General features: G+C 73.6%; 43 protein-coding genes and 4 pseudogenes. 27 read left to right on the plus strand and 20 right to left on the minus strand.

Translation table 11 applies throughout. The annotated features are described in order from the left end of the window. Positions 1-141 precede the first annotated feature (141 nt). On the minus strand, positions 142-606 hold the full coding sequence (locus tag ACWD4P_RS25570; protein WP_359824820.1) for an ATP-binding protein: 465 nt from the start codon (positions 604-606) through the stop codon (positions 142-144). A gap of 122 nt (positions 607-728) precedes the next feature. Here ACWD4P_RS25570 and ACWD4P_RS25575 point away from each other — a divergent pair, with 122 nt between their 5' ends. From ACWD4P_RS25575 to ACWD4P_RS25585, 3 genes are all read left to right on the plus strand, one after another. Continuing rightward, positions 729-1598, plus strand: coding sequence for a helix-turn-helix domain-containing protein (locus ACWD4P_RS25575; protein ID WP_449781173.1), 870 nt, complete (start codon positions 729-731; stop codon positions 1596-1598). Then, a complete protein-coding gene (locus ACWD4P_RS25580; RefSeq protein ID WP_449781174.1) occupies positions 1595-1786 on the plus strand; it encodes a DUF397 domain-containing protein in 192 nt (63 codons plus the stop codon). The genes ACWD4P_RS25575 and ACWD4P_RS25580 overlap by 4 nt, the downstream gene beginning before the upstream one ends. Positions 1787-1855: 69 nt before the next feature. After that, the gene (locus ACWD4P_RS25585) at positions 1856-2038 is read left to right on the plus strand and encodes a DUF397 domain-containing protein (RefSeq protein ID WP_449781175.1); all 183 of its coding nucleotides are present in this window, start codon (positions 1856-1858) and stop codon (positions 2036-2038) included. 177 nt (positions 2039-2215) lie between these two features. On the opposite strand, the gene ACWD4P_RS25590 is transcribed toward ACWD4P_RS25585, so the two are convergent. Beyond that, the gene (locus tag ACWD4P_RS25590; protein WP_359824827.1) at positions 2216-2668 is read right to left on the minus strand and encodes an Lrp/AsnC family transcriptional regulator; all 453 of its coding nucleotides are present in this window, start codon (positions 2666-2668) and stop codon (positions 2216-2218) included. A gap of 137 nt (positions 2669-2805) precedes the next feature. On the opposite strand from ACWD4P_RS25590, the gene ACWD4P_RS25595 reads away from it, so the two are divergent. Continuing rightward, positions 2806-4224, plus strand: coding sequence for an amino acid permease (locus ACWD4P_RS25595; protein WP_449781176.1), 1419 nt, complete (start codon positions 2806-2808; stop codon positions 4222-4224). A gap of 73 nt (positions 4225-4297) precedes the next feature. Here the strand turns inward: ACWD4P_RS25595 and def are convergent, their stop codons facing one another. Then, entirely contained in the window at positions 4298-4942 is a 645-nt protein-coding gene (gene def / locus ACWD4P_RS25600; protein WP_449781177.1) for a peptide deformylase, read from the minus strand. Between the two features lie 18 nt (positions 4943-4960). Here def and ACWD4P_RS25605 point away from each other — a divergent pair, with 18 nt between their 5' ends. Then, positions 4961-5479 (plus strand): winged helix-turn-helix domain-containing protein, encoded by a 519-nt coding sequence (locus tag ACWD4P_RS25605; RefSeq protein WP_359824835.1) that lies wholly within the window; start codon positions 4961-4963, stop codon positions 5477-5479. Positions 5480-5515: 36 nt separating this feature from the next. Here ACWD4P_RS25605 and ACWD4P_RS25610 read toward each other — a convergent pair whose 3' ends face one another. Beyond that, the gene (locus ACWD4P_RS25610) at positions 5516-6046 is read right to left on the minus strand and encodes a hypothetical protein (protein ID WP_449781178.1); all 531 of its coding nucleotides are present in this window, start codon (positions 6044-6046) and stop codon (positions 5516-5518) included. Between the two features lie 150 nt (positions 6047-6196). Here ACWD4P_RS25610 and ACWD4P_RS25615 point away from each other — a divergent pair, with 150 nt between their 5' ends. Next, positions 6197-6796 (plus strand): GrpB family protein, encoded by a 600-nt coding sequence (locus tag ACWD4P_RS25615; protein WP_449781179.1) that lies wholly within the window; start codon positions 6197-6199, stop codon positions 6794-6796. A 110-nt stretch (positions 6797-6906) separates the two neighbouring features. Here the strand turns inward: ACWD4P_RS25615 and hemC are convergent, their stop codons facing one another. From hemC to ACWD4P_RS25630, 3 genes are all read right to left on the minus strand, one after another. Then, on the minus strand, positions 6907-7842 hold the full coding sequence (gene hemC, locus ACWD4P_RS25620; RefSeq protein ID WP_449781180.1) for a hydroxymethylbilane synthase: 936 nt from the start codon (positions 7840-7842) through the stop codon (positions 6907-6909). A 210-nt stretch (positions 7843-8052) separates the two neighbouring features. After that, positions 8053-10359 (minus strand): ABC transporter permease, encoded by a 2307-nt coding sequence (locus ACWD4P_RS25625; RefSeq protein ID WP_359824844.1) that lies wholly within the window; start codon positions 10357-10359, stop codon positions 8053-8055. After that, positions 10356-11084 (minus strand): ABC transporter ATP-binding protein, encoded by a 729-nt coding sequence (locus ACWD4P_RS25630; RefSeq protein ID WP_449781181.1) that lies wholly within the window; start codon positions 11082-11084, stop codon positions 10356-10358. The genes ACWD4P_RS25625 and ACWD4P_RS25630 overlap by 4 nt, the downstream gene beginning before the upstream one ends. Positions 11085-11201: 117 nt before the next feature. On the opposite strand from ACWD4P_RS25630, the gene ACWD4P_RS25635 reads away from it, so the two are divergent. The 6 genes from ACWD4P_RS25635 (at position 11202) to ACWD4P_RS25660 (ending at position 16610) form a co-directional block, all read left to right on the plus strand. After that, entirely contained in the window at positions 11202-12053 is an 852-nt protein-coding gene (locus tag ACWD4P_RS25635; protein WP_449781182.1) for a sensor histidine kinase, read from the plus strand. Positions 12054-12064: 11 nt separating this feature from the next. Then, a complete protein-coding gene (locus ACWD4P_RS25640; protein WP_449781183.1) occupies positions 12065-12802 on the plus strand; it encodes a response regulator in 738 nt (245 codons plus the stop codon). Between the two features lie 203 nt (positions 12803-13005). Continuing rightward, positions 13006-14211: a cytochrome P450 gene (locus tag ACWD4P_RS25645; protein WP_449781184.1), complete on the plus strand. Its 1206-nt coding sequence runs from the start codon at positions 13006-13008 to the stop codon at positions 14209-14211. A gap of 47 nt (positions 14212-14258) precedes the next feature. Then, complete coding sequence (locus ACWD4P_RS25650; RefSeq protein WP_359824856.1) at positions 14259-15416, plus strand: type III polyketide synthase; 1158 nt, start codon at positions 14259-14261, stop codon at positions 15414-15416. Continuing rightward, positions 15416-16003, plus strand: a complete 588-nt coding sequence (locus ACWD4P_RS25655; RefSeq protein ID WP_359824858.1) for an NUDIX domain-containing protein — start codon at positions 15416-15418, stop codon at positions 16001-16003. Before ACWD4P_RS25650 ends, ACWD4P_RS25655 begins: the two co-directional genes overlap by 1 nt. Positions 16004-16157: 154 nt before the next feature. Continuing rightward, entirely contained in the window at positions 16158-16610 is a 453-nt protein-coding gene (locus ACWD4P_RS25660) for an SHOCT domain-containing protein (protein ID WP_449781185.1), read from the plus strand. 121 nt (positions 16611-16731) lie between these two features. Here ACWD4P_RS25660 and ACWD4P_RS25665 read toward each other — a convergent pair whose 3' ends face one another. After that, complete coding sequence (locus ACWD4P_RS25665; RefSeq protein ID WP_449781186.1) at positions 16732-19221, minus strand: Tex family protein; 2490 nt, start codon at positions 19219-19221, stop codon at positions 16732-16734. Positions 19222-19459: 238 nt separating this feature from the next. On the opposite strand from ACWD4P_RS25665, the gene ACWD4P_RS25670 reads away from it, so the two are divergent. Continuing rightward, positions 19460-19852: a PPOX class F420-dependent oxidoreductase gene (locus tag ACWD4P_RS25670; RefSeq protein WP_449781187.1), complete on the plus strand. Its 393-nt coding sequence runs from the start codon at positions 19460-19462 to the stop codon at positions 19850-19852. An 81-nt stretch (positions 19853-19933) separates the two neighbouring features. Continuing rightward, positions 19934-20833: an aminoglycoside phosphotransferase family protein gene (locus tag ACWD4P_RS25675; RefSeq protein WP_359830386.1), complete on the plus strand. Its 900-nt coding sequence runs from the start codon at positions 19934-19936 to the stop codon at positions 20831-20833. Positions 20834-20891: 58 nt separating this feature from the next. On the opposite strand, the gene ACWD4P_RS25680 is transcribed toward ACWD4P_RS25675, so the two are convergent. Continuing rightward, the gene (locus tag ACWD4P_RS25680) at positions 20892-21233 is read right to left on the minus strand and encodes a DUF5713 family protein (protein WP_359830383.1); all 342 of its coding nucleotides are present in this window, start codon (positions 21231-21233) and stop codon (positions 20892-20894) included. Positions 21234-21512: 279 nt separating this feature from the next. On the opposite strand from ACWD4P_RS25680, the gene ACWD4P_RS25685 reads away from it, so the two are divergent. The 3 genes from ACWD4P_RS25685 (at position 21513) to ACWD4P_RS25695 (ending at position 23583) form a co-directional block, all read left to right on the plus strand. Continuing rightward, a complete protein-coding gene (locus ACWD4P_RS25685; RefSeq protein ID WP_359830380.1) occupies positions 21513-22166 on the plus strand; it encodes a TetR/AcrR family transcriptional regulator in 654 nt (217 codons plus the stop codon). An 11-nt stretch (positions 22167-22177) separates the two neighbouring features. After that, entirely contained in the window at positions 22178-22912 is a 735-nt protein-coding gene (locus ACWD4P_RS25690; protein ID WP_359830377.1) for a tyrosine-protein phosphatase, read from the plus strand. A gap of 110 nt (positions 22913-23022) precedes the next feature. Continuing rightward, complete coding sequence (locus ACWD4P_RS25695) at positions 23023-23583, plus strand: DinB family protein (RefSeq protein ID WP_449781188.1); 561 nt, start codon at positions 23023-23025, stop codon at positions 23581-23583. 176 nt (positions 23584-23759) lie between these two features. On the opposite strand, the pseudogene ACWD4P_RS25700 reads toward ACWD4P_RS25695, so the two are convergent. After that, a pseudogene (locus tag ACWD4P_RS25700) lies at positions 23760-24590 on the minus strand (pentapeptide repeat-containing protein); the annotation flags it as partial. Between the two features lie 129 nt (positions 24591-24719). Between ACWD4P_RS25700 and ACWD4P_RS25705 the strand changes: the two are divergent. Continuing rightward, entirely contained in the window at positions 24720-25376 is a 657-nt protein-coding gene (locus tag ACWD4P_RS25705; protein WP_449781189.1) for a GNAT family N-acetyltransferase, read from the plus strand. 26 nt (positions 25377-25402) lie between these two features. Here ACWD4P_RS25705 and ACWD4P_RS25710 read toward each other — a convergent pair whose 3' ends face one another. Together ACWD4P_RS25710 and ACWD4P_RS25715 are read right to left on the minus strand one after the other, a co-directional pair. After that, positions 25403-26239 carry an SGNH/GDSL hydrolase family protein gene (locus ACWD4P_RS25710; protein WP_449781190.1) on the minus strand — a complete coding sequence of 279 codons (837 nt, stop codon included), beginning with the start codon at positions 26237-26239 and terminating at the stop codon, positions 25403-25405. Between the two features lie 293 nt (positions 26240-26532). Then, positions 26533-26916: pseudogene (locus ACWD4P_RS25715) on the minus strand (winged helix-turn-helix transcriptional regulator); the annotation flags it as partial. 97 nt (positions 26917-27013) lie between these two features. Between ACWD4P_RS25715 and ACWD4P_RS25720 the strand changes: the two are divergent. Both ACWD4P_RS25720 and ACWD4P_RS25725 read left to right on the plus strand, forming a co-directional pair. Further along, complete coding sequence (locus tag ACWD4P_RS25720) at positions 27014-28228, plus strand: pyridoxal phosphate-dependent aminotransferase (RefSeq protein ID WP_359825795.1); 1215 nt, start codon at positions 27014-27016, stop codon at positions 28226-28228. 20 nt (positions 28229-28248) lie between these two features. After that, positions 28249-28581, plus strand: a complete 333-nt coding sequence (locus ACWD4P_RS25725) for a YnfA family protein (protein ID WP_359825797.1) — start codon at positions 28249-28251, stop codon at positions 28579-28581. A gap of 131 nt (positions 28582-28712) precedes the next feature. Here ACWD4P_RS25725 and ACWD4P_RS25730 read toward each other — a convergent pair whose 3' ends face one another. The 3 genes from ACWD4P_RS25730 to ACWD4P_RS25740 all read right to left on the minus strand — a co-directional run bounded on the left by ACWD4P_RS25730 (position 28713) and on the right by ACWD4P_RS25740 (position 31464). Continuing rightward, positions 28713-30380 (minus strand): purple acid phosphatase family protein, encoded by a 1668-nt coding sequence (locus ACWD4P_RS25730; RefSeq protein WP_449781191.1) that lies wholly within the window; start codon positions 30378-30380, stop codon positions 28713-28715. Between the two features lie 208 nt (positions 30381-30588). Next, complete coding sequence (locus ACWD4P_RS25735; RefSeq protein ID WP_359825802.1) at positions 30589-30843, minus strand: hypothetical protein; 255 nt, start codon at positions 30841-30843, stop codon at positions 30589-30591. A gap of 204 nt (positions 30844-31047) precedes the next feature. Continuing rightward, the gene (locus ACWD4P_RS25740; RefSeq protein WP_359825804.1) at positions 31048-31464 is read right to left on the minus strand and encodes a (2Fe-2S) ferredoxin domain-containing protein; all 417 of its coding nucleotides are present in this window, start codon (positions 31462-31464) and stop codon (positions 31048-31050) included. A gap of 205 nt (positions 31465-31669) precedes the next feature. On the opposite strand from ACWD4P_RS25740, the gene ACWD4P_RS25745 reads away from it, so the two are divergent. Further along, on the plus strand, positions 31670-32722 hold the full coding sequence (locus ACWD4P_RS25745; RefSeq protein WP_359825806.1) for an AraC family transcriptional regulator: 1053 nt from the start codon (positions 31670-31672) through the stop codon (positions 32720-32722). Positions 32723-32984: 262 nt separating this feature from the next. On the opposite strand, the gene ACWD4P_RS25750 is transcribed toward ACWD4P_RS25745, so the two are convergent. Beyond that, positions 32985-34640: an FAD-binding dehydrogenase gene (locus ACWD4P_RS25750; protein ID WP_449781192.1), complete on the minus strand. Its 1656-nt coding sequence runs from the start codon at positions 34638-34640 to the stop codon at positions 32985-32987. 395 nt (positions 34641-35035) lie between these two features. Here ACWD4P_RS25750 and ACWD4P_RS25755 point away from each other — a divergent pair, with 395 nt between their 5' ends. Beyond that, entirely contained in the window at positions 35036-35974 is a 939-nt protein-coding gene (locus ACWD4P_RS25755) for an SGNH/GDSL hydrolase family protein (protein WP_449781193.1), read from the plus strand. Between the two features lie 124 nt (positions 35975-36098). On the opposite strand, the gene ACWD4P_RS25760 is transcribed toward ACWD4P_RS25755, so the two are convergent. Further along, positions 36099-37208 (minus strand): Nickel transporter NicT, encoded by a 1110-nt coding sequence (locus tag ACWD4P_RS25760; RefSeq protein WP_359825813.1) that lies wholly within the window; start codon positions 37206-37208, stop codon positions 36099-36101. Positions 37209-37500: 292 nt separating this feature from the next. Here ACWD4P_RS25760 and ACWD4P_RS25765 point away from each other — a divergent pair. From ACWD4P_RS25765 to ACWD4P_RS25785, 5 genes and pseudogenes are all read left to right on the plus strand, one after another. Next, positions 37501-38454 (plus strand): annotated as a pseudogene (locus tag ACWD4P_RS25765) (hydrolase); the annotation flags it as partial. 188 nt (positions 38455-38642) lie between these two features. Continuing rightward, positions 38643-40496 (plus strand): CocE/NonD family hydrolase, encoded by a 1854-nt coding sequence (locus ACWD4P_RS25770; protein WP_449781194.1) that lies wholly within the window; start codon positions 38643-38645, stop codon positions 40494-40496. 135 nt (positions 40497-40631) lie between these two features. Next, a complete protein-coding gene (locus ACWD4P_RS25775) occupies positions 40632-41507 on the plus strand; it encodes a CPBP family intramembrane glutamic endopeptidase (protein WP_449781195.1) in 876 nt (291 codons plus the stop codon). A 22-nt stretch (positions 41508-41529) separates the two neighbouring features. Next, positions 41530-42825: a histidine kinase gene (locus tag ACWD4P_RS25780; protein ID WP_449781196.1), complete on the plus strand. Its 1296-nt coding sequence runs from the start codon at positions 41530-41532 to the stop codon at positions 42823-42825. Then, complete coding sequence (locus ACWD4P_RS25785) at positions 42777-43421, plus strand: response regulator transcription factor (protein ID WP_359825822.1); 645 nt, start codon at positions 42777-42779, stop codon at positions 43419-43421. Before ACWD4P_RS25780 ends, ACWD4P_RS25785 begins: the two co-directional genes overlap by 49 nt. Positions 43422-43555: 134 nt before the next feature. Here the strand turns inward: ACWD4P_RS25785 and ACWD4P_RS25790 are convergent, their stop codons facing one another. The 3 genes and pseudogenes from ACWD4P_RS25790 to ACWD4P_RS25800 all read right to left on the minus strand — a co-directional run. Then, positions 43556-44470: an aminoglycoside phosphotransferase family protein gene (locus ACWD4P_RS25790; RefSeq protein ID WP_449781197.1), complete on the minus strand. Its 915-nt coding sequence runs from the start codon at positions 44468-44470 to the stop codon at positions 43556-43558. A 49-nt stretch (positions 44471-44519) separates the two neighbouring features. Beyond that, complete coding sequence (locus tag ACWD4P_RS25795; RefSeq protein ID WP_359825827.1) at positions 44520-45185, minus strand: HAD family hydrolase; 666 nt, start codon at positions 45183-45185, stop codon at positions 44520-44522. A gap of 145 nt (positions 45186-45330) precedes the next feature. Then, positions 45331-45512, minus strand: a pseudogene (locus ACWD4P_RS25800) (putative Ig domain-containing protein); the annotation flags it as partial.

Raw genomic sequence — 45512 nt, forward strand, 5'->3', positions numbered from 1 at the left:
GTCGTCCAGCTGCGCCTTGATCGGCGGCGGCGCCTTCAGCAGGATCTGCCAGGTCACGTACATCGCCAGCAGCAGCGGCGGGATGCCGAGGTCCCACTCCCGGGGGTTCAGTGGGGTGTTGGGGTGGGGCTATCGCGGGGTTCAGGCGGCATCGGGGGTGGCGGGGCCGAGGTCGAGCTCGGCCCAGACGGTCTTGGAGTTGGGCTCGCGGGGGATGGTGCCCCAGCGGTCGCAGAGGGCGTCGATGAGGGTGAGGCCGCGCCCGGTCTGGGCGTTGGGGGTGTGGACGGTGGGAAGGATGGGGAGCCTGTCGCCCCGGGGATCGCTGATCTCGATGCGGAGGGTGGTGCCCCGGCGCACGGAGGTGGTGAGCGAGAGGTGAAGCTCGAACCCGCGCCCCGCAACGCGTCCGTGCGTGATCGCGTTCGCGGCCAGCTCCGCGATGACCAGCAAGGCGCAGTGGAAGGGTTCGGTGTGCGTGGAGTTCAGCCCCCAGTCCGAGAGTTGACGACGCGCCAGGCGCCGGCAGATGGCCGCACCCTTGGGGGAGGCGGTGAGGGTGGTGGTGTGGGACCGGGGGTTTTCGAGGGGGATTTCGGTCGACATGGGAGATAAGCGTGGCCGGGCGGACGTACGCTGACCAGCACCCCGACGGGCACGGAGAGTACCTGTACGGGTGCGGAGGGTTGGCCTGCCGGTCGACCCAAGATCGAAAGAGATGGGCTGCAATGGGCCTTGAGGGAAGCGTCTTCGATGACGGCGAGACCGCGGAGGGGTTCGACGGGGTCGCCGAGTTCTACAGCGCGGTCGGAAAAATGATCAAGCTCTTCCGTGAACGGGCCGGAATCACGCAGAAGCAGCTGGCCAAAGTCACCGGTTACAGCGAGGACCACGTCGGGGCCGTGGAACGGGGCGTGCGAACCCCGAGGATCGAGTACCTCACGGTGGTGGACGACGCTCTCGACGCTGGCGGGCTGCTCAAGGTCGTTGCGGACGACGTGATGAAGGCGAAGGTGCGCGTGTCCGAGAGGCACCCCGCTTACAACAAGGCCTTCACGCAAGAAGAAGGCAAGGCCCTGGAGATCCACAGCTACAGCACTCTACTCATCCCTGGATTGCTTCAGACCGAAGCTCACATGCGAGCGCTCTACGAGATGCGCAGGCCATGGCTCTCGGTGGAACAGATCGACACGTGGGTTGCAGCGCGACTCGCTCGCCAAGAAATCCTCACCCGGTGGCCCTTGCCGACCATGAGCTGGGTGATCGACGAAAGCGCCCTTCGACGCCCGATCGGAGGTTGGGATGTACACCGAGAACAGCTCGAACGACTCCTCAAGGTGGCGGAAATTCGCGGTCTTGAGCTGCAGATCATGCCGCTCGACGCACCCGAAAATGCGGGCATGGGCGGGCCCTTCACACTTCTCACCCCTCCCGGGCGTCCACCGATCGCGTACGTGGAAGTCCAGCACGTCAACAGACTGATCACGGAGCCGGAAGAAGTCCGTAAGATGGCTGCACGGTACGGCACCCTCAGGGGGCAGGCGCTCAACATGAGGGAGTCCTTGGCCTTGATCGAAATGATCCTGGGAGAGCGATGAACATGGCCGAGCTGGCTTGGTTCAAGAGCAGCTACAGCAGCAACGAGGGCGCAGAATGCGTCGAGGTCGCCGAGACTCCCGGCACCGTCCACGTGCGTGACTCCAAGGACAAGTCCGGCCCCCAGCTGGCCTTCGAGCCGACTGCCTGGGAGGCGTTCGTGAAGTTCGCCGCCACCGCCGAGGTCTGACCGAACCGACCTCCCCTCAACGGCCCACCACCTTCCCGGCGGCGGGCCGTTGGCGTACCGTCAGGAAACATGGATCTGGCATGGTTCAAGAGCAGTTACAGCAGCAACGAAGGTGCCGCATGCGTCGAGGTCGCCGAGACTCCCGGCACCGTCCACGTGCGTGACTCCAAGGACAAGTCCGGCCCCCAGCTGGCCTTCGAGCCGACCGCCTGGGAGGCGTTCGTGAAGTTCGCCGCCACCGCCGAGGTCTGACCGAACCGACCTCCCCTCAACGGCCCACCACCTTCCCGGCGGCGGGCCGTTGGCGTACGCCCCCACGTCCGAGCCGCCCAACCGCCCGGCCATCCGCCGCGACCCGTACAGATCCGGGATGTCGGGCGGCCCCGTCAGCCCTCGCGCACGGCCAGCAGGCAGGCAGACGTAAAAGCCTCACAGCGGCAGGGGCCTGGCTTCGACGACGTTCGCCATGACGATGGTGGAGCTGAGACGCTGGACGCCGGGCAGGGTGGCCAGGCGTTCGTCGTAGAGCTTCCGGTAGGCCGCCAGGTCGCGGGCGACGACGCGCAGGAGGTAGTCGGGGTCGCCGAACAGCCGCTGGGCCTCCAGGACGTCGGGGATGTCGGCGACGGCCTGTTCGAAGGCCGCGACGGTCTCGCGGTCCTCGTAGCGCATGGTGACGAAGACCAGTGCCTCGAAGGTCAGGCCGAGGGCGGCGGCGTCGAGCCGGGCGTGGTAGCCGACGATCGCGCCGGAGCGCTCCAGGGCCCGGAGCCGGCGGTGGCAGGGCGACACGCTCAGGCGGACCCGCTCGGCGAGCTCGGTGAGGGTCAGCCGCCCGTCACGCTGCAGTTCGGCAAGGATTTTCCGGTCCACGTCGTCCATGGAGAAGATTCTTCCATTCCATGATGGCTCTCAGGAAAAGCTTGGAAGCATATTCTGGTCAAACCCGCCTATCCTTCCCTCCAGGACACCAGGGGCGCATGTCCGCGCGACGCGTCCGTCATACGAATGGATCCCCGATGAGCACCACCACGGCGCCGGAAGCCGCCGAGGCCCCGGCCGCCCCCCAGCTGAGCCACGGCCTCAAGCAGCGCCACCTCTCGATGATCGCCCTCGGCGGCGTCATCGGCGCCGGCCTGTTCGTGGGCTCCGGCGCGGGCATCGCGGTGGCCGGCCCGGGCATCATCCTGGCGTTCGTCGCGGCCGGGCTGCTGGTGATGCTGATCATGCGGATGCTGGGCGAGATGTCCGCCGCGCACCCGGCCTCCGGTTCCTTCTCGGTGCACGCCGAGCGCGAGATCGGCCCCTGGGCGGGCCTGACCACCGGCTGGCTGTACTGGGTGATGATCGGCGTCGCCGTCGCCGTCGAGGCCACGGCGGCCGGCGCGATCATGCACTCCTGGGTCACCGGGGTTCCGGCCTTCGTCTGGGTCGGCATCTTCATGGCCTTCTTCTGCGCCACCAACCTGACCGCCGTGAAGAACTTCGGCGAGTTCGAGTTCTGGTTCGCGGCCATCAAGATCACCGCGATCGTCGCCTTCCTCACCCTGGGCGTGCTGGGCGTCACCGGTGTCATCGGCCACGCCCCCGGCACCGCCAACCTGACCGGCCGCGGCGGCTTCCTGCCGCACGGCGGCGACGGCCTGATCACCGGTCTGCTGCCCGCCGTCTTCGCCTACGGCGGCCTGGAGGCCGTCACCATCGCGGCCGCCGAGTCCGACGACCCGCGCCGCAACGTCGCCAACGCCGTGCGCACCGCGGTCTGGCGGATCGCGATCTTCTACATCGGCACGATGGCCCTGGCCGTCACCCTGGTGCCCTGGGACGACCCCGACGTGGTCGCGCTGGGCCCCTACGTCACGGTGCTGCAACTGCTCAACGTCCCCGGCGCCGCCCTGGCCATGAAGATCGTGGTGCTGATCGCCCTGCTGAGCGCGATGAACGCCAACATCTACAGCGCCTCCCGGATGGTCTACTCGCTCGTCACCCGCGGTCTGGGGCCCCGCGCGCTGGCCAAGGTCACCGGCGGCGTCCCGCGACTGAGCGTGCTGGCCTCCTGCGGCTTCGGCTTCGCCGCCGTCCTGGCGGGCTACATCTGGCCGGACACGATCTTCCTCTGGCTGCTGAACTCCACCGGTGTGGCCATCCTGGTGCTCTGGCTCTTCATCGGCGCCGCCCAGCTGCGCATGCGCCGCCGCGTCGAGCGCGAGAACCCCGAACTGCTCACCGTCCGCATGTGGGCCTTCCCCTACCTGACCTGGCTCGCCATCGCCGCCGTGGTCGCCCTCCTGGCCCTGATGACCACCAGCCCCGACAACCGCGCCCAGCTCTACGCGGCCGGCGTCCTGGTCACCGCCCTGGGCGCCGTCGGCCACTGGCACCAGCGGCGCACCGCGGCGACCGCGGCGACCGCCCAGGAGCCCGGCCACACCCCGTGATCCCGGACGAGGCCCGGTTCACGGACGGTGACCCGAACGAAGGGACCGCGAGCGCCGGGGTGCGGGCGGCCGGTCAGGACACCCGGTCCGCAGCCCCGGCGAGCCTGGCGGCCTTGGCGGCGCGCTCGGCGAAGACCTTCTCCCTCCGGTCCGCGGTCTGCTTCATCATCCGCTTGCGGTCGCGGGCGGAGAGGCGGTCGATGTAGAGCCCGCCGTTGAGGTGGTCGGTCTCGTGCTGGAGGCAGCGGGCGAAGTAGCCGGCGCCCTCGATGGTGATCGCCTCGCCGTGCTGGTTGACCCCGCGCACCACGGTGCGGGCCGGGCGGGCGAGCTTGGTGCCGGCGCCGGGGACGGAGAGGCAGCCCTCGGTCTCCTCGATCAGGGCGCGGCCCGGGTCCTGCTCCTCGATCACCGGGTTGAGGATGTGCCCGGTGTGCCGGACGCCGTCGTCGTCGGGGCAGTCGTAGACGAACAGGCGCAGGTCCACGTCCACCTGGTTGGCGGCGAGGCCGCAGCCGTCGGCGACGTGCATGGTGGCGAACATGTCGTCGATGAGCCGCGCCAGCCGCTCGCTGCCGAAGTCCTCCTCGGTGGCCGTGCGGCAGCTGCGGCGCAGGATCTCCTCCCCCACCTCGGTGATCCGCAGGACGGTCGGACGTTCGCGCAGCTCGGACACGGGCGCTCCTTCGGGTGGTCGGGCTTGCTGTCGACTTTGCAAAGTAGCAGACTTTGCAAAGTGACCGAAGACCTCGTCAGAACCGGCCCGCTCCCCGAGCACGCCGTCCGCACCGCGCTGCTGGAACTGCTCGCCGAGCACGGCACCGTCACCTCCACCGAAGCCGCCGCCCGGCTCGGCCTCAGCTCCGGCCTCTGCTCGTTCCACCTGCGGCAACTGGCCCGGTACGGGCAGATCGAGGAGGCCCCGGCCACCGACGGGCGGGCCCGGCCGTGGCGGCTGCCGCAGGCCCGGCCGGCGGCCGGGGAGGCCGAGTTCGGCGAACTGGCGCGCGGACTGGAGGACGAGAGCTACCGGCGCTGGCAGGCCCGGCGGGCCGAAGCCCCCGCCGAATGGCAGCAGGACGAGGCCTTCAGCACCGTCGTCCATCTGACGCCCGAGGAACTGACCGCCGTCGGCGAGGCCGTCCGGCAGGTCCTGGCCCGCTACCGGGGCCGCGACACCGACCCGGCCGCCCGACCCGCCGGGGCCCGGCCGGTCGCCGCCGTCGCCCGGCTCTTCCCGCTCCTCGACGAGTAGGCCCTCAGCCGTCGGGTCCGTTCCCCGGGTGGGCGCTCAGGCGATCCGGGCCCGCGCCGCCGCCCGGACCAGCGGCCCGGCCACCAGGCCCAGCACCGCCCCCAGCGCGACCCCCTGCACACCGTCCCAGACGTCCTGCACGTCACAGACCCGCCCGATCGCCGGCAGCGCGTAGTGCACCACCGACACCGCGAACGGCAGCACCGCCGCCCCCAGCAGCGCCACCGCCGCCCGCCGCCGGGTGCCCGCCAGCGCGGCCGCGAAACCGACCGGGGCGTACGTCGCCAACTTGAGCCCGATGTGCCGCACACGCAGCAACTCGCCCGGCGAACGCGGCCGGCCGCCCTCCACCGCACAGTGCCGGACGGCACCCTCCGAGAGCCGGAAGGCCTCCGGCAGCAGCGTCGCCACGACCACCCCGCCCAGCCCGAGCAGCAACACGAAGCCCACCACCCAGTGGGCCCGCAGCAACCGCCCCACCGGCCGGTTCAACAGCGCCGCGGGCACCAGCGAGAGCAGCAGCCCGGGCCAGAACATCGGCATCCCGCCGAGCACCGCACTGATCACGCCTCAAACGGACGCCCCGCGCACCCGCCCGGTTCTCGCCGGTTCCCACCGGGGCGCAGCGAGAACCGCCGGAGGGTCACCGCGCGGTCACCGGACGGGCATCATGAGGCAGATCGAAACCGAAGAGCACCCGAAGACCAGGAGCCGGCCATGTCCGACCAGGAGATCCCCCGCGTCCCGATGGCCACCGAGGAGATCGAGGCGGCCAACGTGGGCCCGGCCCCCAGGCTCGACGGCCCGATCACCCTGCGCGAGCACGACCCGCGCTGGCCCGCCGCCTTCGCCCGGGAGGCCGCCCGCGTGGAGGCGAGCCTGGCCCGGCTGGACCACCGGATCGAGCACGTCGGATCCACCTCCGTGCCCGGCCTCCCCGCCAAGCCGGTCATCGACATGCTGCTGATCGTCCCGGACTCCGCGGACGAGGCCTCCTACCTGCCCGCCCTCGAAGCCCTCGGGTACCGGCTCGTCATCCGCGAGCCCGACTGGTACGAGCACCGCGTCCTGCGCCACCACGACATCGACCCCGGCGCCGACTACGCGAACCTCCACGTCCTGTCCGCCGGCTGCCCCGAGAACGACCGGATGCTGCGCTTCCGCGACCGGCTGCGCCGCCACGACGGCGACCGCGAACTGTACGCCGACGCCAAGCGGGCCCTGGCCCGGCAGTCGTGGGAGTACCTGCAGAACTACGCCGACGCCAAGTCCGAGGTGATCGCGGGCATCATCGAGCGGGCCACCGCGGAGGACTGACGGCGTGGCACCGGGCCGGCCCCGACGGCGGGAGGGCCGACCCGCCACCGGGCCTCCCCTGCCGGGTCTCCCCCACCGGGTCTCCCCCACCGGGTCTCCCCCGCCGGTTCTCAGTGCGGGATCGAGGAGATCAGGTCCTGCGCGCCCTGCCGCTTGAGCGCCAGGGCCACCGACGTCCCCAGGTCCTCCGGGCTGAGGGCGCCGGCCCACTCGTGGGCGTCCAGCACCTGCTTGCCGTCCGGGGTGAAGACCCGGCCGCGCAGCGACAGCCGGCCGTCCCGCTCCGCCCTCGCGTAACCGGCGATCGGGCTGTTGCAGTGGCCCTGCAGGGCGTGGAGGAACATCCGCTCGGCCGCCGCCTCCCGCCAGGTGTCGTGGTGGCCCAGGGAGGAGACCGCGTCGATGGTCGCGGCGTCGCCCTCGCGGCACTGCAGCACCAGGATGCCCGCGCCGATCGGCGGGCACATCGCCTCGATGCCGAGCACCTCCGTGATCCGCGCCCGCTCGCCGATCCGCTCCAGGCCGGAGACGGCCAGCAGCAGCGCGTCGACGTCCCCGGCCTCCAGCTTGGCGAGCCGGCTGTTGGCGTTGCCGCGGATCGGGACGCACTCCACGTGCGGGTGGGAGGCGGCGAGTTGGGCGACCCGGCGCACCGACGAGGTGCCGATCCGGGTGCCGGGCGGCAGCGCGGCCAGCGGCAGGCCGCCGGGGTGGACGAGGGCGTCGCGGATGTCGTCGCGGCGCAGGTACGCGGCGAAGACCGTGCCCGCCGGCAGCGGTCGGTCGGCGGGCACGTCCTTGAGGCAGTGGACGGCGACGTCGGCCTCCCCGGCGAGCAGCGCGGCGTCGACCTCCTTGGTGAACGCGCCCTTGCCGCCGAGCTGGGCGAGATCACCCGTCCAGCGGTCGCCCGAGGTGGTGACGGGCACCACCTCGGTACGCAGGCCCGGGTGCAGGGCGGCGAGTTCGGCGCGGACCCGCTCGACCTGGGCGAGCGCCATGGGTGAGGAGCGGGAGACGATGCGGATCAGCTCAGCGGTGGCCATGGCGCAGATGATAGGCCTCCTCACAGCACCGACTGAGCATGCGTCAGTTCCCGTGACCGGGCGCGGCGGGCCCGCGCACGGCGGAGAGCCGGTCGGACGATCCGACCGGCTCTCCACCGCGACCGGGAACCCGGCCACTCGTCGTGCACCCGGCTACTCGTCGTGCACCCTGTCGCCCGTCGCGCACCCGGCTACTCGTTGTGCACCCGGCTACTCGTTGTGCAGCACCTCGGCGATCGGCAGGCGCGCCGCCGAGCGGGCCGGGACGAGGGCGCCGAGGACGGCGATCGCGACGCCCGCCACGGCGAGACCGCTCAGCAGCGGGCCGTTCCAGACGTCCAGCGTCTCCTGCGGGAACACGATCGTCCCGACGTTCTCGGCGATCAGCCGGTGGGCCACCACCCCGACCGGGATGCCGATGATCCCGCTGGCCACGCCCTGCCAGGCCACCGAGGTGACCGTCATCGCCACCACCTGCCGGGGCGTCATCCCGATCGACTTGAGCATGCCCAGATCCCGGCGGCGCTCGCGGACGGTGAGCAGCAGGGTGTTGAAGACTCCCAGCGCGGCGACCACCGACAGCAGCACCGTGAAGATCGTGGTGAAGGCGATGACCGCGGCGATCGGCCCGCCCAGGTCGGGGTCGAAGACCGAGGCCGAGAGGCTCGGATCGGCCTCCGACACCGCCTTGCGGTACGCCTCGGCATCGGCGCCCACGGCGAGCGTCACGTCGTACTCGACGACGTGCGGATCGTCGGTGAGGGCGGCCCTGGTGGCGTCGTTGGAGGCGAACGCCCGGGGGTTGCCCTCGGACTCCTCGCCGACCAGGGTGACGGCCAGCTGCCGCCCGTCCAGGTCCAGGGTCACCGTGTCGCCGAGCTTGAGCCCGTGCTGCTTCAGGAACGACGGGCCGGCCTCGATCTCGTTCGGGCCGGTCGCCGGACGGCCGTTCACCACCGACAGCCACTTGGCGTCGACGTCGCCACCGTAGAAGTCCGCGAACGCGGGCTGGGCGTGCCCGACCAGCCCGACCTGCACCAGCCCGCGCGTACCGACCCGCTCGGCCCCGGGAGCGGCCCGCAGCATCGCCTCCGTCCCGGCCGGGGTCAGCGTGGGCGCGATCCGGTTGCCCGCGAAGTGGGCCGTCCGGACGTTGACGTGGGTGTGGCCGTCGGTGTGGTCCACCAGCCTGGTCAGGGTGGTGCTCAGGCCCGCCGTCATCGTCACGGTGACCACGCCGAGCACGATCGCCGCCATGGTCAGCGCCGTACGGGCGGGGCGGGCGAACGGCTGGCCGAGGCCGAGGCTGACGGCGCGCGGCAACCGGGTGCCGCTCAGCCAGCGCTGGACCTTCAACCCGCGGCCGCCGCGCGGGGCGCTGCCGGCCGAGATGGCCTCGGCGGCGGAGAGCCGGTGGGCGCGCGAGGCCGGGAGCAGCGCCGCGAGGACGACCAGCGCCGGGACGCCGGCCAGGGTGGCGGCCGGCAGCCAGCCGGCGGGCTCGATCACGGCCGTGCCGGTGACGATCCCGGAGAACGCGGACCTGAGGATCGGGTACGACGCCACCCAGCCCGCCACCGTACCGAGGACCGTCCCGGCGACCGCCGGCACCGAGACCATGGTCAGGTAGACGGTGACGACCTGGCGCGGAGTGAAGCCGATCGACTTCAGCACGCCGATGTGCCGGTAGCCGGAGACGACCGCACCGCTCACCACGTTGCCGACGATCAGCGCCGAGACGACCAGGCCGAGCACGCCGAAGACCGTCATCAGCGGCAGGTAGGCGTCGGCCCCCGCCGAGAAGGCGTCCTTGAGCACCAGGTACGACTGGACGCTGGTGACCGCGTCGCCCGGCAGGCCCTCGGTGGCCGCGCCCATCGCGGAGGTGAGCCGCTGCTCGCTCCCGGCGTCGGTGAAGCGGTAGAGCATCTGCCGGCCGGTGGGGTGCAGGGCGGAGGCCTGCTCCGGGGTGACCCAGCCGCCGGCGCTCTGGCTCATGCTGGTGGCGAAGCCGACGACGGTCAGGTGCCGGCCGCCGCCGACGGGGAGCGGGGAACCCAGGAGCTTGTCCGACGCGCCCCCGAACGGCGAGTTGAGGACCACCTCGCCGGGTGCGGTGACCCAGCGGCCGGACAGCAGCTCGACCCGGTCCACCGGCCCCGCCGGGTCGGCCCGGCCGACCAGGGTCAGCGGTCCGGGCGGACTGCCGACCCAGTCGGTGGGGATGTCCACCACGACCTGGTCGAACGGCCCGGCGGCCGCCTCGACGCCCGGCCGGTGGGCGGTGGCGGACAGTTGCTCCGCCGAGGCCCCGGCCGGGTCGAAGGACGCCACGACGTGGGCACCGCGCTGCCCGTCGAAGGCCTCGTCGAAGGGGGCCCGGGCGGCGCTGATCACCGCGAGGGCGAGCAGCACCGTCGTGGTCGCGCAGAAGACGACCAGGCCGATCACGACGGTCTGCACCCGGCGGCGCTTCACGGCCGCCCGCGAGGCCCGCCACACCGCGCCGCCGGTCATGCGGACGCCTCCAGCATCCGCTCGTTCGCCACGCGCCCGTCCGCGACCTCGACCAGGCGGCTGGCGCAGCGGGTGGCGAGGTGGGGGTCGTGGGTGACGATCAGCAGGGTCTGGCCGATCTGGTTGAGGTCGATCAGCAGGTCCATCACCTGCTCGCCGGAGCGGCTGTCCAGGGCGCCGGTGGGCTCGTCGGCGAGCAGCAGGGCCGGGCGGTTCATCAGGGCGCGGGCCACCGCGACCCGCTGGCGCTCGCCGCCGCTGAGGGTGGCCGGGTAGACGTCCTTGCGGTGGGCGACGCCGAGTTCGTCGAGCAGTTCCAGCGCCCGGCGGCGGGCCTGGCGGGCGCTGGTGCCGGTCAGCTGGGCGGCCAGGGCGACGTTGTCGAGGGCCGGGAGGTCGTCGATCAGGTTGAAGAACTGGAAGACCATGCCGATGTGGCGGCGGCGGAACAGGGCCAGTCCGTTCTCGTTGAGCTGACCGAGGTCCTGCCCCTGGACCCGGACCGTCCCGGCGGTGGGCCGGTCCAGGCCGGCCACCATGTTCAGCAGGGTGGACTTGCCGCACCCGGAGGGGCCCATCACGGCGACCGCCTCGCCGGCGCGGATCCGCAGGTCGACGCCGTCGAGCGCCTTGGCGTCGCCGAACTCCTTGTGGACGCCGGACAGCTCGACGACGACCTGCGCGTCGTCCGGCCGGGAGGTCGTCCCGTCGTGGTGATTGCTCATGGTGGACGACCGTAGGCGCGGGGCCGCGGGCGGCACGTCCCACCCCGGGTGTAACCACGGCGGCCGTAGTACCCGGGATGTACGGGCCCGGCACCCCCGGATGATGTGGATCATGCCGTGACCTGCGAAGCTGACGCCGTGTGGGGAACGGGGTGGGACTGGGCGGCCGTCGCGACGGCCGGTGCGGCGAGCGCGGCGGCCGGGTGGCTGGCGGTGGCGCTCGCCCGGGCGCGGCGGCTGCACCGCGCGGCCATCGGCGAGCGCGGCTGGCTGCTGGAACGGGAGCGGGAGAGCGCCGCCCGGACCGCCGTGGACGCCGAACGGGCCAGGATCGCCGCCGAGTTGCACGACATCGTGAGCCACAACGTGAGCCTGATGGTGGTGCAGGCCGGGGCCGCGCGCGAGGTGCTGGCCACCATGCCGGAGGAGGCGGCGGCCGCGATGTCGGCGGTCGAGGCGGCCGGGCGGGACACCATGACCGAACTGCGGCACCTGCTCGGGCTGCTCGCGCCCGCCGCGGACGGCGGCGAGGAGTCCGGGGCGGACGGCTTCGCGCCGCAGCCCAGCCTGGGCCGGCTGAGCCCGCTGATCGACCGGTTCGCCTTCGCCGGGCTGCCGGTCGAGGTGCGGATCTCGGGCGAGCCGAGGCCGCTGCCCGGCGGCATCGACGTGACGGCGTACCGGATCGTCCAGGAGGCGCTGACCAACGCGCTCAAGCACGGGGACGGGGTGACGGCGGAGGTGACGGTGCGCTACGCGGACCACTACCTGCGGGTGGAGGTGCTCAACAGCGGCCCGAGCGTGCTCTCCGGCGGGGCCGCCCCGGCGGCGGGGCGGCCGGACGGCGCCGGGCGCGGGCTGATCGGCCTGCGGGAGCGGGTCGCGGTGTACGGCGGGGACCTGGACGCCCGGCGGCGGCTCGGCGGTGGCTTCCGGGTCCGCGCCCGCATCCCGCTGGACCGGCCGTGACGGAGGGGACCATGGAGCACGAGCAGGGGCACGAACAGCGGCAGCACGGGCAGCACGGGCCGCAGCAGGAGCGCCGCCCCCGGGTGGTGATCGCCGACGACCAGGAGCTGGTCCGCACCGGTTTCCGGATGATCCTCACGGCGCGCGGCATCGACGTGGTCGCCGAGGCCTCCGACGGTGCCGAGGCGGTGGCCGCCGCCGTCCTGCACCGCCCGGACGTGGCGCTGCTGGACATCCGGATGCCCGTCATGGACGGACTGGAGGCGGCCCGGCGCATCCTGGCCCGGGCGCCCGGCTGCCGGGTGATCATGCTGACCACCTTCGACCTGGACCACTACGTCTACGCCGCGCTGTCCGCCGGGGCCAGCGGCTTCCTGCTCAAGGACGTCACCTCGGCCCATCTCGCCGCCGCCGTACGGCTGGTGGACACCGGGGACGCGCTGCTCGCCCCCTCGATCACCCGGCGCCTGGTCGAGCGCTTCGCGGCCGGCGCCCCGCGCCCGGCCCCCGGCGCCGACGGCCCGCCGCTGCACCGCGACCTCGCACCGCTCACCCCGCGCGAGACGGAGGTGCTCGCGCTGCTCGGGCGGGGGCTGTCCAACACCGAGCTGGCGCGCGAACTGACGCTCAGCGAGTCGACGGTGAAGACCCACGTGGCCCGGATCTTCGCCAAGCTCGACCTGCGGGACCGGGCACAGGCGGTGGTGCTCGCGTACGAGACCGGGCTGGTCGCGCCGGGCGGGAGCTGACCGGCGGCCCGCCCCCGCCGGGCGCAACTCCCGCGCCCCGGAGGCCGATTCGCGCGACTATCATCCGAATGTCACTCCTTGGAGTTAAATCTTCACCGGATTCCCCTTTTTGCCATGTCATGGGGCACCATCTGCATGTCCACGCCCGAACGTGACGATCACCCCCGGGCGCCCCGGAACGACGAGAACACCTGGACCGGCCCGTGACCACCACCGCCCCCGTGTGGGACTGCCCCTTCCACCACACCGACGGCCTGGAGTTCGACCCCCTCCTGAAGCGACTGCTCACCGAGGCCCCGGTCGCCAGGATCCGGCTGCCGCACGGCGAGGGCGAGGCCTGGCTGGCCACCCGCTACGAGGACGTCAGGACCGTCACCACCGACCGCCGGTTCAGCCGCGCCGCGGGCATCGGCCGCGACCTGCCCCGGATGACGCCCGCCCCGATCGCCCAGGCCGAGGCGATCAACCTGATGGACCCGCCCGCCCACAACAGGCTGCGCCGGCTGGTCGCCCAGGGCTTCACCAACCGCCAGGTCGAACGGATGCGCCCGGCCACCCAGCGGACCGTCGACGGCTACTTCGACGAGATGACCGAACACGGCGCCCCCGCCGACCTGATGCACTTCCTGGCCGGCCGCCTCCCGCTCACCACCATCTGCGAACTGCTCGGCATCCCCGCGGCCGACCGCACCGAACTGCGCGGCCACGCCGTGGCGATGATGCGGATGGGCCCCGGCAGCCGGGACGGCCAGGAGGCCGCCAAGACCGCCCTGCGCGACTACTTCACCGACCTCACCGCCGCCCGCCGGGCCCACCCCGGCGAGGACCTGATCAGCGCCCTGGCCACCGCCCGCGACGGCGACGAACTGCTCGACCCGGACGAGCTGACCGTGATGGCCATGGTCCTGCTGGTCACCGGCCACGACACCAGCACCTACCAGCTCGGCAACCTCACCTACACCCTGCTCACCCACCCCGAGCAGCTCGGCAAACTGCGCGCCCGGCCGGAACTGCTGCCGCGCGCCCTGGAGGAACTGCTGCGCTTCGTCCCGTTCCGCCAGGGCGTCGGCATCGCCAGGGTCGCCACCGAGGACGTCGAACTGGGCGGCGTGCTGATCCGGGCCGGCGAGGCCGTGCACGTCTCCTACCTGACCGCCAACCGGGACCCGGCCGTCTACGAGCGCCCCGACGAACTGGACCTCGACCGCGGCGAGCCCACCCACATGGCCTTCGGGTACGGCCAGCACCACTGCCTCGGCTCCCACCTGGCCCGGATGGAGCTCCAGGTCGCCATCGGCACCCTGCTGCGCCGCTTCCCCCGCCTGCGGCTGGCCGTCGACCCCGCCGAGCTCGACTGGGACTCCGGCTCGATCTGGCGCTTCCCCCGCACCCTCCCGGTGGCCTGGTAGCCCCTCCCCCGCCCACCGTTCCCGCAGCACTGGGGAGACCCGCACCCATGGCCACGCTCTGCCGCCCCGCCATCGCCGTACCCGAGCACGTCATCACCCTCGACCAGACCCTCGACCTGGCCCGCACCCTGCACGCCGGCCACCCCCGGCTCGGCCTGGCGCTGCGGCTGATCGAGAACACCGGGGTGCGCACCCGGCACCTGGTCCAGCCCATCGAACGGACCCTCACCCACCCGGGCTTCACCGTCCGCAACGAGGTGTACGAGCGCGAGGCCAAGCGGCGCGTCCCCGAGGTGGTCGAACGCGCCCTCGCCCACGCCGAGTTGACGGCCCGCGACATCGACCTGATCGTCTACGTGTCCTGCACCGGCTTCATGATGCCGTCGCTGACCGCCTGGCTGATCAACACCATGGGCTTCCGCTCCGACACCCGCCAGGTGCCGATCGCCCAGCTCGGCTGCGCGGCCGGCGGCGCCGCCGTCAACCGGGCGCACGACTTCTGCCGCGCCTACCCGGGCGCCAACGTGCTGATCGTCGCCTGCGAGTTCTGCTCACTCTGCTACCAGCCGACCGACCTCGACGTCGGCTCGCTGCTCTCCAACGGCCTCTTCGGGGACGCGGTCGCCGCCGTCGTGATGCGCGGCAACGGCGGGCACGGCGTGCAGGTCGAACGCAACGGCTCGCACCTCGTCCCGCACACCGAGGAGTGGATCTCGTACGGGGTGAAGGACACCGGCTTCCACTTCCAACTGGACAAGCGGGTGCCCGGCACGATGGAGATGCTGGCGCCCGCGCTGCGCGGCCTGGCCGGCGAACACGGCTGGGACGTCTCCGGGCTCGGCTTCTACATCGTGCACGCGGGCGGCCCGCGCATCCTGGACGACCTCTGCCGCTTCCTCGACCTGGAGCCGGCCACCTTCCGCTACAGCCGGGCGACACTCACCGAACGCGGCAACATCGCCAGCGCCGTGGTCTTCGACGCCCTGGCCCGGCTGTTCGCCGACGGCGGCGCACCCGAGGGCACCACCGGGCTGATCGCGGGCTTCGGACCGGGCATCACCGCCGAGATCTCGCTGGGCAGTTGGATCGGCGCACCCGCCGAGGGGGCGCGGCCGCGCCGGCCGCGCGCCATCTCCACCTCCGACATCGCCCTCGTCCATCCCACCGCCCCCCGCCGTTTCCCGACCGGCACTACGATCTCCTGATGACCGATACCACGGAGCGCACCGACACCTCTGCCAGATCCGCCGAACTCGCCGCCCTGTTCCCCGCGTTGCACGCGCCGCAGTACTGGAGCTGGGGCCGCTTCGACGCCCGGTTCTCCACCGAGCTGCCGCCGGACGCACTGGTCACCAACATCCACCTGGTCGGCTTCGCCGACGACCGCGTGGTGCTCTGCCGGGACGACCGGGACCACTGGTTCCTGCCCGGCGGCACCCGGGAACAGGACGAGACCATCGCCACCTGCCTCGACCGCGAGCTGCGGGAGGAGGCGGGCGCCCGGCTGATCGGCGAGCCGCACTGGCTGGGGGCGCACCGCTGCCGCACCGAGGACCCGGCGCCGTACCGGCCGTGGCAGCCGCACCCGGAGAAGGCCTGGCTGTGGGGCTGGGGCGAGGTCGCGCTGGAGTCCGCGCCGACCAACCCGGCGGACGGCGAGCAGGTGGTCGAGGTCCGCGCGGTGCCGCCCGCGGAGGCCAGGCGGCTGCTGCTGACCGGGCACGACGCCTGGTGGGGCGAGCTGGTCGAGCTGGCGGTGGAGCTGCGCCGGCGGGCGGCCGGGCAGGGCTGAGCCCTGGGCCGAGCCCGCTGCGGCGCCTCCCCCACGGGTGTGGCCGCGGCTGCTTCCGCGCGCGCTCCCGCGGTTATTCCCGCAGAGCCGGAAGACCACTGGAACGGCCGAACACCAGCGAGCCATGTCCGTTTTGCGGTGATATGACTCGGCCATGGACACCACATCGCTGGCCGTGGACTACCCGGCGCTCCACATCTTCTGGACCATGCTGGAGCTGTTCCTCTGGATCCTCTGGTTCTTCCTGCTGTTCAAGATCATCACGGACATCTTCCGCAGCCACGACCTCGGCGGCTGGGGCAAGGCCGGCTGGCTGGTCCTGGTGATCATCCTGCCGCTGATCGGCGTCCTCGCCTACCTGATCGCCCGCGGGCAGTCGATGGGCACACGGGACGTCGAACAGGCGCAGCGGTCCGAGGCCGCGTTCAAGGCCTACATCCGGGACGCGGCCGGCACCGGGCCGGGGGGCGGCGGTGGCGGCTCCACCGCCGTCGGTGCCACCGGCCCCAGCCACGTCGAGGACCTGGCCCGGCTGGCGGACCTGAAGGAGAGGGGCGCCATCTCCGACGAGGAGTACCAGAAGGCCAAGGACAAGCTCCTGGCCTGACCCGGCCCGGCGGGCGCCGATCGGGGCCGATGGGTTCCCCCAGCGGCCCCGTGGCCCGGCGCCGGCCTCGACCGGGTCCGTCGCCGCACCCGGCCGGGCCCGTCGCCGCCCCAGGCCGGGCTCAGCGCCGCCCGGAGCGCCGCTCGCCCGGGCCGTCGCCACCGCCGGCCAGGCCGGCCCGGCGCAGCGCGTCCGCCATGGCGCTGTTGGCGGGCGCACCGCCGCCGAAGCCGCCGCGGTCCCCGCCACGCTCACCGCCTCCGCGCCGGTCCTGGCCGCCACGGCCACCCTGGCCGCCCTGACCGCCCCGGTCACCTCGGTCGCCGCCGCGGCGCTCCTGGCGCGGCGGGCGGGCCTGGCGCTCGCCACGGTCCCCGCGCTCCCCGCCGCGCTCGCGCCCGACCTCGTCGTCCAGCCGCAGGGTCAGCCCGATCCGCTTGCGCGGCACGTCCACCGTGAGCACCCGGACCTTGACGATGTCGCCGGGCTTGACCACCTCGCGCGGGTCCTTGACGAAGTTCTTCGACAGCGCCGAGACGTGCACCAGCCCGTCCTGGTGGACGCCCACGTCCACGAAGGCGCCGAAGGCGGCGACATTGGTCACCACGCCCTCCAGCACCATGCCGACCTCCAGGTCGCCGATCTTGTCGACGCCCTCCTTGAAGACGGCGGTGCGGAAGGCCGGACGCGGGTCGCGGCCCGGCTTGTCCAGCTCGCCGAGGATGTCGGTGACGGTCGGGACGCCGAAGGTGTCGTCGGCGAAGTCCGCCGGGCGCAGCGCCCGCAGCCGCTCGCCGTTGCCGATCAGCTCGCGCAGCTCACCGCCGGTCGCCGCCAGGATGCGGCGCACCACCGGATAGGCCTCGGGGTGCACGCTGGAGGCGTCCAGCGGGTCCTCGCCGCCGGGGATGCGCAGGAAGCCGGCGCACTGCTCGAAGGCCTTGGGGCCGAGCCGGGAGACGTCCTTGAGCTGCTTGCGGGTGCGGAACGGGCCGTTGGCGTCGCGGTGCGCCACGATGTTGTCGGCCAGCGTGCCGGTGACCCCGGAGACCCGGGTGAGCAGCGGCGCCGAGGCGGTGTTGACGTCCACGCCGACGGCGTTGACGCAGTCCTCGACGACGGCGTCCAGCGAGCGGGAGAGCTTCACCTCGCTCAGGTCGTGCTGGTACTGGCCGACACCGATCGACTTGGGGTCGATCTTGACCAGCTCGGCCAGCGGGTCCTGGAGCCGGCGGGCGATCGAGACCGCGCCGCGGATCGACACGTCCAGGTCCGGCAGCTCCTGCGAGGCGAACGCGGAGGCCGAGTAGACCGAGGCGCCGGCCTCGCTGACCATCGCCTTGGTGAGCCCCAGCTCGGGGTGGCGCTTCAGCAGGTCCTCGGCGAGCTTGTCGGTCTCCCGGGAGGCGGTGCCGTTGCCGATCGCGACCAGGTCGACGTCGTGCTTCCTCGCCAGCGCGGCCAGGGTGGCCAGGGACGCGTCCCACTTGTTGGCGGGCTGGTGCGGGTGGATCGTGTCGTGCGCGACGACCTTGCCGGTGGCGTCCACCACGGCGACCTTCACCCCGGTGCGGAAGCCCGGGTCCAGTCCCATGGTGGCGCGGGTGCCGGCCGGGGCGGCGAGCAGGAGGTCCCGCAGGTTGGCGGCGAACACCCGTACCGCCTCGTCCTCGGCCTCGGCGCGCAGCCGGGACCGCAGGTCGATGCCGAGCCGGACCAGGATGCGGGTGCGCCAGGCCCAGCGGACGGTGTCGCCCAGCCACTTGTCCGCCGGGCGGCCGCGGTCGGCGATGCCGAAACGGGCCGCGATCCGCTGCTCGTAGTCGTTGTCGCCGGGCAGGTCGCCCTCGGCCTCGCCCTCGAACGGGGAGAGGTCGAGGTCGAGCACCTCCTCCTTCTCGCCGCGCAGCATCGCCAGGATGCGGTGCGAGGGGAGCTTGGTGTACGGCTCGGCGAAGTCGAAGTAGTCGGCGAACTTGGCGCCGTCGCCCTCCTTGCCGTCGCGGACCCTGGCGACCAGCCGGCCGCGGGTCCACATCCGCTCGCGCAGCGAACCGACCAGGTCGGCGTCCTCGCCGAAGCGCTCGACCAGGATCGCCCGGGCGCCCTCCAGCGCGGCGGGGCCGTCCGCGACCGACTCGTTCAGGTACCGGCCGGCCAGCGCGGCCGGGTCCTGGGACGGGTCGGCGAGCAGGGTGTCGGCCAGCGGCTCCAGACCGGCCTCGCGGGCGATCTGCGCCTTGGTGCGCCGCTTCGGCTTGAACGGCAGGTAGATGTCCTCCAGGCGGGCCTTGGAGTCCGCGGCGAGCACCCGGGCGCGCAGCGCGTCGTCCAGCTTGCCCTGTGCCTCGATCGACTCCAGGACGGCCGCCCGGCGGTCCTCCAGCTCGCGCAGGTAGCGCAGCCGCTCCTCCAGGGCGCGCAGCTGGGCGTCGTCGAGGGAGCCGGTGACCTCCTTGCGGTAGCGGGCCACGAAGGGGACGGTCGCACCGCCGTCGAGCAGGTCGACGGCCGCCTTCACCTGCCCCTCGCGGACACCCAGCTCCTCGGCGATCTTCCGCTCGATCGCCTGCTGGGCCTGCCGGGCCACCTGTTCGACTGCCGTGGTCACGAAGCCGGTCACCTTCTCCATCAGTGCTTGCGCCGTACGCCCTGCATTCTGGCAGGTACCGACGACGACGACCGGCCGCGCCCGGGACGGCCGGGCGTGGCGCGGGCCGCCGGGAGCCCCGTCGCCGACGGCCCGGGCCCGTCGGGAGCCGGCGGGCCCGGCCCCGGCGGAACGTCGACGGGCTTGGCCCCAGCGGGACTTGAGCGGGGCCCAGCCGCGCCTTCCTAGGCTGACGGGCATGGACACTCTGGATGCCGCCGCCGAGCTGGAGCGGCTCGCCGCCGCCAAGTACCTGCTGTTCACCACGTACCGGAAGAACGGCACTCCGGTCGCCACCCCGGTCTGGGTCGCGCGCGACGGTGACGCACTGGTCTTCACCACCGTCACGAAGACGGGCAAGGTCAAGCGCCTGCGCAACCGTTCGGACGTGCTGGTCGGACCGAGCGACATCCGCGGGAACCTGCTCGGCGCCCAGGTGCCGGCCACCGCGGCGCTGGACCCCGACCGGGCACCCGCCTACCGGAAGCTGCTGCGGCGCAAGTACGGCCTGCTGTGCGCGGTGGCGCTGACCGCCAACGTGCTGCGCTTCGGCAAGGGCGGCACCATCGGGGTGCGCGTCACCTTCGACTGATCCGCTTCGAACCACCGTCGCAATGTGCGCAGTTCGGGAATCCTGCTGAACGGAAACGATCTGCGCTGTACGCTGCCGGGCATGTGCGCTGCCACCCGGATGCACCCCGACGGACCGCTGGTCGACGCGGCCCTGGTGCGGCGGCTGATCTCCGCCCAGTTCCCGCAGTGGGAGCGCCTCCCGGTCACCCCCGTCCCCACCCGCGGCGCCGACAACGCGATGTTCCGCCTCGGGCCCGAACTCGCCGTCCGGCTGCCCCTGGTGGAATGGGCCGCCGGCGGCCCGCGGCGGGACCAGCAGTGGCTGTCCCGGCTGGCGCCGCGACTGCCGCTGCCCGTCCCGGCACCGCTCGCGGTCGGCCGGCCCGCCGCCGGCTACCCGTGGGAGTGGTCGGTGCTGCACTGGCTTGACGGCAGCAACCCGGTCGTCAACGCCCTGGCCGCACCCCAGGCCCTGGCCCGCGACCTGGCCGGCTTCGTCAACGCCCTGCGCGCCGCCGACCCGGCCGACGCCCCCGCCTCCCAGCGCAGCGTCCCGCTCGCCTCCCGGGACGGCGCCACCCGCGCCGCCATCGCCCAACTCGCGGGCTCGATCGACACGGCGGCCGCGACCGCCGTGTGGGACAAGGCGCTCCGGCTGCCCGAGTACGCCGGCCCGCGGGTCTGGCTGCACGGCGACCTCACCCCCGGCAACCTGCTGCTCGCCGGCACCGGGCGGCTCTCGGCCGTCATCGACTTCGCCCTGACCGGCATCGGCGACCCGACCGCCGACCTGATCGTCGCCTGGAACCTGCTGCCCGCCGCCGCCCGCCCGGCCTTCCGCGCCGCCCTGCACGCGGACGAGGCCACCTGGGCCCGCGGCCGCGCCTGGGCGTTCTCCATCGCCCTGGTGACGATCCCGTACTACCGCCACACCGACCAGGCGCGGACCGCCAACGCCCGCCACGTCGTCCGGGAAGTGCTGGCCGACCGCAGCGTGTAGCCGCCCGGCCGGGGCCCTCGCCGGCCGGGCGGGGCCCGGCCGCTCGGGGGCCCGTCGGTCACCAGTTCCGGGGCGCGATCATCTCCTCCACGTCCACGTCCACGAACCCGTAGGCCGTCGCCACGACCCAGAAGTCCTCGGCGATCTCCTCCCGCGCCGCCGTCTCGATCTCGCTCCCCGCCGCCTCGAACTCCGCCTCCAGGGCGTTGAACTCCTCCGTCGCGGCGTGGGAGAGCACGTACAGGGCCGCCAGACCGGCCGGCTGCTCGGCCTCGATCCGCTCGCACAGCCGCACCAGGACCGCCCGGCCCTTGTCGACGACGTGATCGGGGAAGTACGGGTCCTCGTACATCCCCCGCAGGAACGCGTGCTCCGCCGCCCGCTGATTCGTGATCGCCACGACACCCTCTCCGTCACCGCCCGGCCCGCGGAGGATCCGCAGAAGAACCGACGCGCCGATCGTGCACGACGGCACTGACAACGACGGCACCGGCAACGGCGGCGCCGACAACGGCCGCACCCCTGCGGGTGTGCGGGCTCGCCGACCCGCGGACGAGGATCGAGATCGAGGCCACCGCCCGCCGGGCCTCGGCCTGAGACGCGCCCGCCGGGAACACGCCCACCGGAAGACCCGGTCAGAAACCTGCCCCGGTCAACACCCACTGCTAGCCTGATGCACATGACAGGACTGCGGGAGCTGAAGAAGGAGCGGACCCGGCGGGCCATCTCCGAGGCGGCCATCACGCTCTTCCTGGAGCACGGCTTCGACCGGGTGTCCGTGGCGGACGTCGCGACGGCCGCCGAGGTCTCCAAACCGACGCTGTTCTCCTACTTCCCCAGCAAGGAGGACCTGGTCGTCCACCGCTTCGCCGACCACCAGGAGCAGGCCGCCGAGGTGGTCCGCGCCCGGCAGCCCGGCGAACCGGTGCTCGACGCGCTCCTGCGGGACTTCCTGGCCGGCCTCGCCCGACGCGACCCGGTCACCGGACTCAACGACCACCCCGCGGTGCTCGCCTTCACCGCGCTCGTGTACGGCACCCCCAGCCTGGCCGCCCGGGTCGGCGAGTACGTGGCCCGCGCCGAGCGGTCGCTGGCCGCCGCACTGCGCGAGGACCCCGGACTCCCCGGGCCTCGGGACCTCACCGCCGCCCTGCTCGCCGCCCAGGCCACCGCCACCCAGCGGGTCCTCGCCCTGCACAACTGGCGCCGCATCCAGGACGGCCGCACCGCCGACGACCTGTACGCCGAGGCCGTCGACGACGCCACCCGCGCCTTCGAACTGCTCACCCGCGGCTACGGCCCTCCCACCGGGGAGCCTCGGACCGCTGACTAGAGTGTGCGCGCATGACGACGCGTCACCACTCCTTCGATGCCCTGCACAACTTCCGCGACCTCGGCGGCTACCCGGCCGCCGGCGGACGGTCCGTCCGGTGGGGGCTGCTCTACCGCTCCGACTCGCTCGGCAAGCTCGGCTCCCCCGCGGACCTCGACCGGCTCCGGGCCCTCGGCGTACGGACCGTGATCGACCTGCGCTACCCCTGGGAGATCGCCGCCAAGGGCCGGGTGCCCGAGTTCGAAGGGCTGGAGTACCACAACCTCTCGATCGAGCACCGCCCGTACGACCAGGCCGAGATCGACCCCGGGCTCGACCCCTGGCGCCACCTCGCCGACCGCTTCGCCGAGGTCGCCGAGGACGGGGTGAAGGAGATCCGCCAGGCCCTGGACGTCATCACGGCCGCCGAGGCCCCGGTCGCCTTCCACTGCGCCTCCGGCAAGGACCGCACCGGGCTGATCGCCGCCCTGCTGCTCACCCTGCTCGGCGTCGGCGAGGACGACATCGCCGCCGACTTCGCGCTCACCGAACTCGCCACCCCGCACCTCGTGGCCGACTGGCACGCCGCCCACCCCGGCCGCACCCTGCGCTGGCCCTCCTACGGGCGCGCCCCGGAGGCCGTCATCCGGCTCACCCTCGCCGACCTGGCCGCCCGCCACGGCTCCGTCGAGGCCTACCTCACCGGCACCCTCGGCGTCGACCGCGACCAGGCCGACGCCCTGCGCACCCGGCTGCTGACCGACTGAGCCCACGCGCCGCGCGGCGGCGGGCCGTCGGCGCCGTCCGGGCCCGCGGCCCGCGGCCCGCGCGATAAACCCGTGGCGGGAGCGGACGGTCACGAACGACGATGCACGGCATGACCGAACAACTCGCGCGCTGGACCGAGGCCACCGTCCACCCCGACATGTGGGCGGACCCGGACGACGACCCCCGCAACAACGACGGGCCCGCCCCGGACGGCGAACTCGGAGCGATCCACGACGCCCTGACGAACCATCGGATCACCGTGCGGCTGAAGTGCGACGGCCTGGACCCGGAGCAGCTCGCCCGGCGCTCGGTGCCGCCGTCGACCATGTCGCTGCTCGGGCTGGTCCGGCACCTCGCCGAGGTGGAGCGGGACTGGCGGAACTGGATCACCGACGGCGAGCCGCTGCCCAAGCTGTACGGCGCACGGGACGCGGACTTCGACGGCGCCGTCGGCGAACAGGCCGTGGTGGACGCCGCGTTCCGTGACCTGGAACGCGAACAGAAGGCCCTGGACACCGAGTTGGCCGGGTACCAGGACCTGGGCGAGCGGGTCGGGAAGCACCGGATCGCGATCCGGGAGCTGCTGGTGCACCGGGTCGAGGAGTACGCCCGCCACTGCGGCCACGCCGACCTGCTGCGCGAGTGCGTCGACGGCCGGGTGGGCCAGTAGCCCCGGGCCTACCGGTTGCGGCCGCCCCCGGCGGGGCGGCCGCCGCCCTTGCCGGAGCGGGGCCCGGCCGTGCGGCCGGCGCCGCGCCCGCCCGCACCCTGGGCGCCGCCCCTGGCGCCTCCGCCGCCACCCCGGCCGTTCCTGGCACCGGCCGCCGGGGCGGGGGCGGTCTCGGGCCAGTGGCCGGGCCGGGTGAGGGCGGCCGGGAGGCGGGTGGTGGCGTCGCCGCGGGCGGCGTCGAGCTGGGCCTGGGTGACGAAGAGCGCCGTGGTGAGGTCCGCGCCGGCCAGGTCGGCGTCCCGCAGGTCGGCGCCGACCAGGTCGGCGAGCCGCAGGTCCGCTCCGGCGAGGTCGGCCGCGACGAGCAGGGCGCCGCGCAGGTTGGCCCCCCGCAGGTCGGCGCCGCGCAGCCGGGCGCCGAAGAGGTCGGCGCCCCGGAGCTCGCGGCGGCGCGGGACCTCGGCCCGGACCAGTTCGCCGGCCCGCAGCAGCAGCTCGCTGACCCGCTGCCGGTGGGCCGGGACGTCGACGGCGAGGATCTCCTCGGGGGTGCCGCCGGCCAGCCGGTCGGTCTCCGCCAGGGCCTGCCGCAGCTCCTCGTGGACGGGGAGGGCGGGGGCGAAGGTGAGCGCCTCGGTGAGGTACCGCAGCAGCTCGTGCAGCTGCCGCACGACCGGGAAGACGTCGAACATCGCCTTGGCGCTGTCCGGCTCCTCGCGCCAGCTGCGGCCGCCGAAGGTCACCTGGGAGACCCGCTGCCCGGCGCCGAAGCAGTCGTAGACGGTGCAGCCCTGGAAGCCGCTCTCGCGCAGCCGCACGTGGATGCCGCAGCGGAAGTCGGCCTGGAGGTTGTGGCAGGGACTGCCGGGCAGCTTGTTCATGGCGAAGTCACCGCCGGCGGAGAACGGCAGGGCGACGCAGCAGAGCCCGAAGCAGTCGGCGCAGTCGGACTGGAGCGGGGTCGGCGCGGCCGCCGTGGGGTCCTGCGGCGACTCGGTCTCGCGCACGTTCCGGGGTCCTTCCAGCGACGGGCGCCGGGCGGCGCCGTGAACCCGGAAATCCTACTGGGCAGACGCCCCTCGACGTCTGTAAGGTATGAATCCCGATAGAGACCATTACAAACGGGGGTGGGCGTCATGCAGGACCCGAACACCGGGGAACTCGTCCGGATGTGGATCGCGGGCTGGTCCGTGTCCCGCGGCTCCGCCGACCCGGTGGACCGGCCCTGGGGCTGGAGCATCGACGTCGGCGCACCGGTCGGCGAGGTGGGTCGGCACGTGCTGCCGGAACCGACCGAGGCCGACGTCCGCAAGCTCGGCGAGACCGTCACCGCCCCGGGCACCTGGCTGAAGCTGTTCGCCGAGGACGCCACCGTGCGCCCCTGGCTGGACGAGCGGTGGCGGCTGGACGCGCCGGGCTTCCTGATGAGCGTCCCGCTCGCCGCCGAGCGGCCCGCGGCCCCGGCCGGGTACACCGTGACCACCTGGGAGCGGGGCGGGGTCCTGCGGGTACTGGTGCGCACCGAGGAGGGGCACCTGGCCGCGCGCGGCCAGGCGGGCCTGGCCGGCCCGGTGACGGTACCGGACCAGATCACCACCGTGCCCGAGCACCGCCGCCGGGGCCTGGGCGCCCTGGTGATGCACACGCTCCAGTCCGCCGCGCACGCTCGGGGCGCGCGCACCGGCGTGCTGGTCGGCACCCCGGAGGGACAGGCGCTCTACACCGCGCTCGGCTGGACCACCCACGCCCCGATGGCGAGCCTGGTCCTGGAGCCGACCGGCCCCGAGTCCTAGAATCCCGGCCCCGGCCCCGGCTGCGGCTACGACTGCGGCTGGTACGGCAGCAGCTCCGGACGCTTCGCCGGGCGGCCGTCTCCCGAGGAGCGGCCGGTGAGGCGGCGGCCGATCCACGGGCCGACGTGGGTGCCGAGCCAGCGGGCGTCCTCGCGCAGCCGCTCGGCGCGGCCGGCCCGGTCGGCGGCGGGCAGCGGGGCGCGCCAGTCGAAGGCCGCGGGGCGGCCGAGCGCCTCCAGCACGCCCTCGGCGACCCGGCGGTGGCCCTCGGGCGACAGGTGGAGGCGGTCCTCGGCCCAGAGCCGGCGGTCGTCGAAGCAGGGCGCGGAGAACAGGTCGACCACGGCGAAGCCGTCCTGGCCGCCCAGTTCCTGGACGAAGCCCTTCATCCGCAGGATGGTCGGCAGCAGCCGGGTGCTGCCCGCCATCCGGCGGGTGGGGTCGGTGCTGGTGAACAGCACGACGGTGGCGCCGGTGGCGCGCAGTTCGGCGGCGCAGCGGCCGAACTGCCGCTCGACCTCGTCGATGTCGCAGCCCGGGCGCAGCACGTCGTTGAGGCCGCCGGCCAGGGTGACGAGTTCGGCGCCCATCGCGGCGGCGGTGGCGAGCTGCTCGTCGTGGATCTGGCCGATGAGCTTGCCGCGGACGGCGAGGTTGGCGTACCGGAAGCCGGCGCCCTCACCGCTGTTCTCGGCGGCGCCCTCACCGCTGCCCCCGGCGGCGTGCTCGGCGGCCAGGGCCTCGGCGACCCGGTCCGCCCAACCCCGGTAGTGGCCGTCCGGCAGCAGGTCGTCGCACATGCCCTCGGTGAAGGAGTCACCGACGGCGACGTAGCTGGCGTAGCTGCGGTAGGGGGTGGGCACGGGCTGGCCTCCGCTCTCCTGGACCGATTCCTGCGGTTCGACGATCCGACGATCGTACGTCCGCACCGGCCCGGGGCGGCGGCCGGGCCCCGGCGCTCACCGCACGTCCGGTACCCGTTCATCGGCCCGCGCCATCCCGGGCCCGCGGGGCGGCGGTCGGTGACGGGGCCCTGCCGTCGCCCCGTCGCCCCGTCGCGCGGAACGCCTCCGGAACGCCGCCGGGGAGCCTCCGGGGAGCCGTCGGACCACCGGTCGGGGCGCACGAGGCACCCGCCGCGCCCGGTCGACCGTCAGCCGGCCGCGACCTCCGCCTTCGGCGGCGTGAACCAGTGCTCGCGCACGGCGTCGGTGGGCCGCTGCTCGCCGAGGGCGGCCAGGCCCCACTCCCCCAGCGCCTCGACGACCGGCCGCAGTTCGCGGCCGCGCCCGGTCAGTTCGTAGACCGTCGCGCTGGCGGGCCGTTCGAGCTTGCGGCGGGTGGCCAGCCCGTCGGCCTCCAGCTGCTTGAGCCGGGCGGCCAGGATGTCGGTGGAGACGCCGGGCAGGTCGGCGTGCAGGTCGGTGTAGCGGCGCGGGCCGCCGAGGAGCTCACGGACGATCAGGAGGCTCCAGCGCTCCCCCACCGCGTCCAGGGCGCGGGCGACGGCGCAGTACTGGTCGTAGCTTCGGCGTGACATGCGGATCAGCATAGCCAAGAGGTTGGACTTTCCAAGTACACACTTGGTAGAACAAAGCTGAAGCAACGGAGCGGTGGTGACGGTCGGGAGGCCGCAGATGGAGTTTCGACAGTCCAGCAAGCTCAATGACGTGTGCTACGAGATCCGGGGCCCGGTGGTCGACCAGGCCAACGCCCTGGAGGAGGCCGGGCACAGCGTGCTGCGGCTGAACACCGGCAACCCCGCCCCGTTCGGCTTCGAGGCGCCCGAGGAGATCATCCAGGACATCATCCGCAACCTGCCCCGGGCGCACGGCTACAGCGACTCGCGCGGCATCCTGCCGGCCCGCCGGGCGGTGGTGCAGTACTACCAGCAGCGCGGGGTCCAGGGCGTCACCGTCAATGACGTCTACCTCGGCAACGGCGTCTCCGAGCTGATCCAGATGGCCGTCACCGCGCTGGTGGACGACGGCGACGAAGTGCTCGTGCCGATGCCCGACTACCCGCTCTGGACGGCCGCGGTCCGGCTGGCCGGCGGCAAGGCCGTGCACTACCTGTGCGACGAAGAGGCCGAGTGGTACCCGGACCTGGACGACATCGCCGCCAAGATCACCGCCCGCACCAGGGCGATCGTCGTCATCAACCCCAACAACCCCACCGGCGCGGTCTACCCGAAGGAACTGCTGGAGGGCATCCTCGACCTGGCCCGCCGCCACCACCTGATGGTGCTGGCCGACGAGATCTACGACAAGATCCTCTACGACGGCGCCGAGCACCACTGCCTGGCCGCCCTGGCCGACGACGTGCTGACCCTCACCTTCAACGGCCTCTCCAAGTCCTACCGGGTGGCCGGCTTCCGCAGCGGCTGGCTGGTCGTCTCCGGCCCCAAGCAGCACGCCACCGACTACCTGGAGGGCCTGACCATGCTCTCCGGCATGCGGCTGTGCCCCAACGTCCCCGCCCAGTACGCCGTGCAGGCGGCGCTCGGCGGCCACCAGTCCATCAACGACCTGGTACTGCCCTCCGGCCGGCTCACCGAACAGCGCGACATCGCCGTCAAGGCGCTCAACGAGATCCCCGGCGTCAGCTGCGTCAAGCCCAAGGGCGCGCTCTACGCCTTCGCCAGGCTGGACCCGGCCGTGCACCGGATCGTCGACGACGAGCGGTTCGTGCTGGACCTGCTGCTGCGCGAGAAGATCCACGTCGTCCAGGGCACCGGCTTCAACTGGCCCCGCCCGGACCACTTCCGCTTCGTCACCCTGCCCCGGGCCGACGACCTGGAGACGGCCATCAACCGGATCGGGCGATTCCTCGCCACCTACCGCCAGACCTGAGGCACGTAGGCTGGGCGGCCATGACCGTCCTGCGCTCCATCGCCCTGTTCGCCCTCGCCGCGCTCGCCGAGATCGGCGGCTGCTGGCTGATCTGGCAGAGCGTGCGCGAGCAACGGCCGTGGTGGCTCGCCGGGCTGGGCGTGGTGGTGCTCGGCGCGTACGGCTTCGTCGCCGCCCTGCAGCCGGACAGCGACTTCGGCCGGGTGCTGGCCGCGTACGGCGGGGTGTTCGTGGCCGGCTCACTGCTGTGGGGCATGGCCGTGGACGGCTTCCGGCCGACCCGCTACGACGTGCTGGGCGCGCTGATCTGCCTGGCCGGGGTGGGCGTGATCATGTACGGCCCCCGGCGCTGACCCGGCTCCGAACGCACCGGGGCCCCGGCACCGGACCTCCGGCGCCGGGGCCCCACCGGCCCTACGGGACCAGGGACTCGTCCCACCACGGGCGTCGTCCCATCAGGGGCGTGCCCTACCAGGGGCGTGTCCTACCAGCCCCAGCCGCCGCCCTGGCCGTCGTCGTCGCGGTCCGAGTCCCAGCCCTCGCCGACCTTGCGCAGGATCGTGTAGTTGTCGATCTGCGTGCCGTCCTCGGCCAGCGCGGTGACCTTCATGACCGACTTCTGGCCCAGCTGCTTCGGGGTGACGTCGACCTTGATGAAGGAGTAGCCGGTGTAGCGCACCCGCGACCACTGGATGGTCTCGGGGGTCTTCACCTTGCCCTTGCTCCAGTAGTAGGTCTTCACCTCGTCCTGGTGGTTCTCGTGCCCCTCGTAGGTGTCCGGCACGTCGAACTTGTACAGGCTGCGGCCGGCCGCACCCGCGGTGACGTAGACCACGCCGTCCTTGGCCGGCTCGATGGTGGCGCCGCTCGGCACCTGCTTCGAGACCTTGTTGCCGAGGATCGCGTCGGTGCGCTCGTAGATGTGGTTGTGGCCGTTGATGACCAGGTCCACCCGGTACTTCTCGAACAGCGGCACCCAGGCCTCGCGGACACCGCCCTCGGAGGCGTGCGCGACGGTGGTGGAGAAGGCGCAGTGGTGGAAGAAGACCACGACGAAGTCGACGGTCTCGTCGTTGCGCAGGTCCTTGAGGGTGCGCTCCAGCCACTTGGTCTGCTTGTTCGCCGAGATGCCCAGGTTCGCCGGGATCTCGTAGGAGACGTCGTTGGCGTCCAGCGAGATGACGCCGACGTTCTTGTAGCGGAAGGTGTAGACGCCGGGGACGCTGCGCGGGTCCGGGCCGTTGTTCGGCAGGAAGAAGCGGGCGTTCTCGCCGCCGTAGCCGTTCGGCGAGTACCAGGCCTCGATGTCGTGGTTGCCGTACGCGACCATCCACGGGATGTCGGCGGCGACCGTCTCGGTCTGCACCAGGAAGTCGTCCCAGGTCTTCGCGTTGAAGACGGACTTGTCCGGGTCGGTGCCGGAACCGGCCGGGTCGGCGTAGCAGATGTCGCCGGCGTGCAGGTGGAAGGCCGGGTTCTGGGCCTTGATGATGTGGTCGTTGCCGGCCGCGTGCGAGCTGACGCCCTGGTCGCCGAAGGCGGTGAAGGTGAACGGCTCGTACACCTTGCCCCAGCGGTGGTCGCGGGACGGCGCGGTGCGGAAGGTGTGCAGGGTGGAGATCCGCTGCTGCGAGGCCGGGTCGAAGCCCTCGTGGCCGACACCGTAGTAGTAGGTGGTGTCGGGGCGCAGGTCCTCCAGCGCCACGTGCAGGTAGTACTGGTCCACCGGCTGGCTGTTCGGGGTCAGCGCCGGGGTGTGCAGGGCGCGGACCTCGGCCTGGACCTTGTGGCTCAGCTCCCACGGGGTCCTGCCGAAGCGCAGGAACGGCTTCTTGACCGGGGCCGGGACCTGCCAGGAGACGCGGAACTGGGTGTCCGGCTCCGGGCCGAACTGGAGGTGACGGCCGATCGGCGCGACCAGCGAACCGTCGACACCGCTCGTCGTGCCACCGGTCAGCAGCTGCGGACCGGCCGGGGCGGCGAAGGCCGTCCCGCCGCCCAGCGCGCCACCGACGGCGACGGCGCCCACCGTCACGGCGCCGGCGCGCAGCATCCGGCGGCGGGAGAAACGGGCCCGCAGGTACTCGTGCTGCTCGGCCATGCTCATGCGGTCGGCAAGCTTGGCCGGCACGCCCATGTTGGGGATATCCATGCGCGGGACTCTTTCAGCGGCGCGTTGATCGCGCACGGACGCCGGGTGAACGGGTCGCAGCGTACCCCCCATTCGAACGCCAATGTTCGACCATGATTCGGTAAAGGACGTGCCCGTACCGTCGTGACGCCGCATCATGGCCCCCGGCGGCCCCACGGACGAGGCGGTGTCCGGCCGCCCCCGCGGACGGCCGGCCGGGGCCGGAGGGTCAGCCGGAGGGCTCGTCCCACTGGGTCGCGGTCCGGTTGCCGGTGCCGTCGCAGGTGCGGCAGATCTCGTCCCGGTAGGCGTGCTTGGCGCCGGTCGCGTCCACCCGGTAGCGCACGTACACCCCGGTGCCGTCGCAGAGGAAGCAGTTGCCGCCCCCGCCGCCCACCTCGGTGGTTCCGGTGCCCTGGCAGGTCCGGCAGCTGAGTCCGGCGGTCCGGCCGGTGCCCGCGCAGATGCGGCAGACCGTCGTCATCGGCTTCTCCCTCGCGCGGAACGCGGAAACGGCTGGGCGGCGTCCGGAACGGCCCGACGCCACCGGTCATGGTAGTGGGGAAGGCCCCGGGGCGGACCCGGGTCCGTCGTCGGCGGCCGTGATCTGACGATCAGCCAGTACCTCCGGGGTGCGGCCCCGCTCCGGCGGGCCCCCGCGGCCTCACTCCGGCAGGCCCTCGCGCCCTCACTCCGGCAGGCCCTCGCGGACCCGCCGGGAGACCGAGATCAGCTGGAGGTCGAGCAGCCCCGGCGGATCGGCGAGACCCGGACCGCCCGCGCGCACCCAGGCGGCGATGTCGTCGATCATCTCGTCCATCAGCACGAAGCCCAGCCACACCGGCCGGCCGCCCGCCGCCCGGCCCTCCGCGGAGGGGCCGACCACCACCACGTTGGACTGGGTGCACACGTCCAGGCACTTGACCGCCCGGACCCGGCCCGCCGAGCCCACCGCCGTCCGCAGCCGCTCGTACTGGCCCGCGTGGTCCACCCCGGGGTGCTTCGCCTCGGTGCCGCAGCAGCAGCCCCGGCAGACCGTGACGGTCACCGGGGCGCCGGCGCCCCGTTCGCGGACCCGGGCACCGTCGCGGTCTCGGCGGCTCATCGGTTCTCCTGACCCCTCCTGGCCGACGGCTCCCTGCGCACCGGCCTCCGCACTGTACCCGGCACCCCACCACCACCCCGGCCGCGGGTCGGATCCCGGTATGACAAGACTCTCAACAGGAGCCCCTCCCTTCGCTTAGGATGCGCACGACTCCGCGCCGACAAGGGGGGAAGCGCGGGTCACTCTCACGGGCAGGGGGACATCCGTGGCCACCGAAGCGGAGCCGAGAACCACCGGAACAGCACCGAGAACCACCGAAGCCGCACCGGGAACCGCCGGAACGGCGCCGCCAGGAGCCGGGACCGGTCCGGTCTCGCTCTACGAGGGGAACAGCATCGAGGAGCTCCGCCACGTGGTGGGCGCCCGGCTGGCCCCGCACCGGCTGACGGTGCGGGGCGAACAGCGGCTCCCGGGCCGGTTCCGCTCGTTCCACGAGGGCCCGGTCGCGCTCTACGACCTCGGGTACGGGGCGCCGGTGCACCTGAGCACCGGGGACCTCCCGGACTTCTACAACGTCATCCTGCCGTACGCCGGGGGCGGCCGGGTCGTCAGCAACGGCACCGAGCTGCCGTCCGCGCTGTCCGTGGCCGGGCCCGGGGACCGGGTCACCATGGAGTGGGACGCCGAGGCCCTGAACGGGGCGCTGGCGATGTCCCGGGAGTCCGTGGAGGAGGCGCTCGCCGTACGGCTCGGCGACCTGCCGCAGGACCAGCTGCACTTCACGCCCGTCCTCGACCCGGCCGACCCGGCCGTCCGGGACTGGCTCCGACTGGCCGACGCCTTCCGCGCGTTCTGCGTCTCGGAGCTGGGCCGCCGGTCCCCGCTGGGCATGCGGCAGTTCGAACGGCTGCTGGTCGACACCCTGCTGGACGCCCAGCCCCACTCACTGAGCCGGACACAGCCCGACCGCGGCCGGGCCCCGCTGCCCGGCCCACTGCGCCGGGCCGCCGACTACTGCGCGGAGCACGCCGGCGAGGCGCTCTCCGTCGCCGACATCGCCCTCGCCGCCCGGGTCAGCCTGCGCACCCTGCGGGAGGGCTTCCGGCGCCACCTGGACACCACGCCGCTGGCCTACCTGCGGCGCGTGCGGCTCGACCGCGCCCACCACGACCTGCTCGCCATCGCCGACGGCCGGGCCCACGGCACGGTGACCGAGGTCGCCTGCCGCTGGGGCTTCACCCACCTCGGCCGGTTCAGCGCGGACTACCGGCGCGCCTACGGGCGCTCGCCCTCGCAGACCCTCGGCCGCAACTCCTGACCTCCGCCCGCCGCTTCGGCCCGGGGCCGGCACGTCCGGCCCGGGCCCGACGACCTGGCCCGGGCCCGGCGGCGGACTGTCCGGAAAGATCCGCCGCCCGGGGCCGGAAGTGGATAGTCCCGGCCGACGGAGCGCGGGAGGCTTGGACAGGCCGTGCCGGTGCGCCCCCCACGGGGGAGGGGGCGCACCGGGTCGTGGGCCCCGCGCGGCCCTCCCCGACGCGCCCGCACGGCCCGCCGTCCGGCCTCGGCGCGCGCCCGCGCTACCCGACCGCGCGCGCCGCCGCCCGGCCGGCCGTGCGCCCCGAGAACAGGCAGCCGCCCAGGAACGTCCCCTCCAGCGAGCGGTACCCGTGCACTCCCCCGCCGCCGAACCCGGCCGCCTCGCCGGCCGCGTACACGCCCGGCAGCACCTCGCCGTCCGGCCGCAGCACCCGGGAGTCCAGGTCGGTCTCCAGTCCGCCCAGCGACTTGCGGGTCAGGATGTTCAGCCGGACGGAGATCAGCGGGGCGGCGGCCGGGTCGAGGATGCGGTGCGGGGCCGCGGTGCGGACGAGCCGGTCGCCGAGGTAGCGGCGGGCGCCGTGGATCGCGGTGACCTGGAGGTCCTTGGTGAAGGGGTTGGCCAGCTGCCGGTCGCGCTCCTCGACGGTGCGGCGCAGCCCGTCCGGGTCGATCAACGGCCGGCCGGCCTTGGCGTTCATGCCCCGGGCGAGGTCGGCGAGGTTGCCCGCGACCACGAAGTCCCGCCCGTGCCGCAGGTGGCCCCGGACCGGGGCGGGGGCGCCGGGCAGCGCCCGGCCGAGCACGCCGCGCACCGACCTCCCGGTCAGGTCGGGGTTCTGCTCGGAGCCGGAGAGGGTGAACTCCTTCTCGATGATGCGCTGGTTCAGCACGAACCAGGTGTACTCGTACCCGGTGGACATGATGTGTTCGAGCGTCCCGAGGGTGTCGAAGCCGGGGAACAGCGGGACGGGCAGCCGCTCGCCGCGCGCGTTCAGCCAGAGCGAGGACGGGCCGGGCAGGATGCGTATGCCGTGCCGGGCCCAGATCGGGTCCCAGTTCTCGATGCCCTCGGTGTAGTGCCACATCCGGTCGCCGTTGATCAGGCTGGCCCCGGCCCGGCCGGCGATCTCCAGCATCAGTCCGTCGACGTGCGCGGGCACCCCGGAGAGCAGCTTGGCGGGCGGGGTGCCCAGCCGGGCCGGCCAGGCCTTGCGGACCAGGTCGTGGTTGCCGCCGATGCCGCCGGAGGTGACGACCACGGCCTGGGCGCGCAGCTCGAAGCCCCCGGCCACCTCGCGCGAACTGGCCTCGCCCCGGCCCGCCGGGCTCGGCACCAGCACCTCGCCGGTGACGGTGTCGACGGCGCCCGCGGTGGCGGACAGCCCGGTGACCCGGTGCCGGAAGCGCAGGTCCACCAGGCCGCGCGCGGCGGCCGCGCGGACCCTCCGGACGAAGGGCTCCAGCAGCCCCGGCCCGGTGCCCCAGGTGATGTGGAAGCGCGGCACCGAGTTGCCGGGCCCGTCGGCGAGGAGGCCGCCGCGCTCGGCCCAGCCGACCACCGGGAAGAACCGCACGCCCATGCCGTGCAGCCAGGCGCGCTTCTCGCCCGCCGCGAAGTCCACGTACGCCTCGGCCCAGCGGCGCGGCCAGGCGTCCTCGGGCCGGTCGAAGCCGGCCGTGCCGAACCAGTCCTGGCGGGCGAGGGCGTGCGAGTCGCGGATCCGCATCCGGCGCTGCTCGGGCGAGTCGACCAGGAAGAGGCCGCCGAAGGACCAGTGCGCCTGGCCGCCGAGTCCGGTCGCGGGCTCCTGGTCGAGCAGGATCACCTTCCGTCCGGCGTCGGCGAGTTCGGCGGTGGCGGCGAGGCCCGCGAGGCCCGCCCCGATGACGATGACGTCGGCGTCCAGGGCCATGCGCAGTCCTCCGTCGCGGCTCGCGGTGGCGGCGCGTCCGGGACGCGCCGCCGCTGTGCGCCCGATACTGCGGCCGGTGGTGACGTCCGGTCAACCGGCGGGCGGGGAGCGCCGACCCGAATTCCGCTCCGGGCCGTTTCGGAATTGCCGCGAAGAGTCGCACTAAGAGTCGCACGAAGAGTCGTACGGAGAGCCGTGTGAAGCCGCGCGAGGAGCCGCGCGGCCCACCGGCGGGCGAAATGCGAAATGCCGCCCGGCATCCGCCTGACGGAATGTCGGCGATTTCCGCGCACACCATGGACGTCCGGGAAATCCGGCAGTAACTTACCTGCGAGTAGCCACGGCCCGGCCCGGCACGACCCCCACCCGTCGTTTCTCTCCCCCCAGGAGGAACCGTGCTCCGCCCTGCCCGGAAATCCCGGCACCTCCGGAATTCCACCGCCCTCGCCGCGGTCGCCCTCGGCGCCGCGCTCGCGCTCACCTCCACCGCCGCCCAGGCCGCCGCCCCGGCACCGAAGCACTACGTGGCGCTGGGCGACTCCTACGCCGCCGGCGCCGGCGTGCCGGGCCAGTCGGCCGGCCTGTGCCTGCGCTCCGACCGCAACTACGGCCACCTGGTCGCCGACGCCCTCAAGGCGGGCACGTACACCGACGTCACCTGCTCCGCCGCCAAGATCAAGGCGATGACCCAGCCCCAGTACGACGCCTTCATCAGGGTCAACGACCCGCAGCTGGACGCGGTGACCGCCGACACCGACCTGGTCACCCTCGGGATCGGCGGCAACGACCTCGCGGCGAGCGACCTCGGCCTCGGAGAACTGGTCGCCACCTGCAGCGCCGGCGCCGTGGTCAACCCGCTCGGCACGCCCTGCAAGGACGTCTACCACCACGGCCACTGGGACTGGAGCACGATGTCCTGGCAGTACGGCACCGACGACCTGGCCGAGCGGATCCGCACCACCATCGCCCCGCAGCTGGCCGACACCCTCCGGCGCGTCCACGCCAAGGCGCCCGGCGCCCGGGTGCTGCTGGTCGGCTACCCCTCGGTGCTGCCCGCCGACGGGTCGCGGTGCGTCCTGCGCCAGCCGGTGACCCCGGGCGACGTGGAGTACATGCACGGCGTGCTCGACAAGCTGAACGCCGCCCTGGAGTCCACCGCGGCCGCGAACGGCGCGACCTACGTGGACACCGCGACGCCGACCCTCGGGCACGACGTCTGCTCGGACGACCGCTGGATCGAGGGCGCGCTGCCCGGCTCGCCCGCGGTGCCGTTCCACCCGAACGCGACCGGCGAGCGGGTGATGGCGCAGGCGGTGCTCGCCGCCCTGAAGTAGCGCCGGCGCGGTCCCGGCCGCCGCGCACCGGCCCGCGCGGGCCCGGGAGGACGCGCGGCCCCGGAAAGCCCCGAGGGGCCGGTGACCCGACCCCGGTCACCGGCCCCTCGGTTCGTCGCGCTCGCTATTCGGACTTCGCGGGGGCGGACGCCCCCGCGGCCAGCCCGGCCGACCACTTCTCCTCGACGTTGCCGAACTTCCAGTAGGCGATCGCGGCCGCCCAGGTGAGCACGAACAGTCCGACGATCGCGTAGCCCACGAAGTTGAGGTCCAGCCCGCCGATCCAGGCGACCGGTCCGCTGGTGATGTCCAGTTTCTCGCCGAGCAGGCCGATCAGCTCGATCGAGCCGATCACCAGCGCGACCAGCACCGAGAGCCCGGTGACGGTCAGGTTGTAGTAGATCTTGCGGACCGGCTTGGAGAAGGCCCACTCGTACGCGAAGTTCATGAACGAGCCGTCGATGGTGTCCAGCAGGCTCATCCCGGCCGCGAACAGCACCGGCAGGGTGAGCAGCGCGTACCAGGGCAGCGAGAAGGCCGCCGCGCCGCCCGCCAGCACCAGCAGGGACACCTCGGTCGCGGTGTCGAAGCCCAGGCCGAACAGCAGGCCGACCGGGTACATGTGCCAGGGCTTGGTGACGGCCCGGGTGACCCTGCCGAGGATGCGGTTCATCAGCCCGCGCCGCTCCAGCTGGCGCTCCAGCTCCGCCTCGTCGTAGTCGCCGTGGCGCATCCGGCGGAAGACCTTGAGGATGCCGTTGAAGGCGCCCAGGTTGATCAGGCCGAGCAGCAGCAGGAAGGTGCCGGAGACGGTGACGCCGATCAGGCCGGTCATCTCGTGCAGCGTCGAGTCGTCGGACTCCAGCTGGCCGGCCAGCGAGCGGATGCCGAAGGCCAGCAGGGCGCAGAGGCCGAAGACGATCGAGGAGTGCCCGAGCGAGAACCAGAAGCCGACCGACAGCGGCCGCTTGCCCTGGCCCATCAGCTTGCGGGTGGTGTTGTCGATGGCCGCGATGTGGTCCGCGTCGAAGGCGTGCCGCATGCCGAGGGTGTAGGCGGTCAGGCCCATGCCGGCGCCGAACACCTGGCCGCCGACGTCGTAGTGCTCCGGCTCGACCAGCGCGAGCAGGGTGAACCAGCCGATGACGTGCAGCGCGAGGATGAAGCCGCCCATTCCGGCCAGGCGGATCCACTCCTCACGGGTGAGTCGGTCGCGCCATCGGGGGGCGGTCATCGTCGTGTCCTTTCGGCAGTGCGGTCGAAGCTGGGCCATCTTTCCGCCTCGGTGCGAGCAGTTGCAAGTCATGTGCAATTACGGATTCGTCTCCCCCCGCTCACGCACCGCTTCCGCGCGGCGTGCGCGCCGTTTCCACACGCTTTCCGCGCGCCTCCCGGAGATCGTCACGACCCGTACAAGGCCTCGTAACCTCGCAGGTCTTTCACCTCGCGCTCTACGCGCGGATACTCCCGTTCTACGCGCGAAAACCTGCGCGCCGGCACCTCAACTCCCCACGGAGGAACGGCTCATGACGATCCGTATTCGAACCGCTGCCGCCCTGGCCGGCACGGCGCTGCTCACGGCCGGACTCACCGTCCCCGCCGCCACCGCCGCGCCCGCCCCCGCCACCCCCACCACCAGGGCCGCCGCGGCCACCGCCCCGCACCGGGTGCTGTTCGACAACAGCAAGGCCGAGACCGCGGGCAACGCCGACTGGATCATCAGCACCAGCCAGCCCGACCCGCTCGCCCAGAACGCCAGCCCCACCACCGAGAAGAGCTGGACCGGCGCCCTGTCCGCCTGGGGCGTCGCCCTCCAGAAGACCGGCCAGTACAGCCTGAAGACCCTCCCGGCCGGCTCCACCATCAGCTACGGCACCGGCGCGGCGCTCGACCTCGCCAACTTCGACACCTTCGTGATCCCGGAGCCCAACACGAGGTTCTCCGCGAGCGAGAAGACCGCGCTCATGAACTTCGTGAAGAACGGCGGCGGCCTCTTCCTGGTCTCCGACCACATCAACAGCGACCGCAACAACGACGGCTGGGACTCCCCGAAGATCATCAACGACCTGCTGACCAACAACGGGGTGAACAACAACGACCCCTTCGGCTTCTCGGTCGACCTGCTCAACATCACCACCGACAACCCGCGCGCCGCCAACGCCCCGACCGACCCGGTGCTGCACGGCCCCTTCGGCACCGTCACCGGCTCGATCCTGCGCAACGGCACCACCTTCACCCTCAAGCCCGCCGACAACCCGAACGTCAAGGGCCTGGTCTACCGGACCGGCTACAGCGGCAACACCGGCGCGTTCTTCGTCACCAGCACCTTCGGCTCCGGCCGGGTCGCCATCTGGGGCGACAGCTCCCCCATCGACGACGGCACCGGCCAGTCCGGCAACACCCTGTACAACGGCTGGGACGACCCGGCGGGCACCGACGCCGCCCTCGCCCTCAACGCCACCGCCTGGCTGAGCAAGGCCTGACCGGCGGGCGTCCCCGGGCGGCGCCCGCGCACCGGACGGCACCCTCACCGGGCGGCGCCCGCGCACCGGACGGCACCCATTCACCAGGCGGCATCCGTTCACCAGGAAAAGGGCCGCTCCCTCCCCTACTGTCGGAATACCGAACACAGTCGGAACGCCGGCGCCCGGGACCGATGGGAGCGGCCATGCCGTCCTACCCCTTCCACACCACCCGCGAGGACCTGCGCATCCCGCTGCCCGACGGCACACGGCTGGCCGCCCGGCTGTGGCGGCCGGTCGGCGCCGAACCCGGCCCCGCCCTGCTGGAGTACTCCGGCGACCGCCTCACCGACCGCACCGCCGCCGAGGACGCCCGCCGCCACCCCTGGTACGCGGGCCACGGCTACACCGCCGTCCGGGTCGACACCCGCGGGCACGGCAACTCCGAAGGCACCCCCGGCGAGCCCGGCGGCGACCAGGAGCTGGCCGACGGCGCCGAGGTCGCCGCCTGGCTCGCCCTCCGCCCCTGGTGCAACGGCCGGCTCGGCCTGCTCGGCGTCGGCACGGCCGGCACCACCGCCCTGCGGCTCGCCGCCCGGACCCCCGACACCGTCGGCGCCGTGGTCACCGCCTGCCCCGAGGGCGGCCACCGGCTCGGCGGGGCCGTCCTTGCCGCCGACCTGCACACCCGGCTCACCGCCCTGGTGGCCGACGCCGCCCTGCCACCGGACCCGCGACACGTCGGCGACGCCTGGCGGGCCGCCTGGCTGGCCCGGCTGGAGTCGCTGCGACCGCCCGTCGACGACTGGCTCACGGCCGGCGAGTCCACCGTCCCGGTGTCCGTGCCCGCCCTCGCGGTGGCCGGCTGGGGCGACCCGTCCTGCTCCTTCGTGCTGCGGCTGCTCGCCGAGTCCCCGACCGCGCGCGCCCTGATCGGCCCCTGGCCGCACGGCCTGCCCGAAGCCGCCCTGCCCGACACCCTGCGCTGGTGGGACCACTGGCTGCGCGGCGTCGACACCGGCGCCCTCAAGGAACCCGCCCTGCGCAGCTGGCTCAGCACCCGCTGGACCGGTGACGAGGCCTGGCCCTCCCCCGACGTCCGCGAGATCCACTACGGCCTGGACGGGCCGCTGCGCACCGCCGGCACCGCCGCCCACGACCGGTACGTCCAGGTCCGCTCCCCGCAGCACACCGGCCTCAACGCCGGCGGCTACGTCCCGCACGGCCGCCCCGTCGACCGGCCCCCGGACCAGCGCGAGGAGGACGGCCGCTCGGTCTGCTTCGACTCCCAGCCGCTGCCCGAACCCGTCGAACTGCTCGGCGCCCCGACCGTACGGCTGCGGCTGCGCGAGGACACGGCACCCGCCCAGGTCACGGTGCGGCTGTGCGCGGTCGGCCCGGACGGCACCTCGGAGCTCGTCACCCGGGGCGTCCTCGCCGCCGACGGCCCGGACGCCGAGGTCGAGCTCGCGGCCTGCGCCCGGACCGTCCCGGCCGGGCACCGGCTCCGGCTCGCCCTCTCCTCGGTCTACTGGCCCTGGGTGTGGCCCCCGGCCGAGGACACCGGGTACGGCGTCGACCCGTCCCGCTCCACCCTGAGCCTGCCCGTGCGCCACCTCGCCGCCGACGTCGGCGCCCCGACCGTCACCTTCGAGGACCCGGACCTGCCCGAACCGCTCGACATCCACCTCACCGAACCGCTCACCGCCCGGCCCGAACACCTCACCGTGCACGACATCGGCCGCCACGAGTGGCGCACCGAGCTCTCCCCCGCCGACGACGGCACCCGCACCCACCCCGACGGCCTGGTCCGCGACGAACACACCGTCACCGCCTACCGGGTGCTCACCGGCGCCCCGCTCAGCGCCCAGGCGCGCACCGACCGCACCGTCCGGCTCGAACGGCCCGACATCGGCTGGGACGTCACCGTCCAGACCCGCACCCAACTGCGCTGCGACGCCGGGCACTTCCTCAGCGTCGTACAGCTGCGAGCACTGGAGGCGGGCTCGGTGGTGTTCACCCGGGAGTGGCAGCACCGGGTGCCCCGGGACCGCCCCTGACCCCTCCCGCGCGTCCGCACCCGGGGGTGTGCCTGGACCCACCCCGAAGTCGACAGCTACACGCAATGCCCGGGGGCGCGCCGAGCGGGATCGTCGACGGTGACGGCGAACGGCGATCACCCGGGGGTGGGCGGCATGCGGACGGAACACGAGCCGGTGAAGGCGGCGAGGACGGCGGCGACGGCTGAGCCGAGGCAGCGGTGGCGGGCACAGGCGGGGGTGTACCTGCTGGTCGCCTTCCTCGCGGCGGGCCTGTTCGGGGCGCTCCAGCCCGGCACCGGACTCCCCACCGAAGTCCTGCAGCTCACCCAGTTCGGCCCCGCCGTGGCGGTGCTGACGGTGGCCCTGCTCTGGCCCGCGCGGACCGGGGAACTGCTGCGCGGCGCGCTCCCGGGCCGACCGGCCGGAGGGCGCCGCCCCGGCGGCCGAGGGCGCCCCGCGCCCGGCGCCCGGTTCGGCGGCGCCGCCTTCCCGCTGGTACTGCTCACCGCCCCCGTGATCATCGCGCTCAGCGCCGGCGGGTACGCGCTGGCGCACGGCGGGGCCGCGTTCACCGATCCGCGCAGCCTCAAGGAGCCCTTCGCGCTGATCGTCGCGGCCCAGTTGCTCGGCGCCTGCGGTGAGGAGATCGGGTGGCGATGCCTGTTCCAGCCGCTGCTGCGGACCAGGTTCGGGCCGCTGCCGGCCTCGGCGCTGGTCGGCCTGGCCTGGGCCGGCTGGCACGTGCAGGCCTTCGCGCAGGGGCCGGTGTACGCGGGCGGGTTCCTCGTCGCCACGGTCTCGATGTCCGTGGTGCTGGGGCTGGCCCAGGAACGGGTGCGGAGCAACCGGCTGCTGACCGCCGGCGGCTTCCACACCCTGGTCAACCTCGGCATGCTGCTCTTCACGGCCGAAGGCTCCGCACTCGCCATGGTGACGCTCGCCGGAGCCTGCCTGCTCACCGCGGTGCCCTGGGCGCTCCGGGCGCCGGCGGCTACGATGACGGCGTCGGCGGCGCACGGGGCGCACTGAGATGACGGATCGACAGGTGGCCATGGCAAGGGGGGAGAAGGGCCTCCGCGGCCTCCGTAGCCTCCGCAGCGGCCTGGTCGCCGCCGGACGGTGCCAGCTCCTCGCACTGGCGACACTGCCGGTCGCCGCGACCAGCCTCCTGGTGATCGGCGTGCTCACCCTCGTCCCGCTCCGGATCGGCGTCACCCTGCTGCCGTCCGCGGCCCGCCGGCTGCGCCGGCTGACCGACCGGTACCGGCTCCGGGCCGTCGAGTGGTCGGGCGTGCCGGTCGGTCCTTCCGACCCGCCTCCCGCCGGGCCCGCCGACTCCGCGTTCGGCGCCGGAATCCTCAGCACCGAGGGCTTCTGGCGCGACCTCCGCTGGACCCTGCTCGAACCGTGGATCGGCGGCACGCTGGTCGCCACGCCGCTCTGGCTCGGCTACTACGGGCTGTTCGGCGCGGTCGTCCAGCCGTTCATCTGGCGGCTGGTCGACGACCAGAACTGGTACGCCTTCGTGCACGTCCACTCCACCGCCGAGATGCTGGCCGCCGCCCTGCTCGGCGCGGCCTTCACCGTCGGCGCGCTCCGGCTCGCGCCGACCGCCCTGCGCTGGCACGCCCGGTGGACCCGCCGGGCGCTCGCCGCCCCGCGCACCAGCCGACTCGAGCAGCGCATCGCGGAGTTGACGGAAACCCGGGCCGACACGCTGGACGCCCAGGCCGCCGAGCTGCGCCGGATCGAGCGCGACCTGCACGACGGGGCGCAGGCCCGCCTGGTCGCCCTCGGGCTCACCCTGGACGACGCCACCCGGAAACTGGACTCCGATCCGACCGCCGCCCGCGAGCTGCTGCGTCAGGTCCGCGCCACCTCCGAGCGGGCCCTGCGCGACCTGCGGGAGCTGGTGCACGGCATCCATCCGCCGGTGCTCGCGGACCGGGGCCTGGGCGACGCGGTGCGGTCCCTGGCGCTGGACAGCTTCCTCGACGTGGACGTGGCGGTGGCGCTGCCCGGCCGGCTGCCTCCGCCGGTCGAGTCCGCCGGGTACTTCGCGGTCGGGGAGCTGCTGGCCAACGCGGGCAAGCACGCCGGTGCCGGCCGGGTCCGGATCGGCCTGGAGCACGCGGACGGCGCACTGCGGATCACGGTCACCGACGACGGCCGGGGCGGCGCGGACCCGGCCAAGGGCAGCGGCCTGCGCGGCATCCAACGCCGGCTGAGCAGCTTCGACGGAACCCTCGCCCTGCACAGTCCGCAGGGCGGACCGACCACCGCGACCCTGGAGATACCGTGCGCGTCGTCCTTGCCGAAGACCAGTTCCTCCTCCGGGACTGGCTGATCAGGACCCTCCGGGACCACGGCTGCGACGTGGTCGCCTCGGTGGACAACCGCCCCGAACTGCAGCGGGCCCTGCGCGAGGAGGAGATGGACCTCGCGATCGTGGACATCCGGCTGCCGCCCACCTACACCGACGACGGCCTCCAGGCCGCCCTCCAGGCCCGCCGCGACCGGCCCGGCCTGCCGGTGCTGGTCCTCTCCCAGTACGTCGACCAGCTCTACGCCCAGGAGCTGCTGGCCGACGGCCGGGGCGCCGTCGGCTACCTGCTCAAGGACCGGGTGACCAACACCGCCCAGTTCATGGACGCCGCCCGTACCGTCGTGTCCGGCGGCACCGTGATGGACCCGGAGGTGATCACGAAGTTGCTGACCCGCAGCAAGGCGCGAGGCGCCACCGCCGACCTGACACCGCGCGAGCACGAAGTCCTCGAACTGATGGCCGAGGGCCGCTCGAACGCCTTCATCATGACCAGCCTGCGCATCAGCGAGAGCGCGGTGGCCAAGCACACCACCAGCATCTTCGCCAAGCTGGGCATCGAGGCCTCGGCCGACGACAACCGCCGGGTGCTGGCGGTGCTGGCGTACCTGAAGCCGTAGGAGGGGGCGGGCCGTCACGGCGCCGGGGGCGACTCGTCCGAGTGCCGCGCGGGACCGGTGATCGAGCGGCGCCCCCGGCTGCGCGTGGTCGGCCGCGCGTGCCCGGCCGCGCGTGGTCGGTTACGCCTGGTCGGTTACGCGTGGTCGGCGAGGACCTCGGCGATGACGTGGCGGGCGATGGAGGTCATCCTCGGGTCGCTGTCCCGGTAGTAGGCGACCTCCAGCAGGGCGACGGACAGGGCCCAGCCGCGGGCGCGGTCCCAGGCCGCGTCGTCGGGGGCCGCGGCCGCGCGGAAGGCCTCCCGGGCGGCCGCGGGCAGGACGTACCAGGCGGGGATCAGGTCGACGGCCGGCTCGCCGAGGCCCGAGCAGCCGAAGTCGATGACGGCGCTCAGCCGCCCGGCCGGGTCCACCAGGAGGTTGCCGGGCTGGAGGTCGCCGTGGAGCCAGACCGGGGGGCCGGTGGGCGCGGGTGCGGCCAGGGCGTGCTCCCAGGCGGCGGTCGCGGCGGCGGTGTCGACGAGGTCCGGCACCGCCGCGATCGCCTTCCTGGTCGGGGCGTCACGCTCCGCCAGCGACTCGCCGCGGTAGGCGGCGGGGGCCCCGGCCGGGTCGATCCGGCGCATGGCCGTCACGAAGGCCGCCAAGTCCCGGGCCAGCGGCCCGGGTTCGGCGATCCGGCCGGGCACCGGGGTGGTGCCCTCCAGCCAGCGCAGCACCGACCAGGACCAGGGGCAGCCGTCGACCGGCCCGCCCACCGCCACCGGGACCGGCACCGGGACCGGCAGCCGCGGGGCCAGGCGCCGCAGCCAGACGTCCTCCTTGGCGATCTCCTCGACCACGCCGGGGATCCGCGGGACGCGCACCACCAGCTCCGCGCCCAGCCGGTACATCGCGTTGCTCGTCCCGGCCGGCAGCACCGGCTCGACCGGCAGGCCGGCCCACTGCGGGAAGCACTCGGCGACCATCCCGCGCACCAGCGCCTCGTCGATGTCCAGTTCGTCGGCGTGCAGCTTGCGGGCGGGGGCCGCGGAGTCGGGGGAGGTCATGGTGTCCGACCTTGTCACCCGCGTCCGCGACCGGCAAACGAATTGGCCGCTACCCCCGGTGGACCGCGCCCGCCGCGATCAGCCCGGGCAGGTCCCGCATGGAGTCGAAGACCAGGGTGCCGGGGCCGGCCAGGTGATCCGCGGGGGTGACGCCGCCCGCGTAGCCGAGCGCCCGCATCCCGGCGGCGCGGGCGGCCTCGACGCCGGGCCGGCTGTCCTCGACGACCACGCAGGCGGCCGGGTCGACGCCCATCGAGCGGGCGGCGTGCAGGAAGAGGTCGGGTGCGGGCTTGCCGCGCCCGACCTCGGTGGCGCTGAAGATCCGCCCCGCGAAGTGGTCGTGGAGGCCGGTGCGGCCCAGGGTGTGGCGCATCTTCTCGTGGGTGCCGCTGGACGCGACGCAGGTGGGCAGGGTGATCCCGGCCAGCGCCTCCGGCAGGCCGTCCACCGGACTCAGCCCGGCGTCCACGGCCTCGGCGTGCAGGGCGCGGAAGCCCTCGCCCCACACGGCCGCCACCTCCGCCCCGAGCCGCTCGGCGACCAGCGCGTTGCAGGCCTGCTCCGTGCGCCCGACGAAGGTCTCGACCGCCTCCGCCTCGGTGAGCGGCCAGCCGTGCTCCCGGCCCAGCCGCAGCAGGACGCGGATCGCGATCACCTCGGTGTCCACCAGGACACCGTCGCAGTCGAAAATCACCAGTTCGATCGGCTTGGTCATCCGGACAGCATAGGGAGGCACCCTCGGCCCGGCCCGGGTGGCCGGTCGGGCCGGTGGCCCCCGGTGGCCGACCCCCCGGTGAACGGCGCCCGGTGAACGGCGGCCCACGGACGGGTCCCCGGTCACCGGGCGCGCGGTGTCGGCGTCAGCCGGTCTGGATGGAGGTGTCGTCGACCACGAAGCTGGTCTGGAGCGAGGCGTCCTCGGTCCCGGCGAACTTCAGCGTGACGGACTGGCCCGCGTAGGACGACAGGTCGAAGGTGCGCTGCTGGTAGCCGGCCGCGGCGTCCACGTTGGAGTAGGTCTTCAGCGCGGTGCCGTTGACCG

This window comes from Kitasatospora sp. NPDC002543 (genome assembly GCF_053594915.1).

Coding starts and splice junctions, on each gene's coding strand:
- ACWD4P_RS25570 (WP_359824820.1), bottom strand. CDS start 606: ATGTCGACCGAAATCCCCCTCGAAAACCCCCGGTCCCACACCACCACC.
- ACWD4P_RS25575 (WP_449781173.1), top strand. CDS start 729: ATGGGCCTTGAGGGAAGCGTCTTCGATGACGGCGAGACCGCGGAGGGG.
- ACWD4P_RS25580 (WP_449781174.1), top strand. CDS start 1,595: ATGAACATGGCCGAGCTGGCTTGGTTCAAGAGCAGCTACAGCAGCAAC.
- ACWD4P_RS25585 (WP_449781175.1), top strand. CDS start 1,856: ATGGATCTGGCATGGTTCAAGAGCAGTTACAGCAGCAACGAAGGTGCC.
- ACWD4P_RS25590 (WP_359824827.1), bottom strand. CDS start 2,668: ATGGACGACGTGGACCGGAAAATCCTTGCCGAACTGCAGCGTGACGGG.
- ACWD4P_RS25595 (WP_449781176.1), top strand. CDS start 2,806: ATGAGCACCACCACGGCGCCGGAAGCCGCCGAGGCCCCGGCCGCCCCC.
- ACWD4P_RS25615 (WP_449781179.1), top strand. CDS start 6,197: ATGTCCGACCAGGAGATCCCCCGCGTCCCGATGGCCACCGAGGAGATC.
- hemC (WP_449781180.1), bottom strand. CDS start 7,842: ATGGCCACCGCTGAGCTGATCCGCATCGTCTCCCGCTCCTCACCCATG.
- ACWD4P_RS25625 (WP_359824844.1), bottom strand. CDS start 10,359: ATGACCGGCGGCGCGGTGTGGCGGGCCTCGCGGGCGGCCGTGAAGCGC.
- ACWD4P_RS25630 (WP_449781181.1), bottom strand. CDS start 11,084: ATGAGCAATCACCACGACGGGACGACCTCCCGGCCGGACGACGCGCAG.
- ACWD4P_RS25640 (WP_449781183.1), top strand. CDS start 12,065: ATGGAGCACGAGCAGGGGCACGAACAGCGGCAGCACGGGCAGCACGGG.
- ACWD4P_RS25650 (WP_359824856.1), top strand. CDS start 14,259: ATGGCCACGCTCTGCCGCCCCGCCATCGCCGTACCCGAGCACGTCATC.
- ACWD4P_RS25655 (WP_359824858.1), top strand. CDS start 15,416: ATGACCGATACCACGGAGCGCACCGACACCTCTGCCAGATCCGCCGAA.
- ACWD4P_RS25660 (WP_449781185.1), top strand. CDS start 16,158: ATGGACACCACATCGCTGGCCGTGGACTACCCGGCGCTCCACATCTTC.
- ACWD4P_RS25670 (WP_449781187.1), top strand. CDS start 19,460: ATGGACACTCTGGATGCCGCCGCCGAGCTGGAGCGGCTCGCCGCCGCC.
- ACWD4P_RS25675 (WP_359830386.1), top strand. CDS start 19,934: ATGTGCGCTGCCACCCGGATGCACCCCGACGGACCGCTGGTCGACGCG.
- ACWD4P_RS25685 (WP_359830380.1), top strand. CDS start 21,513: ATGACAGGACTGCGGGAGCTGAAGAAGGAGCGGACCCGGCGGGCCATC.
- ACWD4P_RS25690 (WP_359830377.1), top strand. CDS start 22,178: ATGACGACGCGTCACCACTCCTTCGATGCCCTGCACAACTTCCGCGAC.
- ACWD4P_RS25695 (WP_449781188.1), top strand. CDS start 23,023: ATGACCGAACAACTCGCGCGCTGGACCGAGGCCACCGTCCACCCCGAC.
- ACWD4P_RS25705 (WP_449781189.1), top strand. CDS start 24,720: ATGCAGGACCCGAACACCGGGGAACTCGTCCGGATGTGGATCGCGGGC.
- ACWD4P_RS25720 (WP_359825795.1), top strand. CDS start 27,014: ATGGAGTTTCGACAGTCCAGCAAGCTCAATGACGTGTGCTACGAGATC.
- ACWD4P_RS25725 (WP_359825797.1), top strand. CDS start 28,249: ATGACCGTCCTGCGCTCCATCGCCCTGTTCGCCCTCGCCGCGCTCGCC.
- ACWD4P_RS25730 (WP_449781191.1), bottom strand. CDS start 30,380: ATGGATATCCCCAACATGGGCGTGCCGGCCAAGCTTGCCGACCGCATG.
- ACWD4P_RS25735 (WP_359825802.1), bottom strand. CDS start 30,843: ATGACGACGGTCTGCCGCATCTGCGCGGGCACCGGCCGGACCGCCGGA.
- ACWD4P_RS25740 (WP_359825804.1), bottom strand. CDS start 31,464: ATGAGCCGCCGAGACCGCGACGGTGCCCGGGTCCGCGAACGGGGCGCC.
- ACWD4P_RS25750 (WP_449781192.1), bottom strand. CDS start 34,640: ATGGCCCTGGACGCCGACGTCATCGTCATCGGGGCGGGCCTCGCGGGC.
- ACWD4P_RS25760 (WP_359825813.1), bottom strand. CDS start 37,208: ATGACCGCCCCCCGATGGCGCGACCGACTCACCCGTGAGGAGTGGATC.
- ACWD4P_RS25770 (WP_449781194.1), top strand. CDS start 38,643: ATGCCGTCCTACCCCTTCCACACCACCCGCGAGGACCTGCGCATCCCG.
- ACWD4P_RS25775 (WP_449781195.1), top strand. CDS start 40,632: ATGCGGACGGAACACGAGCCGGTGAAGGCGGCGAGGACGGCGGCGACG.
- ACWD4P_RS25780 (WP_449781196.1), top strand. CDS start 41,530: ATGGCAAGGGGGGAGAAGGGCCTCCGCGGCCTCCGTAGCCTCCGCAGC.
- ACWD4P_RS25790 (WP_449781197.1), bottom strand. CDS start 44,470: ATGACCTCCCCCGACTCCGCGGCCCCCGCCCGCAAGCTGCACGCCGAC.
- ACWD4P_RS25795 (WP_359825827.1), bottom strand. CDS start 45,185: ATGACCAAGCCGATCGAACTGGTGATTTTCGACTGCGACGGTGTCCTG.